Raw genomic sequence first — 57,671 nt, forward strand, 5'->3', positions numbered from 1 at the left:
CCTACACTCATCATATAATGTCGGTCATAGTAGCCATTTCGTTGATCTTGACGTTCTTCTGATCGTTCATAATGATCTACTTTTAAATAGGCATCCCGTTCTTTTTTCATATACTCATTCAAAATCAGAACCATGGAGGACTTCACCACTGCCTCCATATTAGAGTTCATCACGGAATCTTTTAATTCCTCCATGTTTAGGTTAAAATGTAATTGGGTCATTATTAATTCCTCCTCTTTGTTTATCGTGGTTGAAAACATTGTATCATGAGGAATTAATAATGACTTTTCTTTTTACACAATTATATGGACTTAATCAGCTCGCGCTGTTCCCACAGGAGTGTCGCATTTTTCCGCTGCTTAGTATGTCTTTCTTATCAAATAAGAATAAATCCATAGAATATAATTCCCATAAATTCTTTTCTTTCGATAATCAGGACACTGCGCTTAGCGGAGGCAAGATACGAAGACCCCGCAAGAAAACGTACTTGGTTTTCTGAGGAGGCTAAGGCCGTGGGCATAGAAGACACTGTGAAAGCTTGGTTGAACAGATGTCGCACTTGTGCCCTTGGGTGAAAGCGAAGTATCTTGCCGTAGCGTATCGCAGTACTTATCAAAAATGCAGAACGGAAGGAAGCAATTCACAATAAGTTACTTCGCAGTTTATGGTTTTTGTGCTCTATTATACTTTCTGCTTATAAAAAAGAGGGGGGCTCTTAGCCTCCCTCTTTTTACATGATATCTAAATAGATTTTTTTATTAGATTTCATTCCAGCTGCATAAACAACTGTTCGTACTGATTTGGCAATGCGGCCATTTTTACCGATCACTTTACCTACATCATTTTCATGAACATGCAGATGATAGACAATTTTGTTTTCCTCTTCTTTTTCTCTAACATCAATTGCATCAGGATGATCTACTAATGGCTCAACAATTGTTTCAATCAAAGATTTCATCGAATCACATCACTTTATTATTGATTTTTTGATTCGTGGAATTTCTTCATGATGCCTTCGTTTGAAAATAAATTACGGATCGTATCACTTGGTTTCGCACCTTTTGTCATCCAATCAAGTGCCTTATCTTCATCTAATTTCACTTCAACCGGATTAACTACCGGGTTATATGTTCCAATTTGTTCGATAATACGTCCATCACGTGGTGAACGAGAATCCGCAACAACGATACGATAGAAAGGATTTCTTTTAGAACCCATACGCTTTAAGCGAATTTTTACTGCCATATTTAACACCTCCATATAAATATCTCACACAAGATAGAATTGTATCAGATTTATTTTAGTCTGTAAAGGTTTTTTACCTTACATGAATGGAAAATTAAATCCTTTCGATTTTTTTCCTTTTTTCCCTTTCTTTCCTTGTTGTGTATTAGTCATTTGTTTCATCATTTTCTTCATTTCTTCAAACTGTTTCAACAACCGGTTCACTTCTGAAACAGAGCGACCTGAGCCTCGTGCTATGCGTTTACGGCGCCCCGCATTAATCACACTTGGATCCTGACGTTCCTTCGATGTCATCGATTGAATAATCGCTTCTACATGGGTAATTTGCTTTTCGTCAAAATCAACATTTTTGAGACCCTTCATTTTATTAGCGCCAGGTATCATATCTACTAATTCATCAAGCGGCCCCATATTTTTCATTTGCCCCATTTGTTCAAGAAAATCATCCAAGGTAAAGGAAGCGGAGCGCATTTTTTCTTCTAATTCTTTCGCTTTATTTTCATCAACATTTTCCTGAGCTTTTTCAATTAACGATAATACATCGCCCATCCCTAAAATTCGGGATGCCATACGTTCTGGGTGGAACACTTCTATCTCATCTAATTTTTCACCCATACCGGCAAATTTGATCGGTTTTTCTGTTACAGCTTTAATTGATAAGGCAGCACCACCACGAGTATCCCCATCAAGCTTGGTTAATACAACACCTGAAACATCTAATTGTTCATTAAAGCTTTCTGCAACATTGACCGCATCTTGACCAGTCATCGAGTCAACAACTAAAAAAACTTCATCCGGATTAACATTTTGTTTAATTTGAATCAATTCATCCATTAATTCATTGTCAACATGAAGACGCCCAGCTGTATCAATGAGGACATAATCTAAATGTTCCTCTTTAGCATGTTCCACTGCTTTGCTTGCAATATCTACTGGATTTGCATCAGTTCCTTCTGAATAAACCGGCATATCCAATTGCTTTCCTAAGGTTTCAAGTTGATCAATTGCTGCTGGACGATAAACGTCAGCGGCAGCTAATAATGGTTTGCGATTATATTTCTTTCGTAATAAATTGGCTAACTTACCAGTCGTCGTTGTTTTACCGGCACCTTGTAAACCAACCATCATAATCACAGTTGGCGATTTATCAGCAACTGCGATCTTACTTTCATCGCCACCCATTAGATTGGTTAATTCTTCTTGTACCACTTTAATAACTTGCTGTCCTGGAGTTAAGCTTTCCATTACTTCCTCGCCAATTGCACGTTCCTTTATTTTCTTAATAAAATCTTTAACAACTTTAAAGTTTACATCCGCTTCTAGTAAAGCTAGACGGACTTCTCTCGTCATTTCTTTAACATCTTGTTCGGTTACTTTACCTTTTCCCTTAATTTTTTTAATGGTATTCTGTAGGCGGTCGGCTAAACCTTCAAATGCCATACTATACGCCCCCTATTCGATTTCAATAATCTGTTCTACTTTTTCTTTCAATTCTTGCTCATTGTTGTTTTTGACTAATGCATGCAACTCTTGTAGTAAAGCTTGTCGTTTCAAAAACTTTTGATAAAGACTCAATTTTTTCTCATATTCTTCCAACATATGTTCCGTTCTTCGAATGTTATCATAAATGGCTTGTCTTGATACATTGGATGTTTCTGAAATTTCCCCTAATGAGAAATCTTCTGCATAGTACATCTCCATATAATTTCGTTGCTTTTCGGTCAGCAATTGTTGGTAAAAATCATAAAGAGCGTTAATCCTTGTCGTTTTTTCTATCATAATAAGGACACCTCGTTAAGTAAAATACCTTTACACTTAAGTCTAATCATCTTAAAGGAGGACTGTCAAGTTTGGCGACTATTCTTCTTCTAATAAATCTGCAAATAAACCATATACAAAAGCATTCGGATCAAAAGCTTGCAAGTCTGTTATTTTTTCTCCAAGTCCTACTAACTTTACTGGCGTGCCAAGTTCATTTCGGATCGCTAGAACTATTCCACCCTTAGCGGTACCGTCTAATTTTGTTAATACAATACCAGAAACATCTGTTGCTTGTGAGAAAGTTTTAGCTTGGCTTAAAGCATTTTGTCCCGTCGTTGCATCAAGCACAAGTAACACTTCATGAGGCGCGTTTGGCACTTCACGCTCGATAACTCGTTTTACTTTAGCTAATTCGTTCATTAAGTTAACCTTATTCTGCAAACGGCCTGCAGTGTCGCAAAGTAATACATCCGCATTACGAGACTTTGCCGCTTGAATACCATCGTAAATAACAGCTGCCGGGTCACTGCCTTCACTATGTTTAATGACATCTACACCTGCACGTTTGCCCCATTCACTTAACTGTTCTATAGCACCGGCACGGAATGTATCACCGGCGGTTAATAATACATCTTTACCCTCTGATTTTAACTGATGAGCTAATTTTCCAATTGTTGTTGTTTTACCAACCCCATTAACTCCGACAAAAAGAATAACTGTTAAATCATCTTTCTGAATATTTAATGACGTTTCTTCAGATCCATCATCGTTCCCTTGGTAAATTTCAACCAGTTTTTCTGAGATTACTTGTTTTACTTCGTTGGTATCTTTAATATTTTGTCTTTTCACTTCCATTTCAAGTTCTTCAATTAATTCCATCACGGTAGTTACACCGACATCAGCCGCAATTAACACTTCTTCGAGATCTTCAAAAAAATCTTCATCCACTTTTCGATAGCGAGCAACTAAATCATTGATTTTTTCAGAGAATGACTTCCTTGTTTTGCTTAAGCCCTCTTTATACTTATCTGACACTTCTTCTTGCTGATCTGTTGCTTGAAATTTATCCTTCAGTTTTTTCAAGAAACTCACTATTCTACCTCCTCGTACTTATGCTTCTAAAAGCTCTGGCGCTTCTTCTAATTTTACAGAAACTAAGCGTGAAACACCTGATTCCTGCATAGTAACACCATATAACACATCAGCTTCTTCCATTGTACCTTTTCTATGCGTAATCACAATAAATTGAGTATGTTTACTATAATGTTTTAAATATTGAGCAAAGCGTGTCACATTTGCTTCATCTAAAGCAGCTTCTACCTCATCCAGTACACAGAAGGGAACAGGTCGAACTCGTAATATCGAAAACAATAACGCTATAGCAGTTAATGCTCTTTCCCCACCAGATAATAAACCTAATTGCTGTAATTTTTTACCTGGTGGCTGGGCGATAATGTCTACACCTGTCTCTAATAATTGATCCGGATCAGTCAATTTTAATTCAGCATGTCCCCCACCGAATAAACGTTGAAAGACTACCGTAAATTCTTCTTTTATTTGCGAAAAAGTTTCACTGAATTTTCTAGTCATCTCTTCATCCATTTCCGCAATAATTTCATATAAAGTCCGTTTTGCTTCCACTAAATCTGTTTGTTGACTTGTAAGAAACTCATGTCGCTCCTTAATCCTATCATACTCATCAATAGCACCAATATTAACAGTACCTAATTCTTCAATCGATTTTTTAATTAATTTGACTTGTTCTTTTGCCTCTTCGAGATTGTCCGGCTGAGGATAATCTATTTTGGCCTTTTCAAAAGTCATACTGTATTCATTCTCTAGCAATTGAAGACGATTTTCTAAATCCAGATCTAATCGATTTCGCTCGATTTCAATCGTTTGGATTTCCTGTTGCAACTGATACTCCTCTTTTTTTGCCTGCTTTAGCGAGTCATCAAGAGTGGTAACTTTTTGCTGTGTCTCGGATCGTTGTTCACGCAATTCTTGTAAACTTTGCTGCAATGCTGCTTTTTCACGACGTTTGTTATTAATTTCTTCGTCAATTTCTTCTTCTGTCTGTTGTCTATTTTTAACATCTACTAATTGACGTAGTTGTTCTTGCTTGGCTGCAATCAGATCAGTAACCTCGGCTAATTCCGTTTCCGACTTGTTAGCTTTCTCTTTCTGATTAGATAGCTTACTTCTTATTTCTGCTTGTTGAACATGTAGTGTTTGTAATTTCTGTTTCAGTTGTTCTTCTTTTGCTTCAAAATTTTGATGCTGATCAGTCAAGCCTTCAATTTCATTATCTAGCTTGCTTAACTTTGATTGTAATTTATCTAAGTCCTGCTCAATTTGCTCCAATTGTTGCAGCAAAAGTGTTCGATCTTCTTCTTGTTGTAATTTGTCCTGATCATAGATCGACAACTGATCATTTAAATGTTCTAAAGACAATTTCCATTCTTTATAGTTACTTTGATGTTCTTGATACGTCTTGCGAATCTCATCTAGTTGTCGATAACAATTGTCTTTTTCTGCTTGCAAATTCACTAATGCTTCTTTTTGCTCTCGAATTTGTTTTTCATAGTCCGCTACTCGAGCTTGGTATTCTGTATATTTATTCGTTAATGTTTTTAATTCCCGATCTCTCGTAAATAGTGATTGATTATTTTTCTTTTTTGCACCACCAGACATCGAACCACCAGGATTCACCACATCTCCATCCAATGTCACGATCCGGAATCTTCTTCCAGTTTGCCCGGCAAATTGATTAGCCGCACTAAGTGATTTAGCGATAATAACATTTCCTAACAATGCTTGCATTACTGGTTGGTAAGTGGAATCATAACGAACTAAATCAACAGCCACCCCGACAAACTCTTCTTCTTTCTCAAGAATTTGAACCAAATTTGCTGGTACTTGTTTTGGTTTCATAGTATTTATTGGTAAAAAAGTAGCTCTACCCTTGTTTGTTTTTTTTAGCCAGTGAATGGCTTCACGTCCCACCTTCTCGGAATCTACTACAATATGTTGTGCTTGAGCTCCTAAAGCTGTTTCCATAGCATCCACTAAATGATCATCAAATTCTATTAATTCCGGTATAGCACCGTGAATACCTGTCAATTTCTGTTGTTCCCTAGCTTTTAAGACTTCTTTTACACCAAAGTAGAAACCTTGAAAATCTTCTTTTAAGTCTTCAAGCATTTCTTTTTTCGACTTAAGGTTTTCAACCATCTGATAACCTTTATTTAATTTATCCTGCATATCGTCTAATAATTTCGACTCTACCGTTACTTTTCTCTCCAACTGTTCATGCTCTGATTGGAATGTATGTAATTGTTCCTCATCTTGTTTGCATTTCTCTTCTGCTTCACGAACAGATTGCTTTAACTGAAGGCGTTCTTCATGAAGGTTCTCCCATTTAGAAGACTTGGCATGTTGTTTTCCTTTCATTCTCTCCAATTGCTGCTGAATGGAATTTTTCTCATTTCGTTTAGCTGCCTGCTCATTTAAAAATTCAATATAATCACTTTTAAGTGTCTCAATATCCTCTTCTATTGTATTTTTACCTTTTTCTAATTGTTTCTCTAAATCGATTATTTGTTGTGATAATTGTTGATTATTTTTTTTATACTCACTAAGCCTAGCCTGTTCATCTTCCAGACTGTTTAAAAGTATTGCTTTTTTACCTTCTGACTCTTTTATTTCTTGTTCCAGTTTATCTTTATTTTCTTGGAAATGTTGAAGTCGCTCATTAAATATCTTTTTATTACCTTCAAGACTTTCTAACTTCTGGGTTTCTACAAGAAGTGTTTCTTGAAGGCTGGTAATTTGCTCATCCATTTTTTGTATCTGTGCTTTTAGTTGATCACTTTCTGTTTCTCTTGTCTCGATCCATTGTTGTTTTTCTTTGAGTACATGATGTTTTGCATCTATCTGCTTTTGTGATGTTTCCCATTTTTCATTTAACTGTTCAATTTCTTTAGCCAACATTCCAACTTCCACATTGGTCAGTCGTTCTTTTTGTGCCAAGTACTCCTTAGCAATCGATGCTTGTTGTTCGAGCGGTTCTAATTGGCCATCTATTTCATAAATAATATCTTCTACACGGTTCAAATTTTCTTGTGTTTCTGCCAATTTATATTCAGCTTGTTTTTTTCTATTTTTATATTTTAAAACGCCTGCCGCTTCTTCAAAAATAACTCGACGTTCCTCTGATTTTGAACTTAATATTTCTTCGACTTTTCCTTGACTTATAATGGAGAAAGCTTCTCTACCCAGTCCTGAATCCATAAAAAGTTCAGTAATATCCTTCAATCGGCATGGTTGCTTATTCATTAAATATTCACTTTCACCGGAGCGATATACTCGACGTGTTACACTAACCTCTTGAAAGTCCACAGGTAGTTTGTTATCGGAGTTATCTAACACAAGTGTTACTTCAGCAAAATTTAAAGCATTACGTGTATCACTGCCCTGAAAAATAATATCTTCCATTTTAACACCACGTAATGATTTTGCTGATTGTTCGCCAAGCACCCAACGGATCGCATCGGTAATATTACTCTTTCCACTTCCGTTTGGACCTACAACGGCTGTAACACCAGGTACAAATTCTACTTTTATTCTCTCGGCGAAAGATTTAAAACCAAGTGTATCTAATTGTTTTAAATACATGTTTAAAACCCCTATTTATTATCATCTAACAACATAACTTGTATGTTGATGTTACTTTATCCTTTGCATTTCAACTAATTTATTTTATCATAAAGAATAGAGTAAGAGAAGGAAGTTTCATAAAATACAAAAACAGGAGTGAATAAATTTGAGTTTAGAAGAAAAATCCGAGGAAAATTTAGCGCATATTATTAATGAGATGGGGAGAATGCTACAAGTTGTTAATGAATCGATTATGGATCCAAAGGATTATGATATTAATAATTATGACGAATTAAAATCCCTTTATGACCTATTAAAACAAAAAGGCAGACTAACAGTTGCTGAAACCCAAGCATTTATCGCAGAGCTTAGAGAATACCGAAAATAATGAGAATGAATTAGAATCCACATCATTATTTCACAATGCCTTTGATGATATGCGATTTGTTTTATAAAAAGGCTTAGGGTATTTTCCAAGAAAAATCCTAAGCCTTTGAATCATATGGTTCATCACACGGTTGTTAATCAATTAATCTAGTTTCTTCTATTAACTCCTCCAATTGCGTTGTAATTTCATTTAATGTTGTAATTAATTCAGATAAATATTCATTAGATTTCAGCTGTTCTGCATTTTTATTTACTGCTTTTTGGGCATGAGCTGTCGTTTCTTCCACAATAGTAGTCACTTCTTGAATAGATTTCTGTGCTTGTTGTGCTACTTTAGATACTTCTTCACTTGAGTGGAAAATTTGCTTTGTCTGCTCTGCTACGTCCCCAATTGATGAATGAATAGTACCAAATAGCTTTCCAGTTTCTCGAACGATTTCTTGTCCATTCTCCACTTCGGTTATAACATGGTTCATCGAATCTACAGATGTATCTGTTTCTTGTTGGATAGACTGCACAAGGCTAGCAATTTGGCTAGCAGAATCCACTGTTTGTTCCGATAATTTACGGACTTCATCCGCTACAACAGCAAATCCTTTCCCATATTCTCCAGCTCTGGCAGCCTCAATTGCTGCATTTAAAGCTAGTAAATTTGTTTGTGATGAAATGTCTGTAATTAAACGGACAATCCCTTCAATTTCCTTTGATCGGTTATTTAATAATTCAACAGTCTCAGAAGTTGTCCTCACTTTTTCATTAATATTATCCATCTGTTCCACTGTTTTTTGTATCATTTTATCTCCATCATCAGCATTTTGTTCTGTCTTTTGCGTTATATCAGACACTTCAGATGAAGTTTTAGTTATATGGTGAATGTCTGATGTAATTTCTTGAACAAACCCTGTGGTATCCTCAACTTGTTGCTTCTGAGTCAAAGTACCATTAGAGATCTGTTGAATGTATGATACACTTTCCTTGAAAATAGCTTGATTGGACTGATTAATCTCTTTTAATTGTGAAGATACCTCAATTACTTTCTCCGAAGTTAATGACAAATTCTCCACAATTCTACTTAACATGAGTTGATTTTGTTCTTTTTCACCAAGATCACCGATTAATTTCCTCTTATGTATCACTTGCCAAATAATCGCGCCAGATGTCCCTACTAAAAATAAGGCATGGATGAGAATCATTGAAAAAGGATAAGTATTTGTTCCAAAAACATATTCCCCTAAAAAGAAGTAACCTGCCAAATGTTGAATAGCAAAAAGTACTGTCATAATTAAAATTAAGTTAATTTTCTCATAGTAACCAATCATAGCCACAACCATAAAAATAGAAAAGTGATATTCTACCATCCCCTCACCACCAGTAATCATTGACATACTGCTAAATGTGATGGTAAGTGTATTAAATAGCGGAATTAATGAATGATCACTGTTCTTTTTATAAAGTAGCATGGATATAGTAAAGAGAATAATAGGAATAACTAAGAAACTATTAGTAATTACTATTAATTGCTCTGCACCATGATGCCCCCAAAATTCAGATAAGTGAAAAAAGCGATGTAACACATGGATCATAATAGATGCCGCGAGTACGATAAACGATAAGATTAAAATAATGCGATTTTTTTTATTTGTATACATATACTTTCTCCTTCCTAATAAGTGAGACTTCTATCAGTAGAGGTTTTTGACCTTCACTGATAGTTAGTAAAACTTATCAGATTGTATGTTTTTAGGTTTTTAGACTTATGTAACCATCCCGAATTGGTTACAATAGTATTATTTACCCATTACCTATTGTACTACAAACGAAAAATCGTTGTCTAATATTAATCTAGTGTTTAAGTAAATGAATACTCATTCAGCGAGCGTAACGTAACCTATATGCCAAACAGAAAAACCCGTTTCAATATAATTGAAACGGGTTTTTCTCACCTATTGGACTATTATGAAGCACATTTAATGAGGTGAAGCATCTAAAGCTTGTTTTGCCGCACGTTGTTCTGCTTCTTTTTTCGTCCGACCTACTCCTTTTCCAGCTGTTTTACCATTTATCGTAACAACAGAGAAAAATTCACGGTCATGTGCAGGACCTTTCTCATCTACAATGCTGTATTCCACTAATTTATTTTTGTGTTGCTGCACTGTTTCCTGCAGTTGACTTTTGTAATCCATCGTATGCGAAAAAGCACCGATTGTAATCTCTGGGTATACATACTTTCTCAAAAAGGTAATAACTTGATCGTACCCTTGATCTAAGTATAATGCACCAATGAAGGCTTCAAACACATCTGCTAGTAATGCCGGGCGATCACGACCGCCAGTCATTTCTTCGCCCTTACCTAGTAAAACGTATTTACTGAAATCAAGTGTCTCTGCAAACCTAACTAAAGCAGGTTCACACACAATAGAAGCTCTCAGTTTCGTTAAATCACCTTCCTCTAGTTCATCATATTTTCGATAGAGGTATTGAGAGACTCCCAACTCTAGAACTGCATCACCTAAAAATTCTAACCTTTCATTATCCAGTAGATTCTTTTTCCGGTGCTCATTCACATAAGATGAATGAGTAAAGGCTTGCTTTAATAATTTTTCGTTGTCAAACAAAATACTTAACTTTTCTTGAAGCTCTTTAAAATCTGACACATTCTTCACCTACCAACATGAAATCAATCATTGTCATTATTATAAAGGAAACAAAGCATATCGCCAACCCTAATTCTAAAGGTTTTAATTGTCATACAGTATAGAAAAAGTTCAAGTGTATAGTCACTGCTCTCTGAATGACATCATGCCTGGTTCAAACGAAGCTCTTCGATATTCTATTCTTTGTCCCGAAAAACTTCCATGCTGTCCCCCATTTACATTAAGACACTCCCATTTGTTCAGTTCTTACTTTTCATAAAAGGACAAACCCGTTTCATTATGATTGAAACGGGTTAATCTCTTTTAGAATGTGCACTTATTACTTGTTTTTACAGTTCTATTGGTTGCTGTCTATGTAAGTTACAGCATCACCTACTGTAGCAATTTTTTCTGCATCTTCATCAGCAATTTCTAAGTCGAACTCGTCTTCTAATTCCATTACAAGTTCTACAACATCAAGAGAATCAGCTTCCAAATCATCTTTAAATGATGCTTCAAGTGTAACTTTATCTTCGTCTACATCAAGACGATCGACAACGATTTGCTTTACTTTTTCAAAAGTCTCGGACATTTCCGTCACCTCCTTTCAAAGGATATGTAACCATATTACATAACCATACCTCCGTCAACTGGAATCGTTTGTCCAGTAACGTAGTTAGCTTGTTCAGAAGCTAAGAATAAAGCAACATTCGCTACATCTTCCGCTTTTCCTAATTTATTTAATGGAATTAATGCTAGCATTTGCTCTTGCTGTTCTTCTGTAAGTTTATTCGTCATATCTGTTGCAATAAAGCCAGGCGCAATAGCATTGACTAAAATATTTCTCGCTGCTAATTCTTTCGCAGTTGTTTTAGTTAAACCAATCACCCCTGCTTTAGCCGAGACATAATTTGCCTGCCCAGCGTTCCCGCTAATACCGACCACAGATGATACATTAATAATCCGTCCGCTTTTTTGTTTCATCATTTGTCGGGTCACAGCTTTGGTACATAAGAATACACCTTTTAAGTTAATGTCAATGACATCATCAAAATCCGCTTCACTCATTCGCATCAATAAATTATCTTTTGTAATACCTGCATTATTCACTAAAATATCGAGGCTTCCAAAGGTTTTCGTTATTTCTTTCACCATAGCTTTTACATCATTTTCGTCACTGACATTCGCTTTGATCTTGATCGCTTCTCCACCATCAGCAATGATTTTATCTACTACTTCTTGAGCTTTATCTTCACTTCCAGAGTAGTTTACCACTACTTTTGCACCTTTACTAGAAAAAGTTAAAGCAATTTCACGTCCAATGCCCCTTGAAGCACCTGTTATCAGTGCTACTTGATCCTTCAACATGATTAATCCTCCTTCATCCATTCCATAAATTCAGTTAATGTTGTTGCATCTTGAACAGTAAAAGTTTTCGCTCTACGGTTTATTTTTTTTACGAGACCTGTTAACACTTTTCCGCTGCCCACTTCTACAATCGCATCAAGTGACTCATCCAATAACTGTTCGATAATTTCTTCAAATCGTACAGGAGAATATAATTGTTCTACTAATAATTGTTTGATTTGTTCTTTTTCTATTACTTTCTCTGCCGTTACATTTGCATAAACAGGAATTTCTGCGTCAGACCAATTGATATTATGTACTAATTGTTGGAACTCTTCCGCTGCTGGTTTCATTAAACTAGAGTGAAATGGCCCACTGACAGGCAATGGTAATACTCGCTTTGCACCTGCTGATTTTAGTTGATCTACAGCTGTATCTATTGCTGATTTTGCACCAGATATGACGATTTGCCCCGGACAGTTGAGGTTAGCAATTTCAATGATGTCATCAACTTGTTCACTAATATTCTGCAGTTCTTTACTTAATGTTACTTGATCCATTCCTAACACAGCTGCCATAGAGCCTTTTCCTTCAGGATAGGCACTTTCCATTAGTTTGCCTCTTTGGTGAACTAATGAAACAGCATCAGAAAAAGAGACTGCATTAGCTGTGACAAGTGCACTATATTCACCAAGGCTATGACCACTTGTAACAGATGGTGTAATACCATTTTCCTCTAAAATTTTAGTAATGGCCGTACTAACTGACAACAAGGCTGGTTGAGTATTTTCTGTTTTCGTCAATTCATCTTTAGGGCCTTCAAACATAATAGACGTTAAGTCATAACCCAGTCGTTCATTAGCCGTATCAAAAAGTTCTCTTACTTGTTGATACTCTTCATATAAGTCCTTCCCCATTTCGACTACTTGTGATCCTTGACCAGGATAAACAAAAGCGACCTTCTTCACGATTTATTCCTCCTCCGTAGCAGCTTGCAATGTTTTTATCTCTGCTTCTATCTTTCCTACTACATCTTTTTCCACAATATTTTTTGTTTGTTGGATTGCACTAAAAATGGCTTGTTGATTGGATGAACCGTGTGCTTTGATAACTGGAGCAGCCAGTCCAAATAAAGCAGCCCCACCATACTCTGAATAATCTAATTTATCCTTTAAGCCTTTTAAGTCTTTTTTCACTAGGGCGGCAGCAATTTTTGTTTTGGTATTGGTCATAAATGTGTCTTTAATCATCGAGAACATGGTCAAAGCTGTTCCTTCAACCGTTTTTAACGCAATATTTCCACTAAATCCATCCGTAACAACAACATCTGCTACACCATTTAACAGATCTCTTGCCTCGACATTCCCGATAAAGTTTATCGGTAGCTGCTGTAACAACTCAAATGCTTTTTTCGTTAAGTCATTCCCTTTACCTTCCTCTGTTCCAACATTCAAAAGGCCAACACGAGGGTTCTTTACCTGACGAACTTTTTCCATGTAAATGGATCCCATTAATCCATATTGCTGAAGGTGTTGGGCTTTTGCTTCAACATTGGCTCCTACATCCAGCAATAGGAACCCATTGCCACTAACTGTTGGAAGTGTCGGACTTAAGGCCGGGCGATCTATACCTTTGATCCTACCGACAACAAACAACCCTGCACTCATTAAAGCCCCAGTATTACCTGCAGAAATACAGGCATCTGCTCTTCCAGATTTCACTTCATTTGCCATGAGTACTAACGAAGCATTTTTTTTGCGGCGAACAGCTTTTACTGGTTCATCATCACTAGTAATCTTCTCGTCTGTATGAATAATTTCAATAGAATTATGGTTATCAGTATATGGAATTATCTTATTTTCATCACCGATTAACGTAATTTTCAGATCATCAAAATGATTAACAGCTTTTAATGCCCCTAAGACAATTTCCTTCGGTGCGTGGTCACCACCCATAGCATCGATTGCTATTTTCATGATTCGTTCCCTTCCTTCTCTTGATTCGATCGAAACATTGCAAAAACTCCTGAAAAAACCGTTTCGTTATCTACATAGCTATGCACTTCTACTACCGTACGATTGGTTTTTTCAGTACCTGCTACACTAGCTTTTGCGATAACACGTTCTCCCTCTACTACTTGACGGGTAAACTTAATAGATGCATTTGCTGTTAGTGCTAGTTCATCATTGATAACAGCAACAGCAAGGGAGTTTGCCTGTGCAAATAAATGATGACCTCGCGCAATATTATTTCGTGAAAAAACATGCTCTGCAGTAATATCCAAGATGGAAATAGCACGTCTATCTAACTCTAAGTCAATAATTTCACCGATAACCTCATCAATTGGCAGTGCCTTAACAGTTTCATTCCAATTATTCGTTGCGACCGATTTAATTCGTTCGCGTAACTCCGGAATATTTAACTCCATCCGATCTAAGCGTATCGTCTGTATGCTGACATCAAATATTTTTGCTAGTGCATCATCAGTGATAAAAGGTTTTGCTTCGATTGTTTCTTTTAAAGTTGACTGCCGATCTTTTTTATTTCTTTTCATGAATTCCACCGTCCATCTGCAAGTCATCATCCATAAATATAAAAATTATGACTAGGTACTAATAGTAATATATAATACCATTAAAAATTATGCAAGTGAATCTAATTTAATAATCGCTGATCAATTTCAATTTGAGAAAGCAAGTACTTAATTAATTCCTGGAACTCGGAATCTTTCCATAATTCATTTTCAACAATATCTACTGCGTCAGCTCTAGCTGTTTCTAATGCTCGATAATCATGAACCAAATCCGCTAATTTAAATTCTGGCATCCCACTTTGTTTGACCCCAAATAAATCACCAGGTCCTCGAAGTTCTAAGTCTCGTTCTGCCAAAACAAATCCATCGATTGTTTCGGTCATAATTCGCATACGTTCCTTTCCCGTTTCACCTTTAGGATCTGCTACTAAAATACAATAACTTTGCTTATCACCTCTTCCGACACGTCCTCTTAATTGATGAAGTTGTGACAAACCAAAGCGATCTGCATCTTGAATCATCATCACCGTGGCATTCGGGACATCGACCCCTACTTCTACTACTGTCGTTGAAACTAATATTTGGACCTTATTCTCAGTAAAATCATTCATCACTTGTTCTTTTTCTTCTGTTGTTAACCTACCATGCATAAGCCCAACTGTTGCTTTATCTTGTAAAATTGCTTGTAATTGATTATATAAATCCAGTGCATTCTGAATATCTAATTTATCTGATTCCTCAATTAACGGACAGATAATATATGCTTGAGAACCTTGCTTTATTTCCTTATACACAAAATTCACGGTTCTTTCGAACATGTTATGCTTGACCCAAAATGTTTCAATCGGCTTCCTACCTTTAGGCATTTCATCAATTTTGGAAACATCCATATCCCCAAAAGCGGTAATAGACAAAGTTCTTGGTATTGGAGTTGCTGTCATAAATAAAATATCTGCTAAAATTCCTTTTTCACGTAGTGTGTTACGTTGTTGGACACCAAACCGATGTTGTTCATCGATAATGACAAAACTTAAATTCTGAAAATTAACATCATCTTGAATGAGTGCATGCGTACCTATCACGACATTACATGTTCCGTTTTCAATTTCTATTAGCTTTTCTTTTCTTTTTTTGCCTTTTATTGATCCAGTTAATCGATGGACCTTTACATCATCCGGTAATAACTGTTTTAATGATTCCTCATGTTGTTCCGCTAAAATCTCTGTTGGTACCATTAATGCAACCTGTTTGCCAGCAGTAACTACACCATAAAGACTAATAACAGCTACAGCAGTCTTACCTGAACCTACGTCCCCTTGTAACAACCGATTCATTCGATATGGGGATTGTAAGTCCTTAAAAATTTCTGCTAATGATTTTTTTTGAGCAGAAGTTAATGTAAAAGGAAACTGTTCCATTAATTGTTTTACTTTATCCAGGCTAATTTCTTTTGCATTACCTTCTGTAGCTTCCCGGTTTCTTTTTCGATAAAGCTGCATTTTTATTTGAAACAGTAATAATTCTTCATAGATAAAACGTCTCTTGGCATGTTTTAATTGTTGAAAAGACGAAGGGAAATGAATGTTTTCCAACCCTTCCGTTCTATTCGGTAATTTATAATTTTCTAAGTAAGAAGCCGGGATAATTTCAGTAATTTGATCACGGAAGGAAGACAATCCATTCTCCAATATTTTTTGGAATTGGGCATTTTTAATATCTCCTTTGGAAGAGTAAATCGGAGTAATAGGGTTTGAGCCATCTATTGTGCCCTTTTTATAATTATCAATCGTTATTTGTAATCGGTGCTGATCCCATTTACCGTTTACCGATATTTTCTCTCCTGGAATAAAATGCTTTTTGGCAAAGGCACGATTAAAGAGGACGCCTTTTACAACTGCTCCATCTACACGTAAAGAAACAACCATCCGTGATTTTTTTCTTTGATAAAATTGTACGGTTGGCTCGTGGATGACTTCACCAACTATCGTCACTTTTTCATTATGTATTAGTTCATGAAGCGGTTTTTGTTCATAATGGTCATACCGATTTGGAAAGTAATATAGCAGATCTTGAACAGTTTGGATGCCAATTTGCTCTAAATTTTCGGCAAGTTTAGGTCCAACACCATTCACTTCTTGAACAGAAATATTATTCATTTTACTCACACTCTCTTAATTCAATTATAGAATACGAACATAACTAGCATACAAGGCAAAGTCGACCCGTACCTTTTCACCCGATTCCTAGAATATACAAACTGCAAACTAGTGAAAATGTCTGTAGTGAAGTAGCCTTCCATTCTTTCTTGTAGAGAGTGGTATATCACCGCTTCGGCATAATACTGCGCTTTTGCCCTTGGGTAAAAGCGCAGTATTTTTTCCGTAGCGTTGGACTAGCACTCATCTCCAACAAAATGGGAGGAAGAAACACAACGTTTACGTAGCAGTTTATGTTTTTTTGTGCTCTCATTGATATTCTTTGCTTTCATGGATAAAAAGCTCTATCGCCTTGGATAGAGCTTTTGGTTTTATTCAATAGAAAATATATAAGAATAGATCGGTTGTCTCCCATTATGAACTTCTACTTCTATATCTTCAAAATTCTCCTCTATAAAAGCAATGATTTCACTTTCTTCTTGATCAGATGTTTCTTCTCCACGAATAACAGTGACAATCTCATCTTCTTCTGCATTAATCAGTTCTGTTAATAATTCCTTAATAACGGTCATTTGATCAGCATTAGTTACTTTAATTTTCCCATCTGCAAGACCCATATAATGACCATTTTCTATCGTCATTCCGTCTATTTGTGTATCACGAACTGCATAGGTTACTTGACCAGTTTTTACTTCCTGGCTTGCATCAGTCATCGATTCTTTATTATCTTCTAAACTTGCTTCAGGATTATACGTTAACATGGCTGACATCCCCTGTGGAATTGTTTTCGTCGGCACAACTGCAACGTTAACCTCTGCTAATTCTGCCGCCTGTTCAGCAGCCATCACAATATTTTTGTTATTAGGTAAAATAATTACATTTTCGGCATTTGCTTCATCTACAGCATTCGCTAAATCCTGTGTACTTGGATTCATTGTTTGACCACCTTGAATCACAACGGTTGCTCCTAGGCTTTTAAATAATTCCGCTAGGCCGTCTCCCATTGCAACTGTCACAACTCCGAAAGGTTGTTTCGCTTTTGGCTTCTCCTCATTCTGATCAACAATGTTGGAATGTTGTTCTCTCATGTTTTCTACTTTTAAATTAATAAAGCTACCAAAACGTTGACCTAAATTGAAAATATCACCAGGGTATTCCGCATGAATATGAACTTTGACAATTTCGTCATCTGATACAACTAATAATGAGTCACCATGCTGGCTTAATTCTTCTCTAAAAGTTTCTTCATCATAGGGATGATCTTTCAGTTTATCGTCCTCAAAACGGACCATGAATTCCGTACAGTAACCATACTCAATTTCATCGGTACTCATATAGTCTTGTGCCAGTTTGTGATGTTCTGCACTGACAAGATCATCTAAATCCATTGTGTCTTGAGAGGATTCAGGTAGTTCCTCTCCTTTTAACGCTGCTAAAAATCCTTCATAGATAACGACTAATCCTTGTCCACCGCTATCTACTACTCCAACTTCTTTAAGTACTGGTAAAAGCTCCGGTGTTCTTTTTAAAGATTTTTTGGCTGCTTTTACTACTTGTTCCATAAAAGCAATAATATCCTGCTCTTCTTCTGCAATTGACTTTGCTTCAGCTGCTGTGTCTTTTGCAACAGTAAGAATTGTCCCTTCTACAGGTTTCATGACTGCTTTATATGCAGTATTCACACCGCTGTCAAGTGCTGTGACAAAACTTGCTATATCCAAACTAGTTTTACCTTCTAATCCTTTGGCAAAACCTCTGAATAATTGTGATAAGATAACACCTGAATTACCTCTTGCTCCCATTAGCAATCCTTTGGCAAATGCATTAGCTACTACTGCGACACTTTCATGATTTGCTTTTTTTACTTCACTTGCACCTGAGGTAATCGATAAATTCATATTTGTCCCTGTGTCCCCATCAGGTACTGGAAAGACATTTAAGGCATCTATTTTTTCTGCATTATTTGCTAAACTGTGCGCACCAGCTAACACCATATTAGCAAACAATGCACCATCTATATTTTTTTGCGTCACTTGATTGTTCCTCCCTCTGCTCCTTTTTCCGAAATAACAAAACGTACATTATATATCATAAAAAAATAAATTAATCTTGAATCACACGTACTCCTTGAATATAAATATTGATCGATTTGATTTTTAAACCGAGCGTTTTTTCAAGATTATATTTCACCTGTGATTGGACATTATGTGCAACTTCAGATATTTTTGTACCATAGCTTACAATGATATACATATCAATGTGCACATCTTCTTCATTTTGTCGAACAACAACACCTTTGGCGAAATTTTCTTTTCTAAGAATTTCCGCTATACCATCACGCAATTGTTTTTTGGAAGCCATACCAACAATGCCATAACATTCGATCGCAGCACCACCAGCTATAGTTGCTATTACTTCATTGGTAATAGTTACATGACCATCTTCTCTTTTTAATTCAATTGACATCTTTCATCCTCCTTCTTAACGAGTAAAAGAAAAAGTTCTATTCGCATTTAAACCATTTTATATTTTAGTATTGTTTTCATTACAAGAGAAATTAAGGGTATTCCATTATAGAATGTATGAAAATCGTGTGTATGTCAAGCAATTATAAGAAAAGTGCAATGTGCCCGTTTAGAAACGTAGCGACTGGAGCGAAGCAACTGAGATAAAGGAATCACGGTGAGTTTACGAACCGATGATGACTTATCGTAGGGCGTTTCGTGAAGTCGCCTAGTTTCTGGGCGCTCGGAGCTAGACAAATCCCCTGATTTCTTACCTTATAAGAAAAGCGCAATGTGCCCGTTTAGAAACGTAGCGATTGGACTGAATCAACTAAGAAAAACTTGTTCCTCATTACTTTTCCAATTTGAAATTGCAAAATAATAAAAACTATGATAAATTATATTAAGTATGGATTGAGTTAGTAGGAGGGAACGAAGTAATGGGACGTAAATGTGTAGTAACTGGTCGTAAAACGACTGCAGGTAATAACCGTTCACACGCTATGAATGCTAATAAGCGTAATTGGAAAGCAAACGTACAAAAAGTTAGAATCATGGTTGATGGCAAACCAAAACGTGTGTATGTTTCTGCTCGCGCGCTTAAATCAGGCAAAGTAGAACGCGTTTAATTTTATAATTAAGAAGAGAAAAGGCTCCTATTAATAAGGAGCCTTTTTCGTTTATCCAGGAAGTTTTATAATATGCTGCAAGTCAACAACGTGTAAAAACTGCCACGATCTCCAGCACCCATCGACAGGCGCGATTTCCCCAAAGCCCCTACATATTAAAGAAGACTTGCCGACTAACTGTGAGTCCCTTTGATACTAGAACTGCCTGTTCGTTGTGTCCATGGGTTAAAGCCATCCCGATCCGTAAACTCACCGTAATTCCTCAATCATTGGATGCTATGTTTCTATGCGGGTGCACTAGGCTTTTCTTATTTTTTTCCTGAACCTAACAATGCTCGAATGAAACCACCGATAAACCGTGGGAGCTTAATTGTATAAAATTTCATCATACCCCTCCTCTTCACCATGAAGACATAATCTCATCGTTATCATTTCAACATCTTGATTCTTATACAGCTTATGAGGATACATGACTATAATTGCATACCTTTCCATAATTCATAAGATTTTACGGATGATCCTCCTCCGTACTCTTTATCATTATTAATATGCCATCATTAAATAAAAAAGTACCTTGTTCGTTAATTAATTGATTTGATATACAACGAGTACTTCCCCATGTGACAGTATAATTATCTAACGGATAACAAAATCCATGTAAGGTAAGTCCCTTTACAATAGGGGTTAGAGGTATAAATGATACCAGTTCTGAGCTATTCGCCTGTACGTCGTACTCACCTGGCTTATAAATAGATAAAATATTTTTATGATCAATTATTTTTGCACTCACATTTTTCTCTATGAGGCGATAAAGCATTTGAATATTTGCCAATTCATGATCTAGCCTACCAGCGGTTACGCCAAATAGAAAAATAGAAGCAGGATGATAGGAAAGAGCTGCTTCCACCGCTAATTCTAAGTCTGTTTCATTTTTTTCAACGGGAAATTCGCGAAAGATATTTGCTTGCTGCTTAATAAGCTCTTTCTCCTCAAGATCAATCGAATCAAAGTCACCTATTGCAATATCAATCGGCAATTGATTCCTTAAAAGATATGAAGCACCTAAGTCTGCACCTATCCAAATATCGACATCATCCTGATAGGAAATTAACGAAGCTAATGCCTTTTCCGGCCCCCCGGCAACTATTCCAATATTCACGTCAAACAACAACCTTTCCTAATTAAGAAAAACCGAGCATAACCCACTCGGTCTTATTCACACTAGATACAAACTGCACAACAGTGAAAGTTAAGATTTGCTTTCTTCCGTTCTAATTATGGTTGACTGCTAATTCACCAGCTGCGGAAAAACACTCGCTTTCCGTGGGGAACGCTTCAGCCTCCTCGGAAGCCAAAAACCGCTTCCTGTGGGGTCTTCAGACTGTTCCTTTCCCACAGGAGTCTCGCATTTTTCCGCAGCCTAGAGTAGTATTTTTAATGAAGTGAGAAGAAAGCCAAAAGATATATTCCATGGATTTTATCCTTTCAATCATCAATGAATCCTTACCAGCGTAGGCAGAATACGCAGACTCCTGTGGGAACAGCACGGGCTGAAGATCCACTTGGTAAAGTGATTTTCTTTACCAAGTTAGCTGATGCCGTGCCCACTGCATAGAAGACACTGTGAAAACTTGGTTGAGCAGATGTCGCACTTGTGCCCTTGGGTAAAAGCGAAGTATTCTGCCGTAGCGTATTGCAGCAATCATCAAAATGCAGAATGGAAGGAAGTTCTTTATAAAGTTACTGCGCAGTTTATGTTTTATCTTCTCAATTATAAGCTTTCTTTATTTTTAGAAAGACGAACAATTTCGACTTAATTTCTGATTTTTTGAATAGCTGATGCCCGGTCTTTTTCATTAAATATGGCACTACCAGCTACCAATACATCTACACCTGCTTCTGCACATTGTTTCGCTGTATCTACGTTCACACCACCATCTACTTCGATTTCAAATGATAAACCTAGTTCTTCACGCCATTTTACAGCTTGTTTTACTTTATCTAACACTTCAGGTATAAAAACCTGTCCACCAAAACCAGGATTAACTGTCATAAATAGAACAAGATCCACATCTTTAATTATCGGTTTAATCATTTCTACCGGTGTTGCCGGATTAATGACAACACCAGGCTTAACACCAGCATCTTTAATCATATGTAAATTCCGGTGTAAATGGGTACATGCTTCAACATGAACTGTTAAGATATCTGCACCAGCCTCAGCAAAGTCATGAATGTAGCGATCAGGGTTTTCAATCATGAGATGTACATCAAGTGTTGCATCTGTAACAGGTCGAACAGCAGATAATACTAAAGGTCCTATCGTAATGTTTGGTACAAAATGTCCATCCATCACATCAATATGTATATAGTCTGCTCCCCCCTTTATTACATCTTCAATTTCTTCTTTTAAAATCCCAAAATCAGCTGATAAAATGGATGGTGCTATTTTCGTACTCATGTTAATACCTCGGCTTTCTATTTTTTATTTCTTCAACAAATTGCAAATAGTTTTTATAACGATCTTCTAAGATTTCCTTATGATCTAAAGCGTCTTTAACCGCACATTTAGGCTCTTTAATATGCATACAACCTCTGAATTTACACTGATCTTGTAAATTCACAAATTCCGGAAAACAACCTGGTAATTCTTCTAAATCAATTTCTTTAAAATCTAACGCACTAAACCCAGGGGTGTCAGCAATTAACCCTTGCTCAAATGGAATCAGTTCCATATGTCGAGTGGTATGCTTACCTCTGCCTAAACTTTCTGAAATATCGTCTGTTTCCAACTGTAAACCAGGTATAATTCTGTTTAAAATGGAGGTCTTTCCAACACCTGATTGCCCTGCAAAAACAGATACTTTATTATTTAAATACACTGATAACTGATGATTCACTTCCTTATCTTTAGTAGAAAGAAACTCCACTGTATAGCCGATCTTTTTATAATAAGCTAGCTTCTCTTTAATAAGTACAGCTTCTTGATCAGTCAGTAAATCCATCTTAGTAAAAAACAATAATGGTTCGATCGCTTTGGACTCAACCAATACGAGAAACTTATCTAAAAGATTAAGACTTAAATCCGGTTCTTTGACTGAGGTGACAATAATTGCCTGATCAACATTAGCTATCGGCGGGCGTGTTAGTTGATTATCACGTTCTTCTATAGCTAAAATATAGCCTTCTCTTTTGTCTCGATATTCGAAATCAACATAATCACCAACAAGAGGGGTGATCTTCTTTTGGCGAAAAATCCCTCTTCCACGGCATTGGACAAGACCACCTTCATATTGCACATAATAAAAACCACTTATAGCCTTGACAATTTTACCTTTTGGCATTTACTCACCCTCTACATCTTCATATGATATTGTTTTTTCAATGATGATTTCATCATCTCTGATCACCTTATAAGTTGCTTCTTCATCAGGTTCAATCGTCAGCTCGATCGAAAATGTTGTATCTTCGGTAATCTTTTCTGCATCTTGATATAATTCAGAAATATTGTTATTCATATCTTCTACATAAATACTAATTTCTTGAGGTTCTTGTTCATCTGTTTCCTCATCAGGTTCACCAGTATATGGTACGGTAAATGATTCCGTATGAGTCATTTGTTTTTTCGGTTCTGGTCCTAAGGATACCGTTAGCTCTACAACTTCTCCCTTTTCAAGCTCTTCATTCGCAGATGGACTCTGTTCAACAACATATCCTTCTTCCACATTTTCATGGTTTACTTCGTTAATATCGGCGGAAAGGCCCTTATCTTTTAAATATTCTGTTGCTTCATCCACATGCAAACCGTTCAATCTATTTAATGTTATTTTTTCCGGTCCTTTACTAATCTCAAAAATCACATTTGTATCTCGTGGTACTACTTCTAATCCTGGAGCAGGTTGAATTTGTTCAATAATTTCTCCTATAGGTTGATCCGAAAATTCTTCATAAAACTTTACATCTTTAAAGTCGGCATCCTGAAGTATCCCTTCAATACGCTCGTAGTCACTTCCTACATAATCATCGAATTCAACCGTTTCGGGCCCTGAACTGACATAAACAGTAATATCTTTACCTTCTTTTACTGTCTCATCGGGACTCGGATAAGTTTCGATCACGTAGTTTTCTTCCACTTCTTCATCGTGATCTTCTTCTTTAATTACATTCAATTTTAAATCTTCTAACTCTTGCAGTGCCTCTTCATAACTTACACCTGAGACATCAGGAATCACAACATCTTTCGGTTGAAATAAACTAGGCAACACAAATAATGCTAGTAAAATGGCCCCGAACAAGATTACAAATAAACTTGTTACCCATATAAACGTCTTTTTACGCTTCTTCTTTTTCTTTTCTTTTGGTTTTTCTTGTTCTTTACCATTGGTTACAGTTGTCGCCTCTTCATCAACAGGATTGTTCTTTATACTACTTTCATCCTTCACTATCGGAATAGCTTTTGTAATTGTATCGTCGTCTGATTCTGGAGGTTCAAATCTTGCTACATGTAATCGGTTCGGGTCTAGTGCATGTGTTAAGTTGTCTTCCATTTCATAAACTTCCTGAAAACGATGAAAAGGATCTTTTGTTGTTGACTTCAATACAATATTTTCAACTGATTGAGGAATCCTTGGGTTAAATGCCTTCACTGACGGAGTTTCAGATTGTAAATGTTTAAGTGCAATCGAAACTGCTGATTGCCCTGAAAATGGCAGCTGACCCGTTAATAATTCAAATAATACAATTCCTAAAGAATATATATCTGATTTACGATTGGCTTTCCCGCCTCGTGCTTGTTCCGGTGATAAATAATGCACAGATCCCAGCATAGAATTGGTTTGCGTAAGAGCTGTTGCACTTAATGCAATTGCAATACCGAAATCTGTTACCTTAATTTGGCCATAAGGATCAATTAAAATGTTTTGCGGCTTGATATCACGGTGAATTAAGCCATTTTCATGCGCATGTGTGATAGCAGAAGTAACTTGCGTCATAATTTCTATGACTTCCTCTACTTCTATCGGTGCATGTAATTGTATGTATTGCTTTAACGTCATCCCATCTACGTATTCCATTACCATATAATATATCTGATCTTCTTCTCCAACATCAAAGATATTGACGATATTCGGATGTGATAAGCTTGTAGCTGCCTGTGCTTCCCGATGAAATCTTGTAATGAATTCCTCATCATTTGCATACTCTAAACGTAATACTTTAATAGCTACTTGTCTCTCTAGAATGCTGTCATTTCCTAGATAGACATTAGCCATTCCACCGCCACCAATTAATTTAATAATCTCGTACCGTTCATTTAATACTTGTCCTTCTAGCATGGTGGCTCACCAACTTTTTCGTGCTGATTTATAATTGCTAGAGTGATGTTGTCTTCTCCTCCACGTTCATTAGCTAAATTTATTAATGTTTGGCTTACTTCATCATCATCTGTTTGCATAATAATATGATGTAATTCCTCATCTGTAATTTTGTTTGTTAATCCATCAGAACAAATTAATAATCGCTTAAAATCATTCCAATCTGAATGAAAAATATCTGGTTCTAAATCTAGTTCCGTGCCTAGAGCTTTTAAAATAACATTCCTTTTTGGGTGCACTTGCGCATCTGCTTCTGATAATTGTCCAGTACGGACTAACTCACCTACTAGGGAATGGTCATCAGTTACTTGTTTCCAAGTCGATTGATTAAATAAGTATGCACGGCTGTCCCCAATATGGCCGATTACAAGCTCTTGTGCAGTACAAACAGCTACCACAATGGTAGTTCCCATTCCTTGGCAAGCACTGTCAGACTGTGCTTTATTATATATCAAGTTATTTACTTCCTTAATAGAATCTGCTAACCAATTTTCGATATTTAACTTTTCTAAAGGTTCATCCAATTCAGACCACATTTTTTCTACTTGTTCAATGGTAAGTTTACTAGCCACATCTCCTGCTTGATGTCCACCCATACCATCGGCTACCACTGCAAGCAGCGCATTATCCCGAGGGAAAACAGCTACAGCATCTTCATTTAGTTTACGGATCTTACCTTTGTCGGATTGATATACATATTTCATTTCAACACCTCTTCTCCCAATCAACTATCTCTTACTAGTCTTGTCATGAAAAAGCCATCACTATTAATATCTTGAGGGAAAATCTGAATACCGAACTCACTTCTACCACTACTATCCTTCAATATTGCCGGCAGTTCATCAAAAAATGTAGGGTCTACTCGATAATCTGGATGTTTTTCAACGAAGTCCTTGATAACTTCTTCATTTTCCTCTTGATCAACTGTACAAGTGCTATACATCAGTTTGCCTTCGTTTTTCAACAATGGTTCTATATGGTGCAGAATTTCCTTTTGAATAATTGACAGCTTAACTATGTCTTCTTTGGTTTTATTATATTTTATATCAGGCTTACTTCGAAGTACACCAAGACCTGAACAAGGTGCATCAATTAGTATTCGATCAAACGATTGTTTAGCGTGTTTTTCCTGGAGTTTCCTTGCATCAGATTGAGCTGATTGAATGGATGTTAGTCCTAGTTCTTTAGCTTTTTTTCTGACTAGTTCTGCTTTTTTATCGTGCAGATCATATGCACTTACTTTCCCGTTATCATTCATTTTTTCTGCAATATGTGTTGCTTTGCCTCCAGGTGCACTACACGCATCAAGCACAGCCATCCCTTCCTTTAAGTCCATTAATTCTGCAACTAACATAGAGCTTTCATCTTGAATGGTAAATAAAGATTCTTGAAACGTTTCATCTCTTAAAATATTTCCTTCTTCAATCACTAGGCCTTGCTCAGAAAAAGGCGATAAGCTGGCTTTTATATGACTGGTTTCCAACCTGGATAATAATTGCTCCCTTGTGATCCGAAGCGGCTGTACACGAATGGATACTTTTTTATGTGTAATATTAGTTTGACACATTTTTTCAGTTTTTCCGATTCCATATTGCTCATTCCAACGCTTTACTAACCAAAGCGGATGACTGGTTTCAATACTAACTCGTTTCACCGGATCACTTATCTCCTGATAATCAGGAAAACCCTCTCGTTGTACCGAACGTAAAATACCATTGACAAAGTTAGCAATTCCTTTATGCCCTTTTCGCTTCGCAATTTCAACGGACTGATGAATCACAGCATGATCTGGCACCTTGTCCAAATACTTCATTTGATAGAAGGATAAATAAAGTAACCAATTCACCCATTTATCGATCTTTTTGTTAGATCTAATAAAAGAGTTTAGGTCATATTCTAGCGTAATCTTTCTTTGTAGTGTACCGTATACGATTTCTGTAAGTAATCCACCATCTCTTGGTTCAAGCTGATTTTTTTTGAGCATTTGATCAATAACTAAATGACTATATCCACCTTGATCACTTATTCGCATTAAAAGATCAAGTGCTATGTTTCTAATATTGTAAGTTTGTTTTGTCATTCGCCTAGTTTCTCTCCTACTGACATATTACTTCCAACACCGCGAAGAAAATCTGCTGTCATCATTTTTTTCTTTCCTGCTGGTTGTACTTCTGTTAATTCTATTGATTTTTGGTCACCCGTCGCAACAATGATACCTTCTTCACTGGTGTCAATTACTGTACCAGCTGACTCGTTTGTTACTTTGTTCGTTTTTGTTGCTTGATATACCTTCATTACTTTATCACGCCATGTTGTGAATGCAACTGGCCATGGATGTAATCCTCGAATACGGTTATAAACAACTTGTTGTGGTTGACTCCAATCAATTTTTTCCTGATCACGAGTAATATTTGGTGCAAAAGTTGCCTGTGTGTCATCTTGTGGCGTTCGTTTGGCATCACCAGAAAGTATAGAAGGAATCGTTGTTAATAATAAATCTGCTCCGACTTCTGATAACTTATCGTGTAATTGTTCTACATCATCATTGTCTTCGATAACGACTTCGTTCTGACTAATAATATCTCCAGCATCTAACTTTTCTGCCATATACATAATTGAGATGCCTGTTTTTTCGTGTCCCTCAAGAATCGCATAATGAATCGGTGCGCCTCCTCTTAGTTTCGGTAATAAAGAAGCATGAACATTAATACAACCAAATGTTGGGATGTCTAGTAACCCTTTTGGAAGCAATTGTCCAAAGGCAGCAGTGACGATGAGATCAGGGTTTTGCTTCTTAATTTCTTCATAATCATCTTTAATTTTCTCTGGCTGAAATACGGGGATTTTATACTTCTCAGCTGCCACTTTTACTGGTGGTGGTGTCAGGACTTTTTTGCGACCACGAGGGCGATCAGGCTGTGTTACCACTAAATTTATTTGGTATCCTTCCGTAATCAATTGCTCTAATACAGGTACAGCAAAATCTGGTGTTCCCATAAAAATGATTTTCTTCATTTGAAAAACTCCTCTTACATTAATGAATATGGTTCAAAATCAACTTGTATTGTTAAATCATGTCGTTGAATGTCATCATAATAATGCGTTTGTATTTTGCGAATAATCTCTCTTTGATTAGGTTCATCCTTATATTTTACCATGCACTGGTAGCGATATCTATTATTTATGCGAACCATTGGTGAAGGAGTTGGTCCTAAAATAGTAGCTTGATCTGATAAATATTTAAATAACAGCTTGCAAATTGTTTTAGTAACTTCTTGTACCTTCCACTGATTCGGGTGTGACACTGTAATTAATGTTAAATAATAATAAGGTGGATAATGAAAGCTTTTACGCGTCTCCATTTCCTGTAGGAAGAACCGTTGATAATCATATCGACTGGCTAATTGTACACTGTAATGTTCTGGGGTGTATGTCTGAATAATAACTTCACCGGGTAAACGATGTCTCCCAGCTCTTCCACTAACTTGTGTCATCAGTTGGAAAGTTTTTTCAGCAGACCTGAAATCCGGTAAATGTAACATAGCATCAACAGCCAAAACACCTACAAGCGTAACATTTTCAAAATCCAATCCCTTTGCGATCATTTGTGTACCTAATAAAATATTGGCTTTTCCATTACCAAATTGATCTAAAAGTTTTTTATGAGATCCCTTTCGCCTTGTTGTATCTACATCCATTCGGATTAAGCTTGCCTCAGGAATATGTTCTTTTAATGCCTCTTCGACTTTTTGGGTTCCTGTTCCGAAATAACGGATTGTTTTACTACCACATGCATCACATTCTTTCACCATAGGTATTTGATAATCACAATAATGGCATTTTAATTGGTGAGAGCTTTTATGAAATGTCAAGGCAATATCACAATTCGGACATTTCATGACATCTCCACATTCACGACACATGACAAAGGTGGAATATCCTCTTCTATTTAAAAATAAAACAACTTGCTGATTCTGGTCAATCCTCTCTTTAATCGCATCAAGTAATTTTCGTGAAAACATTGTACGGTTTCCTGCATACAATTCGTCACGCATATCAACAATATCAACTGGTGGCATCGTTGCTTCATTCATTCGCTCGGGCATATCCAGTAAGTGGTAAACACCTTTTTGGGCTCTGGCATACGATTCCAACATTGGTGTCGCACTCCCTAAGATAACTGGACAGTTATGATAAGCACCTCGTTTTTTGGCAACTTCACGCGCGTGATATCGTGGCTGTTCATCCTGTTTATAACTGGTTTCATGTTCTTCATCAATGATGATAATTCCAATGTTCTCAAATGGGGCAAAAATTGCCGACCTTGCTCCTACGACTACTTTCACTTCTTTTTTATGGATTTTGGTCCACTCATCAAATTTCTCGCCTGGTGATAATGCACTATGTAAAACCGCCACTTCTGACCCAAATCTTCCTTTAAACCGTTGCACCATCTGTGGTGTAAGTGCAATTTCAGGAACTAATACAATTGCTTCTTTTCCTTGATTTAAAACCTTTTCTATCGCTTGTAAATAGACTTCTGTTTTCCCGCTACCTGTAACACCATGCAACAGAAATACTTCATTCGAATTCTCTTCAATAGATTGCCAAATCGGTTCAATCGCTTGTTGTTGCTGCTTATTTAAAGGTAATGGCTGTGTTCTTTCAAATTCGTTGTCTTGAAATGGGTCTCGATACACTTTCTTTTCTATTTTCTTTAACAGTTTTTTCTCTACTAATTGATTAATGGTAGCCGTTGTAGTTTTCAAATCTGTTAAAAGTTCTTTCTGCTCAATAGGATCAGGACTTTGAATAAAATAGTCAATGATCTGCTTTTGTTTTTTCGCCCGGTTGGATATATCTTCTAGTGCTTCCTCTAATAAGTATGTCTCATTATTCGGTGCAATAAACAGTTTTGTTTTCTTCGTTTCTTTTGATTTAACAATATAATTGATTTGAACATGACCGTTCCGTACTTCTTTTAATAGTAGATTGTAGTCACCGTTTCTTTCGATATATTCATCATAATCGATAACGGCTCTACCTGCAAAAAGCTTTTGTAATTCATTAGGTAATTCGTACTCGGTTAATGATTCAATTTCTTTTTTGTATTTTGCTTTTAAGATTTGTGGCAACATCGCTTGGAATGTTTGGATATAAAAACTGACGGTTTGCTCACTAATCCATTTGCCTAGATGTAGTAATTCTTCCGTTAAGACCGGTGTAAGGTCCATCACTTCCTCAATAGGCTTAAGTTTATCAAAATCAGAATGATCAACAAGGTCTAATACAAATCCCATGACTTTTCGGGGGCCGAACGGAAGCGATACACGCATACCTTTTTGTACAAGATTCTCCATTTCCTCTGGAATCAAATAATCGAACGTATGATTTGTCTGATTTGTTGGGACATCCACAATTACTTTAGCAACTCGCATACTTAATCCTTCCTTAATTCATAATCAATTAGTTGAATAATCTGTTTGGCAATGTTCCTTTTGCTGTTTTGTTCGATTGCCTGTTCTTTCCCATCTCTTGTCATAAATAATACCTCATTTTGATCGGAATCAAATCCAATATCTTTACGACTGACATCATTTAATACAATCGCATCTAAATTTTTCTTTTCTAGCTTTTTTCTGCCATACTCTTTGACATCCTGTGTTTCCGCTGCAAAACCAACTAAAAATTGCTTTTTTTTATGCTGGCCAAGATAATGCAAAATGTCCCTGGTTCGTTCCATTTCAACTGTTAACGGCCCTTGTTGCTTTTTCATTTTATGGTTGTTTCTCGATGCCGGACGGTAATCTGCTACCGCAGCGGTCTTAATAATAATATCCATGTTTTCATAGTGCTTTGTCACTTGTTCAAACATTTCATCAGCACTGCTGACTTCGATCGTAGTGACATTTTGCGGAGGGGTTAAGGTGGTAGGTCCTGTTATTAAGACTACTTCCGCACCGTTTTCCATTGCTGCTTGTGCTAGTGCATATCCCATTTTTCCTGAAGAATAATTGGTAAAAAAACGAACCGGGTCTAACGCTTCTCTCGTTGGTCCCGCTGTAATTAATACTTTTTTATCCTTCCATTGACTTGTTCGATTTGTGTCCATTTCAAGCAGTTCGACGATATTTTCCGGTTCTTCCAGACGACCTTTACCAATATAACCACAGGCAAGGTAGCCATCCCCCGGTTCGATAAATCGATACCCCCAGCTTTCAAGCGTGTGCAGATTCTGAATTACTGCTGGGTGTTGATACATATGAACATTCATAGCAGGTGCGACATAAACAGATGCTTGAGTAGCTAATAAGGTAGTTGTTAACATGTCATCTGCAATACCATTGGCTATTTTACCGATAATATTAGCCGTAGCAGGTGCCAGTAACACTAAGTCGGCCCAATCCGCCAAATCAATATGAGCTATTTTGGCCGGATTCTTTTCATCAAACGTATCCGTATATACTGGGTTTCTTGATATTGCTTGAAAAGTTAGAGGCGTAACAAATTCTTTAGCGTGGTCAGTCATGACTACTTTCACATCAGCTCCTGCCTGCGTTAACTTACTTGTTAATGCAACTGCTTTATACACAGCAATACCACCAGAAACACCCAGAAGCACTTTCTTTCCGTTTAACATATCGGTAACCCCTTTCTTGATATAGAAGAAACCCCCGCAAGCAGAAGCAATGCGAGGGAGTCTCTTCTATTCATCATCCATATTATTCTTTCATCATCTTATATTCAGGATCTACGATTAATGTTTCTTCTAAGATTTCCTCCAAAGCAATCCCCACGTAAGTTGCTGCTTTTGGTGATTCTACTTGATGTATTTTAGTATCCTGAATTTGTCGTGCTCTTTTGGCTGCAAGAGTTACTAATGTATATTTGGAATTAATTTTTGTTTGCAATTTATCAATTGACGGTTCCAAAATCATTTTTCATCCACCTCCAATAATGCTTTGTATTGTTTTGCTACTCTTTCACGCTTACAATGTTCACTTTGTACAATGGCTTGAACTTTCTTGACAGCTTCATTTATATTATCATTTACTACAACATAATCATATTTATCCATCATTTCAATTTCATTTCGTGCTTCTTTTAGCCGGTTCATGATGAGGTCTTCTGTTTCAGTCCCACGGTCAATAATTCGATTTTTTAATTCTTCCAAGCTAGGCGGAATCAAAAAAATAAATACACCTTGTGGAAAGTTTTCTTTGACTTGTAAAGCACCTTGCACTTCAATCTCTAGAAAGACATCGTGACCTTTTTCAATTGTATCTTCTACATACTGTTTGGGTGTGCCGTAATAGTTTCCCACATATTCTGCATATTCCAGCATTTTCTTCTCATTAATCATTTGTTCAAATTGGTCATGTGTGCGATAAAAATAATCGACACCTTCTTGTTCTCCTTCGCGTATCGCTCTCGTTGTCATGGAAATAGAATATTTTAAGTTCGTGTCTTGTTCAAATAACGCTTTTCGTACTGTTCCTTTTCCAACTCCAGATGGACCAGATAGGATAAACAGTATACCTTTCTCTTCAATCAACATAGCTCCTCCTACTACTCTTCATTTATTTCATCATGACTAATCACTCGTTGACCGACAGTTTCTGGCTGAACAGCTGACAACACTACATAGTCACTGTCTGTAATAATAACCGCTCTTGTTCTTCTGCCATATGTAGCGTCTACCAGTTTATTATTATCTCTCGCAACTGTAATGATACGTTTAATTGGAGCAGATTCTGGTGATACAATAGAAATAATTCTATTTGCAGACACCACGTTTCCAAAACCTATATTAATTAACTTCAAACTCATCTCGAGCTCCCCCTTAAATTGTAAAGAACAACTTATTCTACATTTTGTATTTGTTCTTTCATTTTTTCTGCTTCACTTTTCAAATAAACAATTTGCTCACTGATCCATGTATCATTTGATTTAGAACCTATTGTGTTCAACTCTCTGTTTATTTCCTGAACAATAAAATCTAATTTTCTACCAACCGGATCAGTTTCTTCCATAATTTGTTGAAATTGCTTAATATGACTATTTATTCTTGTTAGCTCTTCGGAAATATCACCTTTTTCTGCAAGCAGCGCGACTTCCTGATAGAGTTTTGAATCGTCGGAAACAGACGTATTTTCAAGATATCTGTTAATACGTTCAAGAATTCGCTCTTGATACTCTATTATAACAATCTTTCGTCTTTCACCCAACTGTTTTATATTATCTTGTATATTTTCTGTCCTAATGAGGAGATCTTTTCTTAATTCTTTGCCCTCTATTGTTCGCATTTGATTAGCGCTGTTGACCGCTTTTAACAGTGTATTTTTTACATAGGTTTCTGTATTATTGCTTATTTCTTCTTTTTCTTCAATGTGAAATATATCGGGAAACTGGCTGATCATATCCATTGAAATTTCTCCTGAAAGCTGGTATTTCGTTTGTAATTGTTTTAAATGATCAACATATTGATCCACTAAATCCCAATCTGTTTGTAATTGTTTACGATGCGTATATGTACCTGAGATATAGATTGATACACTGATTTTTCCACGTTTGATCTTATCTTGAATTATTTTTTTCAATTGATCTTCGATAGGTAATAAAAATTTAGGCATATGAAAAGTAATGTCGAGATAACGATGATTAACCGCCTTCATCTCTGCATTAATTTCCAGCTGATCATTTCGAAATTCTTCTCTTCCAAAACCAGTCATGCTTAACATATTTCATATCCCTTCTATATTAAACAGTATAAACACTACTTTCTAACCATAATCATCATATCAAAAATTCTAATCATTAGCCAAATAATTCTTGCATTCTTTTTACTATAAAAAAATGGTATAATGAAATAATGAGGTGATTTAAATGGTATTTGATGGAATTGTAACTCGTGCAATTACACACGAACTCCATAATGAGATGGCATCAGGACGTGCATTAAAAATATATCAGCCTACGGATACTGAACTATTATTTACTATAAGAAAATTTGGTACAAATAAACAGCTTTTAATTAGTGCTCATTCTAGTTATGCCAGAATTCATTTTACAACAGATACATACGAAAATCCTGCAGAACCTTCTATGTACTGTATGATGCTTCGCAAGTATTTAAATGGGAGCTTTATCGAATCGGTTGAACAAGTAGAAAATGAACGAATAATCCATATTCACTTCCAGACCAAGAACGAATTGGGAGATAAAAGTACCAAAACATTGATTGTAGAACTGATGGGAAAACACAGTAATATCATTTTAGTTGATCGTGATCGTCAAGTTATTCTTGAAAGTATTAAACATGTATCAAGTGCACAAAACCGCCACCGTTCCATTTTACCTGGGAGTAAGTACGTGGAACCGCCTGATCAAGGTAAATACAATCCGTTAACCATTGACGGAGATACATTTATTCGGAAATTGGATTTCAATGCAGGGAAACTCGATCAGCAAATCGTGAATATGTATATGGGTATTTCTCCTGTTTTGGCTAAGGAAATTGTAGCGCAAGCGGGAATTGGTAGAACAGACGCTTATAAAGAAGCCTTTACTAACATTCAACAGCAGATAGTAGAGCATGATTATAAACCTTTTACATCCAAGGATAAAAAAGAAAGTTTTTATGTTTTACCTTTATCGACCAAAGACGGCGTAAAAGAATATTTTAATTCTGTCAGCACCATGTTGGATATGTTCTATTCTGGTAAGGCTGAACGTGATCGAGTCAAGCAAAAAGCCGGAGACTTATTACGATTCTTAGCTAATGAACAAAAGAAAAATAAACGTAAATTAGTGAAATTGGATAAAACATTGGAACAAGCGAAGGATGCGGATCACTACCAAAGAGACGGTGAATTATTAACGGCTCATATGCATTTAGTTAAAAAAGGGGACAAAGAAGTCGAAGTAGTCGATTATTATGACCCTGATCAAACGAAAAGAATAATATCTTTAAATGAGAATAAAACTCCAAGTGAAAATGCGCAGGCTCTTTTCAAAAGGTATCACAAATTAAAAACGTCAAAACAAATGGTAGAGGAAGAAAAAAAGAAAACGTATCAGGAAATGGAATATTTAGATGAAATTATCGAACAAATTGATTCTGCCAGAGAACAAGATATTGAGGAAATACGCGAGGAATTACAGGAACAAGGGTATTTAAAGAAAAAGCAAACCAAAACAAAGAAAAAGAAGAAAGTGACGAAACCAGTTCCGGAAACATTTTACGCTACAGATGGAACGGAAATCTTGGTGGGAAAAAATAATAAACAAAATGAACATTTGACTAATCGATTGGCGCGCAAGGATGAAATATGGTTGCATACGAAAAACATCCCCGGTTCACACGTAGTAATTCGTTCAACAGAACCTAGTGAAGAAACATTATTGGAGGCCGCTCAACTCGCTGCCAATTTCAGTAAGTCGAAACACTCTTCTTCTGTTCCGGTCGACTACACATTAATCAGACATGTAAAAAAACCCAATGGTGCGAAGCCAGGTTTTGTTACCTATGACAATCAAAAAACACTTTTCGTAACGCCAGATCAAAGCTATTCAAAAAAATTAAAAACAAAACCATAAAATAACACGCTCGGTCAATTGACTGAGCGTGTTATTTTAGATGGTATACAATTTACTTATACTTCCTTCGATATTCAAGGTCTCATTCCATTTAATTGATGTTGGTTTGTCTAGCAGTTTATATATCTTGTAATTCATTGACCGTTATAAACTGATACTCTCTCTGAGATAATGCTTCTAAAATACCTTCAACGGATTTGAGCTCTTTTCCTGTATCATCATACATGGGATGCATAAGTATAATGGATCCCGGCTCAATACTTTCTACCACGTAATTTACTTTATCATCAGCTTCTTCATAAGAACTGTCTGGCTCAAGATTCCACATAATCGTTTCTATATTATTTTTATGCAAATACCATGGCAAAGCTATGATTTTCTTTCCATTCGGTGGTCGAAAATCAATTTGCCCTTTATAACCAATTTCTCTAATTAATTGATTTGTCTTTTCAATTTCATTTTTAATAAACGATGGAGATTTGAAAATCATTCGATTATGTGAATAAGTATGGTTTGCAACCTGATGCCCAGCTTGTACAATTGCTTCAGCCTCTTTTGGAAACTCTTCTATATATTCTCCAATCAGAAAAAATGTTGCTTTAGCATTATACTTTTCTAACAACGATAGAATCTCATTAACATTTTTAGTAGGACCATCATCAAAGGTAATTGCTACAACTTTTTCTTTTGTTTCAACTTTAGCAGTCAAATCACCAAATAACTGAAAGCTTCTAGAATTCATTAATTGATAACTCCCAAATACCATGGAAACAAAACAAATGACAATGATAGCAAATGTAATTATTCCTTTTTTCATTACCATAACCTTCTTTTCTTCAAAGTAATCAATAACTTGAATAGCTAGTGCTTCAACACAGAACATTAAGTAGGATATATACAGCAAGACTCTAATTCAAGAAATGGTATAGAGTCCTTCACCAGCCGATTACAAGTTCATGTATATTTGATTATTCACTCGAGAGTTTTGGTCATTATAATGTCCGTTTGTTCTTCATCCCCCATATAAAAAGAGTGGGATCCTGTTTGAACAAACGACATTTTCTTATAAAAAGCGATGGCGTTGTCATTTTTTTCCCATACACCTAGCCAAATTTTCTTTTTATTATTTTCCACTGCAATGTCTTTTGCTTTAGTAAGCAGAACTTTACCAAGTCCATGTTTTTGAAATTTGTTCTTTATATATATCCTCTCAATTTCAAGAGTTTCATCTCCTGTTTCTTCAGACTGAGCATCATTGGTATTGATCTTTAGATATCCTGCGACTTCATTATTAAAATAAACAAAAAAGAATTGCGAAAACATATTGGATAATTCTTTTTCTAATTGTTTTAAGTTAAATGCTCCGTCCAAATAAGCATTCATATTATCGGTTGAATTCTGATGTTTAAATGTTTCCTTAAATGTTTCATAACTAATTTCTTGAAGATTGCATTTATCTTCAAGGGTACACTTTTTTATACTTATCGCCATTTAAATATGTCACACCTTTATAAAATCAATAATTTCTCTTGTTTCCCTTTTTTACATATTCCCATTCTTTTTCAATATTTTGTCGTACTCTTTGAAGAAGATCGAAAATGGTTTTCGCTTCTTTTTCTGAAAACCCCTCTAATGCAACGATATTGGAATAATCATTTTCTCTTTTTATAAAAGGATAAACATTTTTTCCGTTCTCTGTTGGAAAGAGTTTTTTTATTTTTTTGTTATGTTTATCTTCTTTCTTTTCAATAAAACCATTCATTTCGAGTTTTTTTATAGCACGAGCTGCTGTTGTTCGGTCAACTTTTATCATCTCAGCTAACTTTTCTTGAATGATTCCTGGGTTTTCACATACGCGCACAAGATACAAATATTGTCCTTTTGTAAGGTCATATTCTTTGAATTCTATATTACTAATCGAATCTAATGCCCTTGCTATCACTCCAATTTCACGAAGAATTTCCTTCATAGTTAATCTCCTTAGTAAATATTTTTATTGCAAATGCAACAAAAACAGCATATACCTAATTCAACTTAAATTTATTGCATTTGCAACAATAATTTGATAATGGGTCGAGTAAAATATGTTCTGATGCACTTTTGGTAGGACTAGCCATAAATTCGAGACTTAACGGGAAATTGGAAATAATAGGTTGTAATTCATATTTATTAGTGCAAAAAACAGAATTTTAGGGGGATTAACAACATTTTGGTGATTAGCAGTGATATGTGACTCTTTATATCGGACAATTTGATAACACCTGACATTTTGACCAGGAGTGAGAACTTGGATGAAAGGATTCAATCAGCAGATTATATCAAATTCTTATATGATTTCAAGCTTATACAAACTCAATCTTTAAAATATACTGAGATCCCATTGCTTTGCTATATGTCGGAGAAGTCTAATTCCTGCGATACTATTGCCTTGTTTATCGAGCGCAGGACCATAAACCCCAATTCCACACCCTTCAAGGAAAGGAAGATCCTCGTGCCTTGCTCTTGGAGGAGCAACTGCAACAATTCCACCAGAGACACCACTTTTGGCTGGAATTCCGACATACGCAGCAAATTTTCCAGACGCATCATACATCCCGCAAGTCAACATTAATGACTTTGCTAAACGAGCAACTTGTTTTGGAATAATTTCTAACTCCGTTTTTGGATCCTTACCGTCATTTGCTAGTATCGTACCTATATGAGCCAAATCCTTAAGTGAAATTTCGATTGAACATTGTTTAAAATATGTTTCCAATGTCAGATCTAGCTCTGATTCCAAGTTGCCAGTTTCGACTAGATAATATCCAATAGCTCTATTTCGTATTGAGGTTTCACTTTCCGACTTAAAAACATCCATGTTTAATGAAGGACAATAACCTAAAATATTTTCCAGCAATTCAAAAATAGGCTCTAGTTTCTCATCAGATGTTTTTCCGTTCAAAAGCGATGTTACGGTAATGGCGCCAGCATTCACAAATGGATTAAATGGCTTTTTAATCTGTTTCATTTCTAGGTGCATAATTGAATTAAAAGCCGCACCAGTCGGCTCTACATCGACCCGATCAAGCACATAGGAAACTCCTCTTTCCATACAAGCTACAATAAAGGTAAAAACTTTGGAAATACTTTGGATCGTAAAAGGAATATCAACATCTCCAGACTCAATGGTTACACCATTAATACCCATGATTGAAATTCCCAAATGACTCTTATCTGCTTGCATTAAATGTGGTATGTAGGAAGCAAGTTCCCCTTCTTTCGTATGCTTCCAATAAAATTTCACCCAGTCATCCACATAATTTTGTAGCCAATCTTTTGTTAATTTTGTATTTTGATTAATAGCTCCTTGTACCAAAAAACCACCTCACCTGGAAGTAGTTTGTGTATCTATTCATGAAAGTTGCATTTAAAGAGAAAATAGTTAAATTATTCAATTATTTTATTGAAATCAACACCAGTTTTAAAGCTTACTCATTTTTTCCCAATAGCCAATGAAAGACGAATTCATCTTGCTCAGGTGTACGGTTGTCTTTTTCTTCAAACGATTCACTATCACTAATTTGTAGCAATTTTACTGAATAAAGTTTTAGTTATCTCCTTTACGATATACAGTTTAGTTTTTTAACTTTTCTTCCCTCTGTTTTAATAAGAAAAAAAAGGAGCTACATTTTATCGTCAACTCCTTGTTAAATTCTAGCATTAGAATCTAAATAACTTTATATTTTTGATTCTCCTTTATTTCATCTATTACTAAGGAAATTTCACATATATTATTACTTGTATCAAAAAGATGCTTTTTATCTAGGTTTGATTCCATAAACTCATCGACTAACATTAGACATCGATCCCCCATTCTATACTCAGGTTGTCTCATATTATCTCTATTAATTAATGTTTTATTATCAGTCCATAACACTATATATTTAACTTCTACATCTAGGTTTACAAGATTTTCACTAAGCCATTTTGCTTCCTCTGGGAATGTCACATAATCAATTACAATATCGATACCAAAAGAAATAAAATTCTTAGTCAAACTTAGAATATTATTCCAAATCAAGGCGAGCTCTTCTTTGCTTTCCCAAGGTTTCAATCGGCCATTTATGTGCATATGACTTATGTCATCACCAGAAACATAAGCACTTTGCTTTAATTGTTTAACAAGTTCTTTGGAAGTTGTAGATTTACCCACTCCAGCAGGACCTGATATTATATAAACCTTGTTCTTTTCATTATTTTTCATTTTAATTACTCCCTCCACAATCTGTAATCTTATGAAATAATTAACACCTCTAGCCTGTCCTTTAGTAAAGTACATTTTCATCATTTCAACATAATATTCCATTAATTCATTTTAAATGTAACCCATAAAAAAGACGATCATTTTATGACCGCCGTGTTGAAGTATTGTTAATCGTGATTCTTTTCTTTTTTAATTAAAAGCAAGGTATTACCTTTGCTCCTTTTATCGGTGAAGAGAGAACAATAAGGGTAGTAGAGTCTCCATACTCCCCTAATTTATTCATTCTACTTTCTAAGGATTGTAAAGAATCAGCAACCATTTTTAATAAAAAGTTATATTGACCACTTATTCGATGTAGTTCAATAACTTCCTCCGTCTTCTCGCAATAGTCAACAAACCTTTCACAGCTTTTTGTGTGGAATAACACATAGGCTGATATGGGTTTGTTTACTTTTTCTGCTGGTACAACTGCTCTGTAATGGTCAATGACACCCTCCTCTTCCAACCTTTTCACTCTTTCTGAAACAGCTGGTTGGGATAAGGCAACTGCTTTGCCAAGCTCGGTCATTGAGATTCTTGCTTTTTCTTGAAGTACTAATAAAATTTGCTTATCCATTTCATCCAACATAATAACCTCCTTTAAATTAAAAGTATAACATCCAAAATAAAGTTAATTTATAAGTAAATATAACATAATAACATGAATTATCCATGTAAATAACCTTTTATTTAATTTATAATTCTTGTAAAGTATTTATTTTAAGGAGAGATATAAATGAATCATTTACTAAATCCTGTTCAGTTAAATAATTGTTTACTCTAAAAGAAATAGATTATATGAATGCTCAAATAACAAATGGAACAATGAGAATTCGTACTGTTGAAGTTTAGCTAAATATTTTGTGAATGGGTTAGAAAACCTCATGAAATAAAACTAGATCGTGAAGGAATATGAACGTGTCCACTTATTCAACAAGAAATAGAAGATCTAAAATGAAAAAATGAAGGACTAATCAAAATAAATCTATAAATTATGCTTGGCTTAACGAAGATAATGATTCACCTTATTTTGATTGGTTGAATGGAGAGGATGAAAATCATGGACAACAATCTAATTATTGTTAATTTGCTAGTGAATCCTACATCATCGAAGCCGTTTTCCTTAAAATTAGAATTCAAAGGCGATCCAAAATTTAAGGAAAGATTGATCAATGTATCAAAAGAGAAGTTTTACTATGTTTATAGAAAAAATGAAGATCTCTTATTTGGGCTGTTTATTAAACATGGATTTGGAAAAGGTACCAAACTTTTATGTGATTTAGAGAAGTTATTTGAGAATAATGAATCAATAGATTTCAAGACAAAAAAATCCGCTATCAAAGCAAAAGAACAAATCCAATATGATTTAGATGCATTTGCAGAAAAAGAATGGAACGAATATAGACGATTACTGAATATCAAATAATTTAATTTATAATTCTTTTCAAAAATCAATTTCAATTTAAGGAGAGATATAAATGAATCATTTACTAGACCCTGTTCAGTTAAATAATTGGAAACTTCAAAGCAAAGTTGTAATGGCTCCGATGACGAGAAGTTTTGCAGATAATGAAACTGGAATAGTTGGAAAAGATGTTGTTGAATATTATCGTAGAAGAGCTGCAAACGGTATCGGATTAATTATTACAGAAGGAATAAATCCAAGTCTACGAGGCAAAGGGACTTTTGGTGTACCTGGACTGTATACTGATAAACAAATAAAGGCATGGCAAAAGGTGACAGATGCTGTTCATTTAGAAGGAGGAACTATCGTTGCCCAACTTTGGCATGTTGGAAGATTAACGCATCATGAACTAACAGGCGGTTATGCTCCACAAGCACCTTCAAAAATCAAAGCCGATGGACTCGTTCATCGTTTGCGTAAACCATATGAATCTCCAGAGCAAATGTCATTTCATGATATACAGAGTGTCATTAATCAATATTCACTTGCTGCTAGAAATGCTAAGGCTGCAGGGTTCGATGGTGTAGAGATACATGGTGCCCATGGCTATTTAATAGATCAATTTAATACCAACGTTACAAATAAAAGAGAAGATAAGTATGGTGGAGATTTATATCAGCGTTTAACTTTCATGAAGGAAATACTTCATGCAGTTGCCAAGGAAGTTGGCCCCCAAAATACGATCATTCGGTTTTCTGAAATAAAGGATGATCTTCCAACATTTAAATGGGATAATCCTGAAATAACAATAAAGGCTTTTATTCAAGTTTTCAAAGAAATTGGTTTAAAAACAATACATCCATCGACCAATAATTTTAAAGAAGTTATTACTAATGAAATGACCTTACATCAACTGGTTAGAAAATATTGGGATGATACAATCATAGGTGTAGGAAATTTAGACGTGGATACGGCCAATAATGCTTTAAAAGAAGGGACAATTGACCTTGCTGCTTTTGGTAGACCAATCTTAGCAAATCCTGATTTCGTTCAAAGAATTAAAAAGAACAAAAAACTTACAAGTTACAATTCAAAGAATCTCTTAAAAAAATTGTATTAGGAATTTATAAAGGAATATCAGGGAGTTTAATAATAGGTTATATAAAACACAATTTTACTATTCTACAAACCTGTTATTCCTTGCCTTTATTTGTTCAAGTATCCTGCCCTAAAGTTTAAGTAGATTCTCTCACAATGTCGTCACCTATTCTTTATTAGTGATTAATCTATCATAATTACTTATTCCTTCCTTTTTACCAAAAAAGGTAATCTATTTTCCAAAGTATTTCATCATTCCCTTGTTACTTTAATAAGGAATTTACGTTTAATTTTTGATGATCATCAAGTTTAAATCTTGCACCTCTTAGTTAAAGAAGGATAAAATAACGTTGACATTGAATTATATATTAAACAATCAAGGGCATTTATTGGTTAAAATCAAATACTAATGGAGGATTCTAATGAATAATATTTTTGAGATCACGTATACAAATGAAATATTAAATCGTATCGAAAAATTAAACGTAAATTCACAACCAAATTGGGGAAAAATGGATGTAGCGCAAATGTTAGCTCATTGCTCATATTTCCAAGATATCGCAATGGGATATTCCTTACCCCCAAGAGGTTGGTTAGATGTATTAGTAGGTAAATTTGCAAAGCCCATTTTTTATAATGACAAACCTTTAGCCCATAATATGTCTACTATTCCAACTATTTTAATTACATGTAAAAAAGATTTTGAAATAGAAAAAGAAAAACTGAAACAAAAAATTATAACATTTCAAAAAAATGGACCAGAGGCTTGTAAAGGTCGTCCACACCCTTTTTTCGGAAAACTTACCTGCGAACAATGGGGAAAAGGCATTTACAAGCATCTTGACCACCATTTGAAACAATTTGGTGTTTAGTGGAAGGAGTTTAATTATGCCGTACCATCTTAAAGTAATCTGCCCTTTAACACAATAAGCATATATTCTGTATAGCTGTGATCTCTCACATTCGTGTGCGTTTGTGAAATTTGTAAAGGCAGTCTAATTGTCGAATAGCCCTCTTCCTCTCAGGTTTGCGGAAACAGGCTCCTTTCCTATTTCACGTGCCCATATAGATAACTGACCAATATGGTGGATTTCGTGGACAATGACATGACGTATAATCTCTCCGTGTGTACATTCAATGACTCGGCGCCTGATGGGTGCGTCTCTGGAGCTAATCGGTTCTCCATTGAAATCAGTTTCTGAAAGTTTCCTAGAATCCATTTCATTTGTCCAAGATGTCACAAATGGCTTCACTTTCTCATGGTATTGAGCTGAAAGATTTTTCACTTTTTGTAAGCTAGCATAATCCTCAAACAATGGCTCCTCAGGCACTGGTTCACCTCGCAAACCTAAGACCCACATATATTCCACATCTACAATGTGAAACAAGGTATGTAGGATACTGCCGAATCCACCTACTCGTTCCTTTAACAGTTCTTCATCCGGTATGTCTTCGCACCATGTAAACCAATCATCACGAACTTGCCAATTATATTGAAACAGTTTCAACATTACAACAGCCTCCATCTTTTATAGGTTTAATATTTAACTTTCACCAAAAGATTTCAAAATCCTTTTTTAGCTAATAACTTTTAAAAACCCGTTAAATTCCTCGACAAAATGGCAAGACCTAAGCAATCTCTCGTTATATATTATAACGTTGATTATTTTTTTTCTGTGCAACAGTTGCAAAAGATATAATGGAAAAAATCGTTAAAAAGAAACCAAGAATCGCATAAGCTCCACCTTCGAATCCTCTAATGTTAACAATACCAATATAGAAGAGAATAACAGCAACTATAATCGCTATGATTCCAGGCAACATCCTTACAAATAAGGTAAAACCTTTTTTGCTCAACCACCAGCTAAACGTCAAAATAATAATCCATGGAATAAGAGCCACCAGAAAAGGTCCTAAAAGCATCATTGTATACACCCTCCTCTCACCACATTAACATTATATTCCATTTTTAAGGGTGACTGTTTTTCCATTGTTCAACTAACCTGCCATATACTACAATGTCTTCTTTCATCATTTACCATAATACTCCAACATTTCATTTTAATTTTAAGTCATGAAAAAGACGAGTATTTGATGATCGCTATGTTAACACCCGTTTGCGGGAGAAGGTTTTAGCCTTCCACACCATGTTTCGGATTCCACGTACCTTGTAATTTCCTAATATAAAGAATCTGTCCAGTGTGGTATGTTATATGATTAGTAAGATGAGCAAGTTCAGGTGCCCACTTGTCAATTTTATTAGCATTAGCTTCTTCAACAACGTTCTTCCATTCAGACATTATGCTATTTATGCACTTAACAGTGTCTTCCCAATTTAATTCTTCTTTGTTTCTAAAGGTATTATTATCAACATCTTCTTTGTTTGGTATTTCTTTAAACCTATTTAAATATTGCTGATTGTAGAATATTAAGTGATTTACTATTTCAAAGATAGAGTTTGTCATTTCACTGGGTTTCCAACTGGCTTGCTCTTCAGTAAGACCATCAATTGAATTTAGTAACGCTACAAACCAAGTGTTTTCATGACAAGCATTTAACTGTACTAAAAAAATATCTTTCACATTCATCTTTTTTCCTCCTTCTTATTAAATAATCCTGTCCTTTAGCTTAATAACATCTTCATCACCATTTTAACATTAAATCCCAATTATTTAAGAAAATTCTTTTATAAATTTGGAAACCCTTAAATTAAAAAGATAGGAATGATCCATTTTGTCGTTTTCAGATGATGTGAAGCAGATAAAAGAATTGAGGGTTTATACTCTTTGATCGTAACAGTATTAACTGAGGAAGTAAGAACATCGTCAGTATATTATAAGGTACTTGTTTTTCTATGTGAATGTCTTCAGCAATCACCCAATTATTTTCCCATATACCATGAGCTTTTTGCCCATCTCTTTGAAGTCCTCTTGAAAGCCTTAGTTCTCTTGGACATTCAACCCATGATTTAAGATCTTATTTATTCTGCTAAACTATCTTTTTCCTAATCGTACCGTTGATAATGCTCTTCTCTTACTTCACTTATTGGCTCAAGCACCTGATTTAAAAGACGTTTCCAATTAAAATCAACTTCAATTGCCTTTTTAATTGGATGTGTATTTATAATTTGAGAGGAAGGAAGGTAAAAATCATCCAATTGAACAAACGTAATATTAGAACATTCTTCTTTTATTTTTTTAGCTAACCTCCACAGCGGTCTATCCCAATCAAGAGGGTGAAGTGCTTATTAGAGATTTTCTTTATACTATCTACTAATTGTTTGAAAGAACTAAATTGACCCTCTATCATAACGCTATCTTCATTCACTAATTTGATAGTTTTTTGTTCGTTAGATAAGTACCCTTTTTATTGACCTATTCTACCCGATACTTTATAACTTAGAATTTAATCACAATAATATTAACTATTTTATAAAAGTGTAATATATATAGGCTACTACTTGAAAAATAATAGCATACAAGTATGTGTATCCACCTATCTTATTTCCCTTTTTAAAGTTTGATACACAAAAAAACAAACAAACCACAACAAAAATAATCAAAATAAACAGAACAATAGTAGGACTTAAACTAGGCAAGGAAAAAAAGCTAAAAAAAGCTATTATAGCTATAACAACTAAAAAATTTATAATAAATTTACTCATAAGTAACATTCCCGTTCTTTTATATGGTGTTATATTCATGCATATTCATACTTTACAAATAATAAGGATATGGCGATTCCTTATATACTTCAATAAAGTCACTTTTAGCAACTTACACTAATCCAAAAAAATTAGTAGTGAATAATGTAAAAAACAGTATAAGAATAAATATTATTTCACTAATTGTTACTTTGTAAGCATTTGGATTTTGTGCATATTTTCGTTCCATAACAGCCCTACCTATTTGAGAAACGACAACAAAAATAATTAGTGTAAACCACGGTTGTAAAAACCAATACCCATTTGTTGGGCCTCTCGTAATATTTATACCATATCCTAACAAAAGACTCACTATTGTAGTGATTCTAATTGTCCAATCAACCTTTTTATGTTTTTCATTAACGTGGTTATAAGAAAAGAATTTCTTCCTCTCCACATTCCACCATTTTCTCATTATTGTATTTAACGAAACAAACAATAACAAAACAATAGCTAACAACAATAATAATCTCATCTCTACGCCATACCCATACATAAAATGACCCTCCGTATTGCGAATTTCACTTTATCAATTTACTAACCTGCTTTGTTAGTTCAATATCTTTATCTTCGCATCTAAATGATAGTCTTGTTCCACTCTTGCCCCTAATAGTTAAGTGTATTTGTTCGTACTCTATGTCCAAGATGGTATTCAGTTCTTATTTTAAGAAGCTATTGTAATACTTCTCTTGTTCTTTTAATATATCTTTTATTTCATTCGTTCCTAATACATTTACGCCTATGTTTTTCATTTCTTCTATACCTCTTTCATAAACCTGAGACATTGCATCTTCTACCATCACAATTCGAAAATCTCTTTCACTTGCTTGATAAATGGAAGTTCTAGGGCAGTTAGGAAAATTACATCCACAAAATATAATAGTATCAAAGCTTTTATCCCGTAAGAATTGTTCCAATTTGGTGTTATAAAAGGCTCCCCAACGCGGTTTATACATGACCCATTCATTATTTCCGATATGTTGAAATTCACCTTTGAACAATAAATCTGAATTAATCTTGGATTCATCATTAGGGGTTATTTCAGCAACCAACTCAGCTCCATAAGTATTTGGTGTGGCAACACGCAAACCATTTTCTATCGCTTCTCTACGACATATATCAACGTTAGAACCATCCTCTTTATATAAGCGAATAACGTGAACGATGGGTAAATTATTCTTTCGATAGATGTTCAATAACTTCTTCATTTTTGGGACAACATCTGACGTTCCTTCGATTTTGGCTGATGCTTCAGGTAAGGTAAAGTCATTTTGAGTATCAATTGTTACTAAGACAGACTTAAATTAAGTACACCTTTTACTCTAAGAAAAGGCACTTCTCGTTCTTAAAGAAATGCCTCTGTTAGTTCAATAAATTATTTGTGTAATTTAGATAATATTGTTTGTAGCTCTGTTAAATCGTCAATTACCATATCAGCTTGTGCGAGTTCATCTTCTCGTGCAAAGTCAAAGTTACATCCAACTGAAACTAAACCATTATCTTTAGCTGCATTTATATCTGATAGCCGATCTCCAACTACTGCTCCATAAGTGATGTCGTATTTCTTTATAATATTCTGGACCAAATCCGATTTATTCAATGAATTAATTTGTTGGATACTAAAAGTTTCTGTAACGTATTTATCCAAATGATAATAACTAACAATAGCTTTTAAGTATTCCGTCAAACCATTGCTTGCTATGTATATTGCAAAATTATTCTCTTTCAAATAACTAAAGACTTCTTTTACTTCTGGATATAAAGCACCTTTTCCACTTCTTATATTTTCTATTAATCTTTCTAGAAAATAAGCATTCGTTTGATCTCTTTCTTCAACAGAGTGATAAGGTAACAATGTTTCCCATACTTTTGGTAATGGCACACCCATTATTTCGCGGTATTTATCAATAGGGGTAACTGTACTCCATTTATCTAGTGAACGTAAATAGTTAAAAGTATCTTCAAGTGATAATTCCAAAATTTTATCTGTTTGAAATAGTGTTCCATCCATATCAAAAATTAGTGACTGAGACATTATCATTCTCTCTCCCTTTTCAAATAACTAATTGATTTTTAAATTTAACAAAAATGGATATAAGCTAACAATCCCCTCTTCTTTCCTTAAAGAAATAGCTTGTTCTTCTAAAACTATCGCACCCGTTCATTATATATAAACATCAGAATATAAATATCAAAATATAAATTAGTCCAAGCATTAGTACAATTAGTGAAACCACATATTCCTTAGAATCCTTCAGAAACTTCCACTCCAAAAATGATTGAAAGCCTAATGTTAGTATTAAAAAAAATAACCAAAACCACTTCATAACATTATTATTAAAAATATCTAAAAAAAAGAAAACGCTACAGATACCAATAATTCCAATTATGAGTAATCCCCATATTTGAATATTTTCACCTGCCGTTTCAGAAATCTTTTTCTTATTTTTCCCGACAATTAGCTTACTAACAATGATGTACGCAATGCTAACAACCAACGCTAAAAATGGTGTTGAAATACCCACCTCCCATATCCCCCTTATGAATATATTATTTTTTATTATTCATCAATAAATTTCCATAAACCTTATTGAACTAAACTGCCCGTTTAATATATTTTTTCAAAACTCATTTGTATCTTAACATAAATATCCAGTTCTGGTGATATGAATTTTTCTACTGTCTGAACCGATTGCGAAACAAAATATATGATTTTTGTTCAGTTGCATTCTACGAGATCCATAATTCCCATTCACTTGTTCGTGGAGGTTTTGTATTTGCTCTAGAATTGTTCATTTCGTTGGTCTTCTGTTGTAGGGGATGTTTATAATAGGAAGTACATGCTACCTCTGCTATTTCACACACAATACAATAGAAAAACCTTTTCTGCATGAAGTTGTTGAATCGCTATATAATGGTGTTCTAAACGAACTCAGCTTACGACCGTCCCCTTTCGATCTCCTCTAACTTTTTTCAAAAAACTTTTTCCGCACGCACCGTTCATTTTCTTTATCTATGAGGTTTTCTTTAATACTTTCCATCCATATTTGACTACGGATTTCTTCCAATCTATGAGCGTTGTATGATATACATACTTTTGATAAATACCTCTTAAGCTAAAACTTTTATGTTTATATGCATCTAATACCATTTGTTTAAATTCAATAGTATAATTCTTTCTTGGCATAAAAATAACTCCCCTCAAAGTAACAGAGTTTATTTTTTATCTGTCTACTTAGAAGGGAGCATATCATTTTTACTCATGTGGTAGTTTCTATTGTTAATAGTTTACAGTTATACATCTAGCGGAATCTTTATCTCAAGATTATTCAACATCTTAGGATATGGATAGAGCCAGGCTGCCACTCTTAATGGATTTTCTCCTTCTTTTGTAATCGGAAATTCAGCAAGGTAAGTATTTTCCAAACCAATTGGTTTTACATTACCTAACAGATTACGAACGATATATCCGGATGAAACATTTTTATGAGAAGAATTTTCTAACCAAATGTTATTACCGGGATACACTTGGGAAATAGGATATTTTATTTGGTCCTCGTAGGTAACAAACGTCTTATCCTCTTTATATTCTACATCCGTAATTATTAGATTTCCAATTTCTCCTTGACTTAAGGATATAGGTAAATTATTAGGGTCTAACAACTTAGATGACTTTTTAAGAGATTTATCCTGTTCTGTATCTAGATGAGAACTTAAAGTAACTTTTTTTGTTCCTTTTTTCGGTAATGCAAATTTGTAAAAGTATTCTGTTGTTACAGTATTATTCTTTTGATTAATCCTTGAAATCCCGGAATCGACACCAGTATAGGTTTCTAAAGAATCGCCATCGTCCATAATTAAATTAAATGCTAAGTTTTCTCTGGCTCTATTGGATAAATTTTGTTTCAACTTAAAATTCACTGAAACCTCTGCAGCGTTCCATTTTATATGATGAAGCTCGAGTTCTAAATCTCCGTCTTTTTTTACTACATCATTAAATTTAATTACTTTATTGTTCACTTCCTTAACTGGCATTTTAAATTCCCAATTTCCTTTTGTGTTCATTACCTGATTGAAAACCATTTCTAAACTACCGTTATTAGGTATTTTAGTATTTGGATAGACCTTAAATATCATTGTAAACTTCTTATCAGATATTTTTTCATGCCATAATGAAGTAGAGAAATTTATATTCTTACCGTTATATTTAATATGTGGTCTTCCTAAAAGTCTAAAAGGTTCAGCCGTGTTATTGTCACTTGATAGTGTTATAACACAGCTGTTTTTATTTGTAACATAAAGGTGATTCAGGTATATAGTGACTTTAATGATTATAAATGCCTTTATATTCGCTAAGTTCTTTTTTTCTTGGTGAGAAGTAGCTATGTTGATGGCATGTAAAGAATTAGGATTATCAAAAGAAGATGCAAAAAAATGTATGGTGAAATGTACTATCAATTTGATCTAAAAATGCCTGATGAAGCAGAGGAAAAAGGTTTTAAATGGTACAATGAATAAAGACTATCAGAATGAATATAGTTCAAAAATAATGTCGAACAAGTCTACTAAACTTACATATATGATATAATAGATGCAACAATAGATCGGTTTCACAGGAGGGATTTAGGTAGCACCAGTTGTCCCTGCCGTTAGTCTCGTTGGGAGACTTCCCGGGAGGGAGGTGTTGCTCATGGATATAGAAAACGCATTAACGCTCATGCTATCGTTTGGCGTGCTGGTAGCGTTTATCATGTCCGAAAAAAACAACAAAAAATAACCCCTCATGTGCTTTGACGGGCGCTAAGGGATTATTTTCCTAAGTCTGCCTAGCCCCTCTTGATGGGGTTCGGTCTATTGTAACCGTAGACGTTGGAGCGTCTGCGGTTTTTATTATGATATGACTTTCTATTTATATTATACCCGATTGCATGATTTTTAACAACTGACTTATTACCTCTTTCTAATTAATTTGTATAATATCATGTGTGTTGATATACTGTGTCTCTTCACCAGTATTGATATGCATTTGCAGATTGTTTATATTCGTTATTTTTCCTTTTATATGGTGTAACCTCTTCGACTTATAAGGGGGAGTAATAGCGTAACTGCCGCCATCCGCAATAGAGAGTGAAAAAATGGAAAAAGATATATATTTTTAGAATTACTATCGTTATTTAACATCATGTTACGTAAAACGGAAAATGACTCGAAGTTTTAACCTCAAGTCATTTTCCATTTCTTTTTTAGTAAGACCCTTTTTTCAGAAGGTTTTATGTCTTTTTAACGGATATAAGAAATTTGTTCTTTTTCTAATGCATCTTTAAGCCATCTTGGATGCATACGTAAGAGATTTTCCGGTAAATGATTAAGATCAAAGTAATTCACATCTAATGTTTCTTCATTTTCCCTAATTAGAGTTCCTCCCACAACTTCACATTCGAAACAAGTTGTAATAAAGTGACTTACTTTCCCGTTTGGATATGAAAATACTTGGGAAACAGGATCAGAATAAACTCCGATTAACCGATTAACTTTTACTATCAAACCAGTTTCTTCACTAATCTCTCTGATGATTGCCTCTTCTACAGTTTCTCCCGGTTCAACATGGCCCGAAGGAATAACCCATAAGCCGTTATCTGCACGCTTCATTAGGAGAACGCGCTGAGTCTTATCAAATATAATGCCTGCTACCCCTGCATTAATATGATCAGGCCATGAAAAGGAAGGGGAAATCCATTTTTTAATTCTAGTATTACTATCAAATAAACCCTTTAAATTCGGTATCGTAGCATCTGGATTACGAAAATCTCTAGCAGATGGAAATTTTTTTGTCTTTTGGTCCGATACTAAAACGGCTGGTATTCCTACCCGATGTGCTCCTAAAATATCCGTATACGGATTATCACCTACCATTACTATTCTAGAGGACTGGGAAAAATCTTCAAGCGCTTTTTTAAACATATAAGGGGATGGTTTTCCTACAATGATAGGTCTCTTCTCTGTTGATACTTGAATTGCTTCTACCATAGCTCCAACAGCAGGTAAAGGTCCTTCTGGAGTCGGAAACGTTCTATCAGCATTTGTCGCAACAAATTTGACTCCTTTATGAATTAATTTCACTGCTTTCTGGATGTCATGAAAAGACACATCATTGTTCCACCCGACAACAACGGCTTCAACGTCGTTCTGATTGTTGGTATTAATACCTACCTGTTGACATTCCCATTTTAAATTTTCATCACCTAAAACAACTGCAGTTCTGATCTTTTCTTTCTGTAAATATTGGGCAGTTGCCCAACCTGATGTAATCACTTCTTCGCTGTTTGCTTCTATTCCAAGACTATTTAACCGACTTGCCGTTTTTTTACGTGTTGTACATGGATCATTTGTTAAAAACCGAATATTTTTTTTATTTTGCCGAAGACGTTTGAGCGATTCTACTGCTTCTGGAAGTGGTTCAGGTCCTATATAAATCACTCCATCTAAATCAAACAAAAATACATCAAAGTTATCAACTAGCATAATATTCTCTCCTTTGTATAGCTAATGAAACCTCATAACGACCAGTTCCAGCTAATATAAAACTATAATACTACCAAAGGAATTTACTCCTGTGTTGGTTTTATCGATCGATAAATAACAAAGGGCGGATAGTTCCATTCATTTTTCCATTGGTTAAATTCGTGTTTTTGTTCAATTATTTTTAATTCCTCATCAGGAATATCTCGTAAAGTTGGTTCTAGTTGTTCGATTTCCCGAAAACCTACTTCCTTAAGAAGTTCTTGATACATTGACATTGGCCAGTGGAAATCATGTAATATAAGATCCTCTTGATTCTGTATGTGTAACCATTCTTGTCGGGATTCTCCATAAGTATACTTTTTTCCTGGTATGCCATTTCTCATAGTAGAAAACTCGATACCTGTTGAGTCATGGTTCGTGTCTAAAATAACAAAAGGTGAATCAGGTTTTAGTACCCGATAAATCTCTTTCATAATTCGCTGAATCCTATCTTTACTGCCTGTGTTAATGAAATTATTCCAGTTTTTGAATCAACCAAACTTTTAAAGGGACCGGCTAGAAACATTTTTTTACTTTGACTCATTCCTTATCATTCCTAATAAAAAATTAAAAACCACTTCATTTTCGGAAGTGGTTTTTATTAACGATAGCATTTTAATAAAATAAATTTATTTATTAACGCTTCACACTTCCCTACGCTGGTATAAACCAGATCAGGTTCAAAGAGTTAAAGACTTTTAGTCATTTCTCAGCTTTTAACACAAAAGCACCCCTAGTAATTTTTATTTTGTTGTAAAAGTATTTGGTAATGTTTAACACTTATGTAAATCGTAACACAAATATCTGGAATAGTCTATAAGTTCCGATATCCTTTTTGAGAAAGGAGCTTCATGGGGATTTAATAGATTATTGTTTGATATAGTCAACTTAGATATACTGTATTTTATTAATAGTTCCGATACTCACCATTATAGGAATTTTTTAGGAGGAGATGTCTTGAAAAGAAATTGGGAATTGGACGAGTTAATTGATTACTTCACCTAAATGCCTGATGAATTAAAACTAATCCAAACGAAAAGAGGAGATACAAAACTAGGGTTTGCTGTATTGTTTAAATTTTTTCAATGTGAAGCAAGATTTCCATATCACAAAAATGAGATACCTAAATCATTAATTCACTATTTGGCAAAACAGTTATTTGGGAATTCGGATGTTTTTGAACAGTATAATTGGACTGGAAGAACTATCAGCTATCATCGAACAGAAATACGTAATTATTTTGGTTTTCGAGAAGTTGTGAACAAGCTTTGAGCAATCCTGATGGAATTATAAAAGAGGTATCCTGTTGTAAGCGAACAAACGTTAAAAGATTTAGTAAAAGAATTTAAACATACAGGACCAGCATACAGAGAAAAGGTACATTTCTACCCATAGTTCCTTACAACGGAGCCTATCTCGCAAGGATTGTAATGCACTGATTTCATACCGATCAAAATTTTGCTTATACTTAAAAAGCAGGAACCTGTCAAGTTCCTGCTTTTCACTTCAACACTATCTCCGCTACGTTTTCTACATGTACCGTCTGTGGAAACATATCCACAGGCTGAATCCCTTTTACCTTATATCCGTTCTTTACTAAATATCTCATATCCCGAACCTGCGTCACCGGATTGCAGGATACATAAACTACACGCTCTGGCTTAAGCTTCACTACACTAGACAAGAACGCTTCATCACTTCCGCTTCTTGGTGGATCCATAATTACTACATCTGCTTTCTCACCACGTGCTGCCATCTCCATCATGACTTCCCCGGAATCTCCTTGATAGAAACGGGCATTCTTCACACCGTTGCGCTTTGAATTGCGAATTGCGTCTCGGACAGCATCCTTATTCAACTCTACTCCAATGACTTTGCCAGCCTTTTGACTAGCAATCAGACCAATTGTACCGATCCCACAATACGCATCAATTACGGTTTCACTTCCAGTCAACTGGGCCATTTCAATGGCTTTTGCATATAACTTTTCCGTCTGGACTGGATTAATCTGATAGAAGGATTTCGCGGAAATATCAAACTTCATTCCACAAAGGGTGTCTGTTATAGTCCCTTTACCAAACAACACTTTCTCCTGACTACCTAGAATCATGCTCGTATTCCGGTTATTCACGTTCATGAGGATGGTTGTAATCTCTGGGTGAGCCTTCCTGAGAGCTTTCACGAAATTATTCTTACCTTTAAAAATAGGTGAAGCTACAACTAGCACCACCATGATCTCACCACTGACCTTTCCGACCTTCACCAATACGTGACGCAAGAAACCTCGTCCAGTATCTTCATTATATGGCTGCATTTTAAAGGACTTCATCATGTCCTTAATCGTTTGCCAGATCTCATCCGCTTTCGGATCGTGAATGAGACACCGATCCATCGAGATAAGCTGATGACTATTCTGAGCGTATAGCCCCCCAATAATCTGCCGTTCCTTATTCAGACCAAATGTTGTATGGCTCTTGTTCCGGTAATCATACGGATGATCCATGGTTAAAATGGGTTCTGGTTTACCGAATGGTTTCATCAATTCGTCTATTGTTTCCTGCTTAAAACGCTTTTGTGCCTGCTCATTCATATGCTGCAGCTGACATCCCCCGCATTCATAGTAATAGGAGCATAATGGCTTGATCCGGTCTTTAGACGAGGTGATTACCCGCTTCAATTCCGTATTAACATATCGACCACTAGTGGTCAAAGTAATTTCAGCCGTTTCACCTGGCAATAGATGCTCTACCTCTAGCTGCTTTCCTTTCCACTGAACGATGCCTTTCCCCTTATTGGTCAGGCCTGTGCAGGTCACCTCTGCGGTTACAGAGTTCTTATTATCTCGACGCTTATTTGTTGTCGAAGGCTTACCTTGGAATTTGTCGCCCTTTTGATTAGTCAGTGCGGAGCGCTTTTTCCTGTATGTTTTTTTCGATTGATTGCGTATTTTTCCCGGTTTATATCCGTTCTTTTTGCTTTTATTCATAGGCACTTCCTATCTATTTTTCTTTGGTTTCCCATTATATACTATTCACAAACAGTAGTAAAACTAACTAATTAAGAAAAGCGTAGAGGCCCGTTTAAAAACATAGCGATTGGAGCGAATCAACTGAGATAAAGGAATCACGGTGAACTTGCGAGATACACCCACGAAAAAAGCATACCAATCACACTATGCAATTTGGTATACTTTTCCCTTATGTTTCTTTATCAATGCCATTAAAAAGTATCTAATTGATCTAGATTATTTTCTTTAATACCGTCAGGTTCACTACGGATAATATCTCGACCATACTTATGAAATACATCGACATGCTCAAGTTTTCCTGCTTTTGCTTCATCAATTGCGGTGACGTAGTCTAACTCTCTGCCGCTATTCGTTTTAAATGCAATAATATCGCCGTCATCATTTTTTCGAACAGCAACAATTTGTTCTTTTCCAAGCTCTCCTACTGCTGGCATTTCCTGCTCAGCTTGTTCCTCACTCTGCTGTTTATAATCTTTAAATATCTTCTCAAATTCTTGATTGTCCATATTCTACACCTCCTGAACATACATTTAGTTTATAACGAAGGAAAAAATTTTATGTGTAATCTCTCCCCAACTTATGAGAGCACATAATCGATTTGATTTATCACAAAATAATGGTACATGTTGACGTATATAGTATTCCGCATTATTCTGAATAAAGATGTACGAAAAAGGAGCATTAAAAATGAATAAAACTCAATCATTAAATGAAGTATTACCTGACCTGAAACCGTTTCTTCAAACCACATGGGATAAATCCGGATTCGAAAAGCTAACAGCCATTCAACTACATACGGCTCGTTTTATAATCGAAGGAAAAGATATCATTGCTGAGTCACCAACGGGCAGCGGTAAAACGCTTGCTTACCTTTTACCACTTTTGCAACAAATCGACCCAACTCAAAAAAATACGCAAGTTGTTATCTTAGCATCATCCCATGAACTAGTGATGCAAATAAATCAAGAAGTTCAGGAGTGGTCAGCGGATAGTGGAATTGGAAGTGCTACACTGATTGGTGGAGCAAACGTAAAACGACAAATTGAAAAGTTGAAAAAGAAACCGCAAATCGTAATTGGAACACAAGGAAGAATGAACGAACTAATTAACCAGAAAAAATTAAAAATGCATCAAGTAAAAACGATTGTATTGGATGAAGCAGATCAATTGTTAGTACCCGAACATATATCTACTATCGAAAAAATCGTGAAAACTACGTTGAGTAATCGGCAAGTGCTCGTCTTTTCGGCAACTCTACCTGAGACAGTACAATCAAAGGCAGAAGAAATAATGCACAGTCCAGAAGTAATTCGAGTAGGTAAAAAAGATGATGATCGACCTAATGTGGAGTATATGTATCTTGTTTGTGAAGCGAGAGATAAGATTGAATCACTAAGAAGGCTCGTACGAAATCATGAAATGAAAGCACTTGTTTTCGTCAAAGACATTACAACGCTTTCGGTACTGGCAGAAAAACTAGATTATATGGGAATCAATGCAGGAGTTTTACATAGTGACTCCAAAAAGCAAGAGCGCGCTAAGGCAATTAAAGAATTCCGCGAAGGAAAATCTGAACTACTACTAGCTTCAGATGTTGCTGCAAGAGGCTTAGATATCCCTGATTTAACCCATGTTATTCATATGGACTTGCCGAAAGATACGACACAATTTGTTCATCGCTCAGGGAGAATTGGGCGATTGGGGTCTGACTCAGGAACCGTTGTAGCCATTATCACGGAGAGTGAGGAGCGACAACTGCAGAAGTTTAG

Annotated in this window: 57 protein-coding genes, 1 pseudogene and 1 riboswitch (1 of these 59 running past the window's edge); of the genes and pseudogenes, 8 read left to right on the plus strand and 50 right to left on the minus strand. The window is 35.3% G+C overall.

What is annotated here, in order from left to right; all coding sequences use genetic code 11:
* The 7 genes from BM121_RS11730 to smc all read right to left on the minus strand — a co-directional run.
* On the minus strand, positions 1–221 hold a 221-nt coding region (locus tag BM121_RS11730; protein WP_175495416.1), incomplete at its 3' end, for a transposase.
* 509 nt (positions 222–730) lie between these two features.
* Positions 731–958, minus strand: a complete 228-nt coding sequence (locus tag BM121_RS11740) for a KH domain-containing protein (protein ID WP_091483839.1) — start codon at positions 956–958, stop codon at positions 731–733.
* Between the two features lie 17 nt (positions 959–975).
* Positions 976–1,245: a 30S ribosomal protein S16 gene (gene rpsP, locus BM121_RS11745; RefSeq protein WP_091483840.1), complete on the minus strand. Its 270-nt coding sequence runs from the start codon at positions 1,243–1,245 to the stop codon at positions 976–978.
* A gap of 78 nt (positions 1,246–1,323) precedes the next feature.
* Positions 1,324–2,685, minus strand: coding sequence for a signal recognition particle protein (ffh, locus tag BM121_RS11750; protein ID WP_091483841.1), 1,362 nt, complete (start codon positions 2,683–2,685; stop codon positions 1,324–1,326).
* A gap of 12 nt (positions 2,686–2,697) precedes the next feature.
* The gene (locus BM121_RS11755; protein WP_091483842.1) at positions 2,698–3,024 is read right to left on the minus strand and encodes a putative DNA-binding protein; all 327 of its coding nucleotides are present in this window, start codon (positions 3,022–3,024) and stop codon (positions 2,698–2,700) included.
* A gap of 78 nt (positions 3,025–3,102) precedes the next feature.
* On the minus strand, positions 3,103–4,098 hold the full coding sequence (gene ftsY, locus BM121_RS11760) for a signal recognition particle-docking protein FtsY (RefSeq protein WP_091483843.1): 996 nt from the start codon (positions 4,096–4,098) through the stop codon (positions 3,103–3,105).
* Positions 4,099–4,116: 18 nt separating this feature from the next.
* Complete coding sequence (gene smc / locus BM121_RS11765; RefSeq protein WP_091483844.1) at positions 4,117–7,683, minus strand: chromosome segregation protein SMC; 3,567 nt, start codon at positions 7,681–7,683, stop codon at positions 4,117–4,119.
* A gap of 148 nt (positions 7,684–7,831) precedes the next feature.
* Here smc and BM121_RS11770 point away from each other — a divergent pair, with 148 nt between their 5' ends.
* Entirely contained in the window at positions 7,832–8,053 is a 222-nt protein-coding gene (locus tag BM121_RS11770; protein ID WP_091483845.1) for a DUF1128 domain-containing protein, read from the plus strand.
* Positions 8,054–8,186: 133 nt separating this feature from the next.
* Here BM121_RS11770 and BM121_RS11775 read toward each other — a convergent pair whose 3' ends face one another.
* From BM121_RS11775 to BM121_RS11820, 10 genes are all read right to left on the minus strand, one after another.
* Positions 8,187–9,701, minus strand: a complete 1,515-nt coding sequence (locus BM121_RS11775; protein WP_091483846.1) for a methyl-accepting chemotaxis protein — start codon at positions 9,699–9,701, stop codon at positions 8,187–8,189.
* A gap of 318 nt (positions 9,702–10,019) precedes the next feature.
* On the minus strand, positions 10,020–10,706 hold the full coding sequence (rnc, locus tag BM121_RS11780) for a ribonuclease III (RefSeq protein WP_091483847.1): 687 nt from the start codon (positions 10,704–10,706) through the stop codon (positions 10,020–10,022).
* Between the two features lie 337 nt (positions 10,707–11,043).
* Positions 11,044–11,277 carry an acyl carrier protein gene (locus BM121_RS11785; RefSeq protein ID WP_091483848.1) on the minus strand — a complete coding sequence of 78 codons (234 nt, stop codon included), beginning with the start codon at positions 11,275–11,277 and terminating at the stop codon, positions 11,044–11,046.
* A 35-nt stretch (positions 11,278–11,312) separates the two neighbouring features.
* On the minus strand, positions 11,313–12,053 hold the full coding sequence (gene fabG / locus BM121_RS11790; protein WP_091483849.1) for a 3-oxoacyl-[acyl-carrier-protein] reductase: 741 nt from the start codon (positions 12,051–12,053) through the stop codon (positions 11,313–11,315).
* A 2-nt stretch (positions 12,054–12,055) separates the two neighbouring features.
* Complete coding sequence (gene fabD / locus BM121_RS11795) at positions 12,056–13,000, minus strand: ACP S-malonyltransferase (protein ID WP_091483850.1); 945 nt, start codon at positions 12,998–13,000, stop codon at positions 12,056–12,058.
* Positions 13,001–13,003: 3 nt separating this feature from the next.
* Entirely contained in the window at positions 13,004–14,008 is a 1,005-nt protein-coding gene (plsX, locus tag BM121_RS11800) for a phosphate acyltransferase PlsX (protein ID WP_091483851.1), read from the minus strand.
* Positions 14,005–14,586 carry a transcription factor FapR gene (fapR, locus tag BM121_RS11805; protein WP_091483852.1) on the minus strand — a complete coding sequence of 194 codons (582 nt, stop codon included), beginning with the start codon at positions 14,584–14,586 and terminating at the stop codon, positions 14,005–14,007. Before fapR ends, plsX begins: the two co-directional genes overlap by 4 nt.
* Before the next feature lie 101 nt (positions 14,587–14,687).
* Positions 14,688–16,721 (minus strand): ATP-dependent DNA helicase RecG, encoded by a 2,034-nt coding sequence (gene recG / locus BM121_RS11810; RefSeq protein WP_091483853.1) that lies wholly within the window; start codon positions 16,719–16,721, stop codon positions 14,688–14,690.
* Positions 16,722–17,092: 371 nt separating this feature from the next.
* On the minus strand, positions 17,093–18,754 hold the full coding sequence (locus BM121_RS11815; protein ID WP_091483854.1) for a DAK2 domain-containing protein: 1,662 nt from the start codon (positions 18,752–18,754) through the stop codon (positions 17,093–17,095).
* A 70-nt stretch (positions 18,755–18,824) separates the two neighbouring features.
* Positions 18,825–19,187, minus strand: coding sequence for an Asp23/Gls24 family envelope stress response protein (locus tag BM121_RS11820; RefSeq protein WP_091483855.1), 363 nt, complete (start codon positions 19,185–19,187; stop codon positions 18,825–18,827).
* Between the two features lie 478 nt (positions 19,188–19,665).
* Between BM121_RS11820 and rpmB the strand changes: the two genes are divergently transcribed.
* Positions 19,666–19,854: a 50S ribosomal protein L28 gene (gene rpmB / locus BM121_RS11825; RefSeq protein ID WP_091483856.1), complete on the plus strand. Its 189-nt coding sequence runs from the start codon at positions 19,666–19,668 to the stop codon at positions 19,852–19,854.
* 308 nt (positions 19,855–20,162) lie between these two features.
* On the opposite strand, the gene spoVM is transcribed toward rpmB, so the two are convergent.
* The 14 genes from spoVM to BM121_RS11895 form a co-directional block, all read right to left on the minus strand.
* Positions 20,163–20,261, minus strand: coding sequence for a stage V sporulation protein SpoVM (gene spoVM / locus BM121_RS22685; protein WP_083939039.1), 99 nt, complete (start codon positions 20,259–20,261; stop codon positions 20,163–20,165).
* Between the two features lie 101 nt (positions 20,262–20,362).
* Entirely contained in the window at positions 20,363–21,013 is a 651-nt protein-coding gene (locus BM121_RS11835) for a thiamine diphosphokinase (RefSeq protein ID WP_091483857.1), read from the minus strand.
* Positions 21,014–21,667: 654 nt separating this feature from the next.
* Positions 21,668–22,315: a ribulose-phosphate 3-epimerase gene (gene rpe / locus BM121_RS11840; protein ID WP_091483858.1), complete on the minus strand. Its 648-nt coding sequence runs from the start codon at positions 22,313–22,315 to the stop codon at positions 21,668–21,670.
* A 1-nt stretch (position 22,316) separates the two neighbouring features.
* On the minus strand, positions 22,317–23,198 hold the full coding sequence (gene rsgA, locus BM121_RS11845; RefSeq protein ID WP_091483859.1) for a ribosome small subunit-dependent GTPase A: 882 nt from the start codon (positions 23,196–23,198) through the stop codon (positions 22,317–22,319).
* Positions 23,199–25,187: a Stk1 family PASTA domain-containing Ser/Thr kinase gene (gene pknB / locus BM121_RS11850; RefSeq protein ID WP_091483860.1), complete on the minus strand. Its 1,989-nt coding sequence runs from the start codon at positions 25,185–25,187 to the stop codon at positions 23,199–23,201. It lies immediately after the preceding gene.
* Positions 25,181–25,930, minus strand: coding sequence for a Stp1/IreP family PP2C-type Ser/Thr phosphatase (locus BM121_RS11855; protein ID WP_091483861.1), 750 nt, complete (start codon positions 25,928–25,930; stop codon positions 25,181–25,183). The genes pknB and BM121_RS11855 overlap by 7 nt, the downstream gene beginning before the upstream one ends.
* Before the next feature lie 20 nt (positions 25,931–25,950).
* Positions 25,951–27,306, minus strand: coding sequence for a 16S rRNA (cytosine(967)-C(5))-methyltransferase RsmB (gene rsmB / locus BM121_RS11860; RefSeq protein ID WP_091483862.1), 1,356 nt, complete (start codon positions 27,304–27,306; stop codon positions 25,951–25,953).
* Complete coding sequence (gene fmt, locus BM121_RS11865; protein ID WP_091483863.1) at positions 27,303–28,241, minus strand: methionyl-tRNA formyltransferase; 939 nt, start codon at positions 28,239–28,241, stop codon at positions 27,303–27,305. Before fmt ends, rsmB begins: the two co-directional genes overlap by 4 nt.
* A 14-nt stretch (positions 28,242–28,255) precedes the next feature.
* On the minus strand, positions 28,256–30,664 hold the full coding sequence (gene priA / locus BM121_RS11870) for a primosomal protein N' (protein WP_091483864.1): 2,409 nt from the start codon (positions 30,662–30,664) through the stop codon (positions 28,256–28,258).
* A 2-nt stretch (positions 30,665–30,666) separates the two neighbouring features.
* A complete protein-coding gene (gene coaBC, locus BM121_RS11875; protein WP_091483865.1) occupies positions 30,667–31,866 on the minus strand; it encodes a bifunctional phosphopantothenoylcysteine decarboxylase/phosphopantothenate--cysteine ligase CoaBC in 1,200 nt (399 codons plus the stop codon).
* A gap of 82 nt (positions 31,867–31,948) precedes the next feature.
* Positions 31,949–32,164 (minus strand): DNA-directed RNA polymerase subunit omega, encoded by a 216-nt coding sequence (rpoZ, locus tag BM121_RS11880; protein ID WP_091483866.1) that lies wholly within the window; start codon positions 32,162–32,164, stop codon positions 31,949–31,951.
* Positions 32,161–32,781 (minus strand): guanylate kinase, encoded by a 621-nt coding sequence (gene gmk, locus BM121_RS11885; RefSeq protein WP_091484084.1) that lies wholly within the window; start codon positions 32,779–32,781, stop codon positions 32,161–32,163. Before gmk ends, rpoZ begins: the two co-directional genes overlap by 4 nt.
* A 14-nt stretch (positions 32,782–32,795) precedes the next feature.
* Positions 32,796–33,056 (minus strand): extracellular matrix/biofilm regulator RemA, encoded by a 261-nt coding sequence (gene remA / locus BM121_RS11890; protein ID WP_091483867.1) that lies wholly within the window; start codon positions 33,054–33,056, stop codon positions 32,796–32,798.
* A gap of 32 nt (positions 33,057–33,088) precedes the next feature.
* Positions 33,089–33,967 (minus strand): YicC/YloC family endoribonuclease, encoded by an 879-nt coding sequence (locus BM121_RS11895; RefSeq protein WP_091483868.1) that lies wholly within the window; start codon positions 33,965–33,967, stop codon positions 33,089–33,091.
* 145 nt (positions 33,968–34,112) lie between these two features.
* Here BM121_RS11895 and BM121_RS11900 point away from each other — a divergent pair, with 145 nt between their 5' ends.
* A complete protein-coding gene (locus tag BM121_RS11900) occupies positions 34,113–35,825 on the plus strand; it encodes an Rqc2 family fibronectin-binding protein (RefSeq protein ID WP_091483869.1) in 1,713 nt (570 codons plus the stop codon).
* A 118-nt stretch (positions 35,826–35,943) separates the two neighbouring features.
* Here BM121_RS11900 and BM121_RS11905 read toward each other — a convergent pair whose 3' ends face one another.
* The 6 genes from BM121_RS11905 to BM121_RS11930 all read right to left on the minus strand — a co-directional run bounded on the left by BM121_RS11905 (position 35,944) and on the right by BM121_RS11930 (position 40,693).
* On the minus strand, positions 35,944–36,642 hold the full coding sequence (locus tag BM121_RS11905; RefSeq protein ID WP_091483870.1) for a polysaccharide deacetylase family protein: 699 nt from the start codon (positions 36,640–36,642) through the stop codon (positions 35,944–35,946).
* A gap of 155 nt (positions 36,643–36,797) precedes the next feature.
* On the minus strand, positions 36,798–37,316 hold the full coding sequence (gene paiA, locus BM121_RS11910; RefSeq protein WP_091483871.1) for a spermidine/spermine N(1)-acetyltransferase: 519 nt from the start codon (positions 37,314–37,316) through the stop codon (positions 36,798–36,800).
* A gap of 25 nt (positions 37,317–37,341) precedes the next feature.
* Complete coding sequence (locus BM121_RS11915) at positions 37,342–37,794, minus strand: MarR family winged helix-turn-helix transcriptional regulator (RefSeq protein WP_091483872.1); 453 nt, start codon at positions 37,792–37,794, stop codon at positions 37,342–37,344.
* Positions 37,795–38,184: 390 nt separating this feature from the next.
* The gene (locus BM121_RS11920; protein WP_091483873.1) at positions 38,185–39,180 is read right to left on the minus strand and encodes a glutaminase; all 996 of its coding nucleotides are present in this window, start codon (positions 39,178–39,180) and stop codon (positions 38,185–38,187) included.
* Positions 39,181–39,531: 351 nt separating this feature from the next.
* A complete protein-coding gene (locus tag BM121_RS11925) occupies positions 39,532–40,068 on the minus strand; it encodes an AAA family ATPase (protein ID WP_091484085.1) in 537 nt (178 codons plus the stop codon).
* A gap of 193 nt (positions 40,069–40,261) precedes the next feature.
* Entirely contained in the window at positions 40,262–40,693 is a 432-nt protein-coding gene (locus BM121_RS11930) for an Lrp/AsnC family transcriptional regulator (RefSeq protein ID WP_091484086.1), read from the minus strand.
* A gap of 474 nt (positions 40,694–41,167) precedes the next feature.
* Between BM121_RS11930 and BM121_RS11935 the strand changes: the two genes are divergently transcribed.
* From BM121_RS11935 to BM121_RS11945, 3 genes are all read left to right on the plus strand, one after another.
* Positions 41,168–41,533: a hypothetical protein gene (locus BM121_RS11935; RefSeq protein ID WP_091483874.1), complete on the plus strand. Its 366-nt coding sequence runs from the start codon at positions 41,168–41,170 to the stop codon at positions 41,531–41,533.
* Positions 41,534–41,585: 52 nt separating this feature from the next.
* Positions 41,586–42,632 carry an oxidoreductase gene (locus tag BM121_RS11940; protein WP_091483875.1) on the plus strand — a complete coding sequence of 349 codons (1,047 nt, stop codon included), beginning with the start codon at positions 41,586–41,588 and terminating at the stop codon, positions 42,630–42,632.
* A 400-nt stretch (positions 42,633–43,032) separates the two neighbouring features.
* The gene (locus BM121_RS11945) at positions 43,033–43,482 is read left to right on the plus strand and encodes a DUF1569 domain-containing protein (RefSeq protein WP_091483876.1); all 450 of its coding nucleotides are present in this window, start codon (positions 43,033–43,035) and stop codon (positions 43,480–43,482) included.
* A 123-nt stretch (positions 43,483–43,605) separates the two neighbouring features.
* On the opposite strand, the gene BM121_RS11950 is transcribed toward BM121_RS11945, so the two are convergent.
* The 11 genes and pseudogenes from BM121_RS11950 to BM121_RS12000 all read right to left on the minus strand — a co-directional run bounded on the left by BM121_RS11950 (position 43,606) and on the right by BM121_RS12000 (position 53,308).
* Complete coding sequence (locus BM121_RS11950; protein ID WP_091483877.1) at positions 43,606–44,121, minus strand: DinB family protein; 516 nt, start codon at positions 44,119–44,121, stop codon at positions 43,606–43,608.
* A gap of 133 nt (positions 44,122–44,254) precedes the next feature.
* Complete coding sequence (locus BM121_RS11955) at positions 44,255–44,536, minus strand: YesK family protein (protein ID WP_091483878.1); 282 nt, start codon at positions 44,534–44,536, stop codon at positions 44,255–44,257.
* Positions 44,537–44,742: 206 nt separating this feature from the next.
* On the minus strand, positions 44,743–45,198 hold the full coding sequence (locus tag BM121_RS11960) for a DinB family protein (RefSeq protein ID WP_091483879.1): 456 nt from the start codon (positions 45,196–45,198) through the stop codon (positions 44,743–44,745).
* A gap of 1,188 nt (positions 45,199–46,386) precedes the next feature.
* A complete protein-coding gene (locus BM121_RS11970; RefSeq protein ID WP_091483880.1) occupies positions 46,387–46,809 on the minus strand; it encodes a DUF4181 domain-containing protein in 423 nt (140 codons plus the stop codon).
* Positions 46,810–46,972: 163 nt separating this feature from the next.
* Positions 46,973–47,599: pseudogene (locus tag BM121_RS11975) on the minus strand (cysteine hydrolase family protein); the annotation flags it as partial.
* An 89-nt stretch (positions 47,600–47,688) separates the two neighbouring features.
* Entirely contained in the window at positions 47,689–48,348 is a 660-nt protein-coding gene (locus tag BM121_RS11980; RefSeq protein WP_091483882.1) for an HAD family hydrolase, read from the minus strand.
* Between the two features lie 142 nt (positions 48,349–48,490).
* On the minus strand, positions 48,491–48,838 hold the full coding sequence (locus tag BM121_RS11985; protein WP_091483883.1) for a DUF4181 domain-containing protein: 348 nt from the start codon (positions 48,836–48,838) through the stop codon (positions 48,491–48,493).
* Positions 48,839–49,326: 488 nt separating this feature from the next.
* The gene (locus BM121_RS22075) at positions 49,327–49,500 is read right to left on the minus strand and encodes a hypothetical protein (RefSeq protein ID WP_175495417.1); all 174 of its coding nucleotides are present in this window, start codon (positions 49,498–49,500) and stop codon (positions 49,327–49,329) included.
* 107 nt (positions 49,501–49,607) lie between these two features.
* Positions 49,608–50,771: a hypothetical protein gene (locus BM121_RS11990; RefSeq protein WP_139220266.1), complete on the minus strand. Its 1,164-nt coding sequence runs from the start codon at positions 50,769–50,771 to the stop codon at positions 49,608–49,610.
* 822 nt (positions 50,772–51,593) lie between these two features.
* Positions 51,594–52,835 (minus strand): HAD-IIA family hydrolase, encoded by a 1,242-nt coding sequence (locus BM121_RS11995; RefSeq protein WP_091483885.1) that lies wholly within the window; start codon positions 52,833–52,835, stop codon positions 51,594–51,596.
* 83 nt (positions 52,836–52,918) lie between these two features.
* Complete coding sequence (locus BM121_RS12000; protein ID WP_091483886.1) at positions 52,919–53,308, minus strand: class I SAM-dependent methyltransferase; 390 nt, start codon at positions 53,306–53,308, stop codon at positions 52,919–52,921.
* A 200-nt stretch (positions 53,309–53,508) separates the two neighbouring features.
* Positions 53,509–53,619: riboswitch (TPP riboswitch) on the minus strand.
* Positions 53,620–53,879: 260 nt separating this feature from the next.
* Here BM121_RS12000 and BM121_RS12005 point away from each other — a divergent pair.
* Positions 53,880–54,146, plus strand: a complete 267-nt coding sequence (locus BM121_RS12005; protein WP_217649316.1) for a DUF4158 domain-containing protein — start codon at positions 53,880–53,882, stop codon at positions 54,144–54,146.
* 229 nt (positions 54,147–54,375) lie between these two features.
* Here the strand turns inward: BM121_RS12005 and rlmD are convergent, their stop codons facing one another.
* Together rlmD and BM121_RS12015 are read right to left on the minus strand one after the other, a co-directional pair.
* Positions 54,376–55,860 carry a 23S rRNA (uracil(1939)-C(5))-methyltransferase RlmD gene (rlmD, locus tag BM121_RS12010; RefSeq protein ID WP_091483887.1) on the minus strand — a complete coding sequence of 495 codons (1,485 nt, stop codon included), beginning with the start codon at positions 55,858–55,860 and terminating at the stop codon, positions 54,376–54,378.
* A 233-nt stretch (positions 55,861–56,093) separates the two neighbouring features.
* A complete protein-coding gene (locus BM121_RS12015) occupies positions 56,094–56,408 on the minus strand; it encodes a DUF3892 domain-containing protein (protein ID WP_091483888.1) in 315 nt (104 codons plus the stop codon).
* Positions 56,409–56,589: 181 nt separating this feature from the next.
* Here BM121_RS12015 and BM121_RS12020 point away from each other — a divergent pair, with 181 nt between their 5' ends.
* A protein-coding gene (locus BM121_RS12020; RefSeq protein WP_091483889.1) for a DEAD/DEAH box helicase crosses the window boundary here: on the plus strand, positions 56,590–57,671 show its 5' portion. The gene runs 67 nt beyond the window's last position; the window shows 1,082 of its 1,149 coding nt (coding positions 1–1,082); its start codon is at positions 56,590–56,592; its stop codon lies beyond the right edge, outside the window.

It is taken from the genome of Gracilibacillus orientalis (assembly GCF_900114645.1).
Taxonomy (GTDB): domain Bacteria; phylum Bacillota; class Bacilli; order Bacillales; family Amphibacillaceae; genus Gracilibacillus; species Gracilibacillus orientalis.

Excerpts from the sequence above, each read along its gene's own strand:
- BM121_RS11740 (WP_091483839.1), bottom strand. The coding sequence starts at position 958 with ATGAAATCTTTGATTGAAACAATTGTTGAGCCATTAGTAGATCATCCT.
- rpsP (WP_091483840.1), bottom strand. The coding sequence starts at position 1,245 with ATGGCAGTAAAAATTCGCTTAAAGCGTATGGGTTCTAAAAGAAATCCT.
- ffh (WP_091483841.1), bottom strand. The coding sequence starts at position 2,685 with ATGGCATTTGAAGGTTTAGCCGACCGCCTACAGAATACCATTAAAAAA.
- BM121_RS11755 (WP_091483842.1), bottom strand. The coding sequence starts at position 3,024 with ATGATAGAAAAAACGACAAGGATTAACGCTCTTTATGATTTTTACCAA.
- smc (WP_091483844.1), bottom strand. The coding sequence starts at position 7,683 with ATGTATTTAAAACAATTAGATACACTTGGTTTTAAATCTTTCGCCGAG.
- BM121_RS11775 (WP_091483846.1), bottom strand. The coding sequence starts at position 9,701 with ATGTATACAAATAAAAAAAATCGCATTATTTTAATCTTATCGTTTATC.
- BM121_RS11785 (WP_091483848.1), bottom strand. The coding sequence starts at position 11,277 with ATGTCCGAGACTTTTGAAAAAGTAAAGCAAATCGTTGTCGATCGTCTT.
- fabG (WP_091483849.1), bottom strand. The coding sequence starts at position 12,053 with ATGTTGAAGGATCAAGTAGCACTGATAACAGGTGCTTCAAGGGGCATT.
- plsX (WP_091483851.1), bottom strand. The coding sequence starts at position 14,008 with ATGAAAATAGCAATCGATGCTATGGGTGGTGACCACGCACCGAAGGAA.
- fapR (WP_091483852.1), bottom strand. The coding sequence starts at position 14,586 with ATGAAAAGAAATAAAAAAGATCGGCAGTCAACTTTAAAAGAAACAATC.
- recG (WP_091483853.1), bottom strand. The coding sequence starts at position 16,721 with ATGAATAATATTTCTGTTCAAGAAGTGAATGGTGTTGGACCTAAACTT.
- BM121_RS11820 (WP_091483855.1), bottom strand. The coding sequence starts at position 19,187 with ATGTCAATTGAATTAAAAAGAGAAGATGGTCATGTAACTATTACCAAT.
- rpmB (WP_091483856.1), top strand. The coding sequence starts at position 19,666 with ATGGGACGTAAATGTGTAGTAACTGGTCGTAAAACGACTGCAGGTAAT.
- spoVM (WP_083939039.1), bottom strand. The coding sequence starts at position 20,261 with ATGGTGAAGAGGAGGGGTATGATGAAATTTTATACAATTAAGCTCCCA.
- rpe (WP_091483858.1), bottom strand. The coding sequence starts at position 22,315 with ATGAGTACGAAAATAGCACCATCCATTTTATCAGCTGATTTTGGGATT.
- rsgA (WP_091483859.1), bottom strand. The coding sequence starts at position 23,198 with ATGCCAAAAGGTAAAATTGTCAAGGCTATAAGTGGTTTTTATTATGTG.
- pknB (WP_091483860.1), bottom strand. The coding sequence starts at position 25,187 with ATGCTAGAAGGACAAGTATTAAATGAACGGTACGAGATTATTAAATTA.
- BM121_RS11855 (WP_091483861.1), bottom strand. The coding sequence starts at position 25,930 with ATGAAATATGTATATCAATCCGACAAAGGTAAGATCCGTAAACTAAAT.
- rsmB (WP_091483862.1), bottom strand. The coding sequence starts at position 27,306 with ATGACAAAACAAACTTACAATATTAGAAACATAGCACTTGATCTTTTA.
- fmt (WP_091483863.1), bottom strand. The coding sequence starts at position 28,241 with ATGAAGAAAATCATTTTTATGGGAACACCAGATTTTGCTGTACCTGTA.
- priA (WP_091483864.1), bottom strand. The coding sequence starts at position 30,664 with ATGCGAGTTGCTAAAGTAATTGTGGATGTCCCAACAAATCAGACAAAT.
- coaBC (WP_091483865.1), bottom strand. The coding sequence starts at position 31,866 with ATGTTAAACGGAAAGAAAGTGCTTCTGGGTGTTTCTGGTGGTATTGCT.
- rpoZ (WP_091483866.1), bottom strand. The coding sequence starts at position 32,164 with ATGATTTTGGAACCGTCAATTGATAAATTGCAAACAAAAATTAATTCC.
- remA (WP_091483867.1), bottom strand. The coding sequence starts at position 33,056 with ATGAGTTTGAAGTTAATTAATATAGGTTTTGGAAACGTGGTGTCTGCA.
- BM121_RS11895 (WP_091483868.1), bottom strand. The coding sequence starts at position 33,967 with ATGTTAAGCATGACTGGTTTTGGAAGAGAAGAATTTCGAAATGATCAG.
- BM121_RS11900 (WP_091483869.1), top strand. The coding sequence starts at position 34,113 with ATGGTATTTGATGGAATTGTAACTCGTGCAATTACACACGAACTCCAT.
- BM121_RS11905 (WP_091483870.1), bottom strand. The coding sequence starts at position 36,642 with ATGAAAAAAGGAATAATTACATTTGCTATCATTGTCATTTGTTTTGTT.
- paiA (WP_091483871.1), bottom strand. The coding sequence starts at position 37,316 with ATGGCGATAAGTATAAAAAAGTGTACCCTTGAAGATAAATGCAATCTT.
- BM121_RS11915 (WP_091483872.1), bottom strand. The coding sequence starts at position 37,794 with ATGAAGGAAATTCTTCGTGAAATTGGAGTGATAGCAAGGGCATTAGAT.
- BM121_RS11925 (WP_091484085.1), bottom strand. The coding sequence starts at position 40,068 with ATGAAAAATAATGAAAAGAACAAGGTTTATATAATATCAGGTCCTGCT.
- BM121_RS11935 (WP_091483874.1), top strand. The coding sequence starts at position 41,168 with ATGGACAACAATCTAATTATTGTTAATTTGCTAGTGAATCCTACATCA.
- BM121_RS11940 (WP_091483875.1), top strand. The coding sequence starts at position 41,586 with ATGAATCATTTACTAGACCCTGTTCAGTTAAATAATTGGAAACTTCAA.
- BM121_RS11945 (WP_091483876.1), top strand. The coding sequence starts at position 43,033 with ATGAATAATATTTTTGAGATCACGTATACAAATGAAATATTAAATCGT.
- BM121_RS11950 (WP_091483877.1), bottom strand. The coding sequence starts at position 44,121 with ATGTTGAAACTGTTTCAATATAATTGGCAAGTTCGTGATGATTGGTTT.
- BM121_RS11955 (WP_091483878.1), bottom strand. The coding sequence starts at position 44,536 with ATGATGCTTTTAGGACCTTTTCTGGTGGCTCTTATTCCATGGATTATT.
- BM121_RS11960 (WP_091483879.1), bottom strand. The coding sequence starts at position 45,198 with ATGAATGTGAAAGATATTTTTTTAGTACAGTTAAATGCTTGTCATGAA.
- BM121_RS11970 (WP_091483880.1), bottom strand. The coding sequence starts at position 46,809 with ATGTATGGGTATGGCGTAGAGATGAGATTATTATTGTTGTTAGCTATT.
- BM121_RS11980 (WP_091483882.1), bottom strand. The coding sequence starts at position 48,348 with ATGTCTCAGTCACTAATTTTTGATATGGATGGAACACTATTTCAAACA.
- BM121_RS22075 (WP_175495417.1), bottom strand. The coding sequence starts at position 49,500 with ATGCCAAGAAAGAATTATACTATTGAATTTAAACAAATGGTATTAGAT.
- BM121_RS11995 (WP_091483885.1), bottom strand. The coding sequence starts at position 52,835 with ATGCTAGTTGATAACTTTGATGTATTTTTGTTTGATTTAGATGGAGTG.
- BM121_RS12000 (WP_091483886.1), bottom strand. The coding sequence starts at position 53,308 with ATGAAAGAGATTTATCGGGTACTAAAACCTGATTCACCTTTTGTTATT.
- BM121_RS12005 (WP_217649316.1), top strand. The coding sequence starts at position 53,880 with ATGCCTGATGAATTAAAACTAATCCAAACGAAAAGAGGAGATACAAAA.
- rlmD (WP_091483887.1), bottom strand. The coding sequence starts at position 55,860 with ATGAATAAAAGCAAAAAGAACGGATATAAACCGGGAAAAATACGCAAT.
- BM121_RS12015 (WP_091483888.1), bottom strand. The coding sequence starts at position 56,408 with ATGGACAATCAAGAATTTGAGAAGATATTTAAAGATTATAAACAGCAG.